54 protein-coding genes (1 of these 54 running past the window's edge) are annotated in these 57,671 nt (G+C 51.9%); 17 read left to right on the forward strand and 37 right to left on the reverse strand.

What is annotated here, in order from left to right; all coding sequences use genetic code 11:
• Positions 1-14 precede the first annotated feature (14 nt).
• Positions 15-107 carry an integrase core domain-containing protein gene (locus KDM89_RS18025; RefSeq protein WP_329604621.1) on the forward strand — a complete coding sequence of 31 codons (93 nt, stop codon included), beginning with the start codon at positions 15-17 and terminating at the stop codon, positions 105-107.
• Positions 108-371: 264 nt separating this feature from the next.
• Here KDM89_RS18025 and KDM89_RS18030 read toward each other — a convergent pair whose 3' ends face one another.
• The 10 genes from KDM89_RS18030 to smc form a co-directional block, all read right to left on the reverse strand.
• A complete protein-coding gene (locus KDM89_RS18030; protein ID WP_212689321.1) occupies positions 372-686 on the reverse strand; it encodes a hypothetical protein in 315 nt (104 codons plus the stop codon).
• Positions 683-1,120 (reverse strand): hypothetical protein, encoded by a 438-nt coding sequence (locus tag KDM89_RS18035; protein ID WP_212689322.1) that lies wholly within the window; start codon positions 1,118-1,120, stop codon positions 683-685. Before KDM89_RS18035 ends, KDM89_RS18030 begins: the two co-directional genes overlap by 4 nt.
• 311 nt (positions 1,121-1,431) lie before the next feature.
• Positions 1,432-2,055: a hypothetical protein gene (locus tag KDM89_RS18040; protein WP_212689323.1), complete on the reverse strand. Its 624-nt coding sequence runs from the start codon at positions 2,053-2,055 to the stop codon at positions 1,432-1,434.
• An 812-nt stretch (positions 2,056-2,867) separates the two neighbouring features.
• Positions 2,868-3,089: a hypothetical protein gene (locus tag KDM89_RS18045; protein ID WP_212689324.1), complete on the reverse strand. Its 222-nt coding sequence runs from the start codon at positions 3,087-3,089 to the stop codon at positions 2,868-2,870.
• Positions 3,090-3,390: 301 nt separating this feature from the next.
• Positions 3,391-3,888, reverse strand: coding sequence for a hypothetical protein (locus tag KDM89_RS18050; RefSeq protein WP_212689325.1), 498 nt, complete (start codon positions 3,886-3,888; stop codon positions 3,391-3,393).
• Between the two features lie 32 nt (positions 3,889-3,920).
• Entirely contained in the window at positions 3,921-4,211 is a 291-nt protein-coding gene (locus KDM89_RS18055) for a hypothetical protein (protein WP_212689326.1), read from the reverse strand.
• Between the two features lie 285 nt (positions 4,212-4,496).
• Entirely contained in the window at positions 4,497-5,375 is an 879-nt protein-coding gene (galU, locus tag KDM89_RS18060) for a UTP--glucose-1-phosphate uridylyltransferase GalU (RefSeq protein WP_212689327.1), read from the reverse strand.
• On the reverse strand, positions 5,362-7,428 hold the full coding sequence (gene ligA / locus KDM89_RS18065) for an NAD-dependent DNA ligase LigA (RefSeq protein WP_212689328.1): 2,067 nt from the start codon (positions 7,426-7,428) through the stop codon (positions 5,362-5,364). The genes galU and ligA overlap by 14 nt, the downstream gene beginning before the upstream one ends.
• Before the next feature lie 12 nt (positions 7,429-7,440).
• Entirely contained in the window at positions 7,441-8,586 is a 1,146-nt protein-coding gene (locus KDM89_RS18070) for a cell division protein ZipA C-terminal FtsZ-binding domain-containing protein (RefSeq protein WP_212689329.1), read from the reverse strand.
• Positions 8,583-12,107 carry a chromosome segregation protein SMC gene (gene smc / locus KDM89_RS18075; protein WP_212689330.1) on the reverse strand — a complete coding sequence of 1,175 codons (3,525 nt, stop codon included), beginning with the start codon at positions 12,105-12,107 and terminating at the stop codon, positions 8,583-8,585. The genes KDM89_RS18070 and smc overlap by 4 nt, the downstream gene beginning before the upstream one ends.
• A gap of 332 nt (positions 12,108-12,439) precedes the next feature.
• On the opposite strand from smc, the gene dapC reads away from it, so the two are divergent.
• The 7 genes from dapC (at position 12,440) to KDM89_RS18110 (ending at position 20,214) form a co-directional block, all read left to right on the forward strand.
• A complete protein-coding gene (dapC, locus tag KDM89_RS18080) occupies positions 12,440-13,660 on the forward strand; it encodes a succinyldiaminopimelate transaminase (RefSeq protein ID WP_212689331.1) in 1,221 nt (406 codons plus the stop codon).
• A 42-nt stretch (positions 13,661-13,702) separates the two neighbouring features.
• Positions 13,703-14,530, forward strand: a complete 828-nt coding sequence (gene dapD / locus KDM89_RS18085; RefSeq protein WP_212689332.1) for a 2,3,4,5-tetrahydropyridine-2,6-dicarboxylate N-succinyltransferase — start codon at positions 13,703-13,705, stop codon at positions 14,528-14,530.
• Between the two features lie 36 nt (positions 14,531-14,566).
• Entirely contained in the window at positions 14,567-15,712 is a 1,146-nt protein-coding gene (locus KDM89_RS18090) for a PilT/PilU family type 4a pilus ATPase (protein ID WP_230427961.1), read from the forward strand.
• Between the two features lie 10 nt (positions 15,713-15,722).
• Positions 15,723-16,100: an arsenate reductase gene (locus KDM89_RS18095; protein ID WP_212689333.1), complete on the forward strand. Its 378-nt coding sequence runs from the start codon at positions 15,723-15,725 to the stop codon at positions 16,098-16,100.
• Positions 16,097-17,224, forward strand: a complete 1,128-nt coding sequence (gene dapE, locus KDM89_RS18100; RefSeq protein WP_212689334.1) for a succinyl-diaminopimelate desuccinylase — start codon at positions 16,097-16,099, stop codon at positions 17,222-17,224. Before KDM89_RS18095 ends, dapE begins: the two co-directional genes overlap by 4 nt.
• Positions 17,225-17,244: 20 nt before the next feature.
• Positions 17,245-18,147, forward strand: a complete 903-nt coding sequence (prmB, locus tag KDM89_RS18105; protein ID WP_212689335.1) for a 50S ribosomal protein L3 N(5)-glutamine methyltransferase — start codon at positions 17,245-17,247, stop codon at positions 18,145-18,147.
• A gap of 114 nt (positions 18,148-18,261) precedes the next feature.
• Positions 18,262-20,214, forward strand: a complete 1,953-nt coding sequence (locus KDM89_RS18110; protein WP_212689336.1) for an ATP-binding cassette domain-containing protein — start codon at positions 18,262-18,264, stop codon at positions 20,212-20,214.
• Between the two features lie 399 nt (positions 20,215-20,613).
• Here the strand turns inward: KDM89_RS18110 and KDM89_RS18115 are convergent, their stop codons facing one another.
• Positions 20,614-21,060, reverse strand: a complete 447-nt coding sequence (locus KDM89_RS18115) for a PACE efflux transporter (protein ID WP_212689337.1) — start codon at positions 21,058-21,060, stop codon at positions 20,614-20,616.
• Here KDM89_RS18115 and KDM89_RS18120 point away from each other — a divergent pair.
• The gene (locus tag KDM89_RS18120; protein ID WP_212689338.1) at positions 21,041-21,295 is read left to right on the forward strand and encodes a hypothetical protein; all 255 of its coding nucleotides are present in this window, start codon (positions 21,041-21,043) and stop codon (positions 21,293-21,295) included. The genes KDM89_RS18115 and KDM89_RS18120 overlap by 20 nt on opposite strands.
• Before the next feature lie 97 nt (positions 21,296-21,392).
• On the forward strand, positions 21,393-22,436 hold the full coding sequence (locus KDM89_RS18125; RefSeq protein ID WP_212689339.1) for an OmpA family protein: 1,044 nt from the start codon (positions 21,393-21,395) through the stop codon (positions 22,434-22,436).
• A 235-nt stretch (positions 22,437-22,671) separates the two neighbouring features.
• Here the strand turns inward: KDM89_RS18125 and KDM89_RS18130 are convergent, their stop codons facing one another.
• Positions 22,672-22,881 (reverse strand): hypothetical protein, encoded by a 210-nt coding sequence (locus KDM89_RS18130; protein WP_212689340.1) that lies wholly within the window; start codon positions 22,879-22,881, stop codon positions 22,672-22,674.
• A gap of 170 nt (positions 22,882-23,051) precedes the next feature.
• Between KDM89_RS18130 and KDM89_RS18135 the strand changes: the two genes are divergently transcribed.
• Entirely contained in the window at positions 23,052-23,462 is a 411-nt protein-coding gene (locus tag KDM89_RS18135; protein WP_212689341.1) for a hypothetical protein, read from the forward strand.
• Positions 23,463-23,564: 102 nt separating this feature from the next.
• Here KDM89_RS18135 and KDM89_RS18140 read toward each other — a convergent pair whose 3' ends face one another.
• The 5 genes from KDM89_RS18140 to KDM89_RS18160 form a co-directional block, all read right to left on the reverse strand.
• A complete protein-coding gene (locus tag KDM89_RS18140; RefSeq protein ID WP_212689342.1) occupies positions 23,565-23,957 on the reverse strand; it encodes a VOC family protein in 393 nt (130 codons plus the stop codon).
• Positions 23,958-24,671: 714 nt separating this feature from the next.
• The gene (locus KDM89_RS18145) at positions 24,672-25,493 is read right to left on the reverse strand and encodes a M90 family metallopeptidase (RefSeq protein ID WP_212689343.1); all 822 of its coding nucleotides are present in this window, start codon (positions 25,491-25,493) and stop codon (positions 24,672-24,674) included.
• Between the two features lie 86 nt (positions 25,494-25,579).
• Positions 25,580-26,206: a hypothetical protein gene (locus KDM89_RS18150; RefSeq protein WP_212689344.1), complete on the reverse strand. Its 627-nt coding sequence runs from the start codon at positions 26,204-26,206 to the stop codon at positions 25,580-25,582.
• On the reverse strand, positions 26,203-28,278 hold the full coding sequence (locus KDM89_RS18155) for an ATP-dependent DNA helicase (protein WP_230427962.1): 2,076 nt from the start codon (positions 28,276-28,278) through the stop codon (positions 26,203-26,205). The genes KDM89_RS18150 and KDM89_RS18155 overlap by 4 nt, the downstream gene beginning before the upstream one ends.
• A 42-nt stretch (positions 28,279-28,320) precedes the next feature.
• Complete coding sequence (locus tag KDM89_RS18160; protein WP_212689380.1) at positions 28,321-28,521, reverse strand: YdcH family protein; 201 nt, start codon at positions 28,519-28,521, stop codon at positions 28,321-28,323.
• 82 nt (positions 28,522-28,603) lie between these two features.
• Here KDM89_RS18160 and KDM89_RS18165 point away from each other — a divergent pair, with 82 nt between their 5' ends.
• Positions 28,604-29,404, forward strand: a complete 801-nt coding sequence (locus KDM89_RS18165; RefSeq protein WP_212689345.1) for a PP2C family protein-serine/threonine phosphatase — start codon at positions 28,604-28,606, stop codon at positions 29,402-29,404.
• 127 nt (positions 29,405-29,531) lie between these two features.
• Here the strand turns inward: KDM89_RS18165 and KDM89_RS18170 are convergent, their stop codons facing one another.
• Together KDM89_RS18170 and KDM89_RS18175 are read right to left on the reverse strand one after the other, a co-directional pair.
• Positions 29,532-31,394, reverse strand: a complete 1,863-nt coding sequence (locus KDM89_RS18170; protein ID WP_212689346.1) for a type IV pilus assembly protein FimV — start codon at positions 31,392-31,394, stop codon at positions 29,532-29,534.
• Positions 31,395-31,621: 227 nt separating this feature from the next.
• Positions 31,622-32,386 carry an RNA methyltransferase gene (locus KDM89_RS18175; RefSeq protein WP_212689347.1) on the reverse strand — a complete coding sequence of 255 codons (765 nt, stop codon included), beginning with the start codon at positions 32,384-32,386 and terminating at the stop codon, positions 31,622-31,624.
• Between the two features lie 112 nt (positions 32,387-32,498).
• Between KDM89_RS18175 and KDM89_RS18180 the strand changes: the two genes are divergently transcribed.
• The gene (locus KDM89_RS18180) at positions 32,499-33,308 is read left to right on the forward strand and encodes an inositol monophosphatase family protein (RefSeq protein WP_438947529.1); all 810 of its coding nucleotides are present in this window, start codon (positions 32,499-32,501) and stop codon (positions 33,306-33,308) included.
• A gap of 120 nt (positions 33,309-33,428) precedes the next feature.
• Entirely contained in the window at positions 33,429-36,068 is a 2,640-nt protein-coding gene (gene mutS, locus KDM89_RS18185) for a DNA mismatch repair protein MutS (protein ID WP_230427963.1), read from the forward strand.
• A 531-nt stretch (positions 36,069-36,599) separates the two neighbouring features.
• Here the strand turns inward: mutS and KDM89_RS18190 are convergent.
• The 6 genes from KDM89_RS18190 to KDM89_RS18215 form a co-directional block, all read right to left on the reverse strand.
• On the reverse strand, positions 36,600-36,872 hold the full coding sequence (locus KDM89_RS18190; RefSeq protein ID WP_212689348.1) for a hypothetical protein: 273 nt from the start codon (positions 36,870-36,872) through the stop codon (positions 36,600-36,602).
• Positions 36,872-37,255, reverse strand: a complete 384-nt coding sequence (locus KDM89_RS18195; RefSeq protein ID WP_212689349.1) for a zincin-like metallopeptidase toxin domain-containing protein — start codon at positions 37,253-37,255, stop codon at positions 36,872-36,874. Before KDM89_RS18195 ends, KDM89_RS18190 begins: the two co-directional genes overlap by 1 nt.
• 620 nt (positions 37,256-37,875) lie before the next feature.
• Positions 37,876-38,097: a hypothetical protein gene (locus tag KDM89_RS18200; protein ID WP_230427964.1), complete on the reverse strand. Its 222-nt coding sequence runs from the start codon at positions 38,095-38,097 to the stop codon at positions 37,876-37,878.
• 99 nt (positions 38,098-38,196) lie between these two features.
• Positions 38,197-38,796: an SMI1/KNR4 family protein gene (locus KDM89_RS18205; RefSeq protein WP_212689351.1), complete on the reverse strand. Its 600-nt coding sequence runs from the start codon at positions 38,794-38,796 to the stop codon at positions 38,197-38,199.
• Positions 38,797-39,450: 654 nt separating this feature from the next.
• Entirely contained in the window at positions 39,451-41,646 is a 2,196-nt protein-coding gene (locus KDM89_RS18210; protein ID WP_212689352.1) for an OsmC domain/YcaO domain-containing protein, read from the reverse strand.
• 269 nt (positions 41,647-41,915) lie between these two features.
• Entirely contained in the window at positions 41,916-42,149 is a 234-nt protein-coding gene (locus tag KDM89_RS18215) for a hypothetical protein (protein ID WP_212689353.1), read from the reverse strand.
• Between the two features lie 201 nt (positions 42,150-42,350).
• Between KDM89_RS18215 and KDM89_RS18220 the strand changes: the two genes are divergently transcribed.
• A complete protein-coding gene (locus tag KDM89_RS18220; protein WP_212689354.1) occupies positions 42,351-42,665 on the forward strand; it encodes an H-NS histone family protein in 315 nt (104 codons plus the stop codon).
• A gap of 556 nt (positions 42,666-43,221) precedes the next feature.
• Here KDM89_RS18220 and KDM89_RS18225 read toward each other — a convergent pair.
• The gene (locus KDM89_RS18225; RefSeq protein ID WP_212689355.1) at positions 43,222-43,758 is read right to left on the reverse strand and encodes an FKBP-type peptidyl-prolyl cis-trans isomerase; all 537 of its coding nucleotides are present in this window, start codon (positions 43,756-43,758) and stop codon (positions 43,222-43,224) included.
• An 81-nt stretch (positions 43,759-43,839) separates the two neighbouring features.
• Here KDM89_RS18225 and KDM89_RS18230 point away from each other — a divergent pair, with 81 nt between their 5' ends.
• On the forward strand, positions 43,840-44,976 hold the full coding sequence (locus tag KDM89_RS18230) for a cupin domain-containing protein (protein ID WP_212689356.1): 1,137 nt from the start codon (positions 43,840-43,842) through the stop codon (positions 44,974-44,976).
• A gap of 278 nt (positions 44,977-45,254) precedes the next feature.
• Positions 45,255-45,485 (forward strand): hypothetical protein, encoded by a 231-nt coding sequence (locus KDM89_RS22575; RefSeq protein WP_229793019.1) that lies wholly within the window; start codon positions 45,255-45,257, stop codon positions 45,483-45,485.
• A 234-nt stretch (positions 45,486-45,719) separates the two neighbouring features.
• Here KDM89_RS22575 and bamC read toward each other — a convergent pair whose 3' ends face one another.
• From bamC to KDM89_RS18290, 11 genes are all read right to left on the reverse strand, one after another.
• Positions 45,720-46,880 carry an outer membrane protein assembly factor BamC gene (gene bamC / locus KDM89_RS18240; protein WP_212689358.1) on the reverse strand — a complete coding sequence of 387 codons (1,161 nt, stop codon included), beginning with the start codon at positions 46,878-46,880 and terminating at the stop codon, positions 45,720-45,722.
• 72 nt (positions 46,881-46,952) lie between these two features.
• Complete coding sequence (dapA, locus tag KDM89_RS18245) at positions 46,953-47,837, reverse strand: 4-hydroxy-tetrahydrodipicolinate synthase (protein ID WP_212689359.1); 885 nt, start codon at positions 47,835-47,837, stop codon at positions 46,953-46,955.
• 72 nt (positions 47,838-47,909) lie between these two features.
• A complete protein-coding gene (locus tag KDM89_RS18250; protein ID WP_212689360.1) occupies positions 47,910-48,482 on the reverse strand; it encodes a class I SAM-dependent methyltransferase in 573 nt (190 codons plus the stop codon).
• A 7-nt stretch (positions 48,483-48,489) separates the two neighbouring features.
• Positions 48,490-49,149 (reverse strand): site-2 protease family protein, encoded by a 660-nt coding sequence (locus tag KDM89_RS18255; RefSeq protein ID WP_212689361.1) that lies wholly within the window; start codon positions 49,147-49,149, stop codon positions 48,490-48,492.
• A gap of 67 nt (positions 49,150-49,216) precedes the next feature.
• A complete protein-coding gene (locus KDM89_RS18260; RefSeq protein WP_212689362.1) occupies positions 49,217-49,852 on the reverse strand; it encodes an L-threonylcarbamoyladenylate synthase in 636 nt (211 codons plus the stop codon).
• Positions 49,853-49,958: 106 nt separating this feature from the next.
• Positions 49,959-50,813, reverse strand: a complete 855-nt coding sequence (locus KDM89_RS18265; RefSeq protein ID WP_212689363.1) for a 3',5'-nucleoside bisphosphate phosphatase — start codon at positions 50,811-50,813, stop codon at positions 49,959-49,961.
• Positions 50,814-50,903: 90 nt separating this feature from the next.
• On the reverse strand, positions 50,904-53,204 hold the full coding sequence (locus KDM89_RS18270; RefSeq protein ID WP_230427965.1) for a TonB-dependent receptor plug domain-containing protein: 2,301 nt from the start codon (positions 53,202-53,204) through the stop codon (positions 50,904-50,906).
• Between the two features lie 472 nt (positions 53,205-53,676).
• A complete protein-coding gene (locus KDM89_RS18275; protein ID WP_212689364.1) occupies positions 53,677-54,168 on the reverse strand; it encodes a DUF7000 family protein in 492 nt (163 codons plus the stop codon).
• 518 nt (positions 54,169-54,686) lie between these two features.
• A complete protein-coding gene (gene purF, locus KDM89_RS18280) occupies positions 54,687-56,204 on the reverse strand; it encodes an amidophosphoribosyltransferase (protein ID WP_212689365.1) in 1,518 nt (505 codons plus the stop codon).
• Between the two features lie 25 nt (positions 56,205-56,229).
• On the reverse strand, positions 56,230-56,718 hold the full coding sequence (locus KDM89_RS18285) for a CvpA family protein (protein ID WP_212689366.1): 489 nt from the start codon (positions 56,716-56,718) through the stop codon (positions 56,230-56,232).
• Positions 56,719-56,731: 13 nt separating this feature from the next.
• A protein-coding gene (locus KDM89_RS18290) for an SPOR domain-containing protein (protein ID WP_212689367.1) crosses the window boundary here: on the reverse strand, positions 56,732-57,671 show its 3' portion. The gene runs 101 nt beyond the window's last position; 940 of the gene's 1,041 nt are visible here — the last part of the coding sequence; its start codon lies beyond the right edge, outside the window — the gene reads right to left on this strand; its stop codon occupies positions 56,732-56,734.

Here is a 57,671-nt window from a genome sequence, read left to right on the forward strand (position 1 = left end):
ACGCCAGCCGGGTCATCGCCGGCTGGATCGGGTTCTACAACAACCAGCGTCCACATCAGGCGCTGGGGATGAAAACACCCGCTGAGGCATTTGCTTTAGCAGCCTAAGTTGAGCAGGAATCGCTGGGGCATTACAATTCCTCAATAGCAGCAAGTGATGCTTCAACAGAACCGCTATCATTCGCAAGAATTTCCAATAAACTCATTTGAAAGAGCCCCGCACTTCCACGACATTTCGGCTCTGATTGCCTGGTGTGGGACGGAAGTGAGGGGCTGCAAAAAGAACTATACGCGATTCGGTTTGGACACGTCCCGATAGGCGATGAACTTATACACGGCTTTTGGTCAGTAGTGAATCACTGCAGTGGTCACCTAAACAATCTCTGCGCCATCTGACGTGATCCTTGCTTCAGCCACGATGGTGCTCCCTGCCGTAATCATCAAAATCTCCCCTGAAGGCGGAAGTCTTCCTTCCATTTCTTCGGCAAGTGCATATATCTTCGCTTTGTTCCATGCGCCCGAGCATCCAGCACTCCTAGAAAATTTCACATAGACGCTAAATAGGTCGTCGCGTCCGAGAGCCTGCCGAAACGCGGTAAGACCTGCGCTAGGTTGGTTCGTCGGATCGGAAATTAACCATTTCAAATCGGCTATTACAAAGCGGCGCGGCTTGGTCACAGGACTCATTTCAATACACTCCCATTCAAGGCATCAATGCGACCGCGACGGTTGATCTCATCAAGAAGTTTGGCATCCGCCGACCTAGCCGGGCCAATACCATCCAACCTAGGATCCCTCATCATTTTTGAAGTCAAGTCATTCGGGACTCTAACCCGAATGGTGAAGACCGCTTCCTTATCAAATCCAAAGAATTTCTTACCCCAAGCAGCCGCATCTGCCGCTGATTCGGCAAACCACTTGTTCCCCATAGAGCCACCACTTGGCGTGAACTTCCCGAGATTAGCTATGCTCTCCAGCTCTGCACGCGAAACTGCTCGGTATAAGGTGGTGTATTCCGACGCAGCACCTCCAAGCGGCAACGCCGACAACAAACCAGTCTTCGCAAGCTCTGGATAATAACTATTTCCTGCTTCCGCCACACCTTGCGCGGCACCTTGCATAAGGCCGTAAGGCGTATCCCGCACTGCGAAGGGCGCATTGCAATGCGCCAAACCTTATTATTTTACTATTTCAACATCAAAATGCGGTGTTCAGCATAGCGATCTGACGGTCGTCGGCAGAAAATCTGGGCTTGTGGAAAATTGAAATGACGATATTTGCACAGATGTCAGAACCAACCGCCGTTTTGCATTTTTAGTCGCAGCCCGGCATCATTCTCATTCGGCGCATTGCAATGCGCCCTACGAGGTAAGGGATACGCCTTACGACCCTACCTGGCTGATGGGTGACCCCGCGCTTTCTTCGCTCTTCGTTACGGCCTTAAAGCGCCCAAGAGTTTCGATGCATCTTGATAAGTAACGCTATCCGGATCCGACTTGCGCATGCATTCCTGTAATAGCTCTATTACATTCTTTTGATCCGAATCTTTCGCCGTTCCTGACCGAACCACTTCTCCATATTTCAAAGCCACCCGACATAATATCAAATCGTCATCTGCGCGCTTAACGTAAAAGGTTCTAACGAGTTCCAAATTTATGGGGCCGCAATACCCACCAAGATAAAAATACATGGCCTCAAGTGACATTGCTTGCGGGTCTTTAGCTACCACATCTGACAGAATTTTTTCAGCGGATCGAGGTGAAAATTGCTTCCCATCCCCGCATTCATCCAGTGCTCGTGACACCGCCCGTCTGTCGCCGCGCTCGGCTGCGGTGCGCAACCAATCATTGGACTTCACTGGATCACGGCCCTCAAAATATAGCGCCAGATTATAAGCAGAACCCGGATCGCCTTTTTCAGCATTTTGCTCATTGCACTTGACGCAATATGGGCTGTAATCATATGCCAGCTGGTCTTGACATCTTTCGAATCCGAAATAGTACCCAGCAAAAACAATCGCAATTAGCAGGGATAAGAAGATCGTTTTCTTTTGCATGATTATTTACCAGGCGGTGTAGGAGTTTGTGAAACCACAGAGCCATCTGACCCAAAGGTCCTCCATGGCATCTGGTTGAAAATATTGGGAATGGCTTGACCAAGTACGTTCTCATAAGATCCGGTGCCACTGGTTAAACCACCGAATAATCCAACAGTGTAATTCCAAATAAATGACGTAGGCGCGGTCAAATAAACACCAAGTCTCTATGCAATTTAACTGCCAATTCCATTCGAGTCTCGGCCAGCGTTACAGGCGTCAATGATAATGGGCATATACTTTTGCCATGCACCTGAATTGGACGCCAAATCTGCGACACCATTCGCATTCATTCCGATCGGAAAAGCCCCTCTCTTTTGCAAGGCTGTAAGGCTGCATAGGGCGCATTGCAATGCGCCAAACCTTATTATTTTACTTTTTCAACATCAAAATGCGGTGTTCAGCATAGCGATCTGACGGTCGTCGGCAGAAAGTCTCGGCTTGTAGAAAATTGATATGACGATATTTGCACATATTTCAGCACCAACCATTTTTTTGCATTTTTTAGTCGCGGCCCGGCATCATTCCCATTCGGCGCATTTCAATGCGCCTTACGAGGTAAGGGATACGCCTTACGGCCTTGGCGCAAGTAGATGAACACTGGCAGCGAACCACGGCTAGTTTTAGGCTGGAAGGCCGCCACGCAACCAAGTGCGACGCGTTTATTTGGCGTCGCACTGATTTGCTCATACTTGATTAGATTTGCTGGGTATCTCTTCGGCCGGAATGGTGAAATAGATGATGCCCATTACACCTTACCAATTCATTCCGCCTTACAGATTTAACTTCAAATCCACACTTTGTTGATTTTTTATAGCAATACCTATAGCGTCTTTCCAATCTTCCCAGATTGCTGGATCAACAGGTAAGCCATCATTCAACATACTCATGCTTGAGAGTAACTGACCAATATCTTCTGATTTAGTCAAATCAAAATATCGATCTAAAAACACAAACATTGCTCTATATGCCAAGACCTCATTGAATAATTCCATGATTCTTATCTTTTTCAAAAGAAATACACGTTACCAACGGCGAATTGATTTAAGGCCATAAGGCGTATCCTGCAATGCGCCAAATCTTATTATTTTACCTTTTTAACATCAAATTGCGGTGTTCAGCATAGCGATCTGACGGTCGTCGGCAGAAAGTCTGGGCTTGTGGAAAATTGAGATGACGATATTTGCACATATTTCAGAACCAACCGCCGTTTTGCATTTTTAGTCGCAGCCCGGCATCATTCTCATTCGGCGCATTGCAATGCGCCCTACGAGGTAAGGGATACGCCTTACGGCCTTAGAAAGCCTTGCGGAGATAGGCCGATAAGTCATTCTCCGGCGTAAAGGGTAGCGAGAGAAATGGCGCTTCTATTGCAAGCGTGTAGACATCGGCGCCGGGCACAATCGTGAGTTGATCCCCGCTGCCCGTGCGCATGGAAAAACCGCATTCCGCCTCATAATCATCTGAGGTGTAGACAAGCTTTTGTACTTCCCTCACATCTAACCAAGATGACGGCAAGCTAATCAATTCCGGCACACCCTCTGCGTTGGCCAATTCAAACGTGAGTGTGCCAATTTCCTCCCAGGCGCCGAGGTCATGCATATCTACACCAACTCTGAGTGTCCGGCCGTCACCCAATCGCAACCATAATGTCGCAGGCGACCCAACTCCAGGGACATTCACCGAGTAGGCAGTTAAGCCGCTGCTCAATCCGGCAGCCAATGAGGGTACGGAAGCCACGCCAAGACACAACACTGCTTTGCGACTGTTTTCATTCAGTAGTGTCAGTACCATTTTATGTTCCACTAAGAAGCATGATGGGCTGATTATGCTGTCAAGCCATCAAAAGGGAGAGCAAACTTTGCTGCCACGATCTGAATTACGTCTCCGGATTGCATTTCAATTTTCAGCTGCTTGAGCCCTGATGGAAGCTCTTCAATTTCGTGAACATCATTAACACTCACGCTTGACCCCCATGCATTATTCCGTGGGACAGATAACTCCGTCACTCCATCGGCTACCAATGTCCTTACAGCTGAAACCGAGTCATTTAATTCAAGTACGACCCGTGCCAATTCCCACTCAAAGTTGACGTTCTTAAGTGTCCAGTCATGCATTAGCAACCTCAATTCTATTTTTTGACGCCAATTGGAAGGTGTTTCGCTGGCGATTCGGCAGACACCCAATTCCCATCAATACCCAGTCGGTTCCCTGAAGAATAGATTACGTTGACATAGTAAATCGTGATGCCATCCGGGCGGGTCTGACAGAGACTGGTCAGCGAACCCTGCTCCACCACTTCGCGTGCATAAAAAATGCGCTGTTTTCGTATAAGGAAAACAGCGCATTTCAGAACCAGGTCAGCCCGGCGAATAACCAGGCTACATCAGGGGCAAGCCGGATTACAGCTTCACAGAGCGCAGATACTCGGCGAACTCTTCGCTGGTTTCTTTGTGTTTCAGACCCAGTGCCACACTGGCTTTCAGATAACCCAGCTTAGAGCCGCAATCGTAACGCGTTGCCGCTGCACGGTAGGCATAGACAGGGAAATCCTGCAGCATTGCGGCAATACCGTCAGTCAGCTGAATTTCGCCACCGGAACCTTTACCAAGATTTTCCAGATACGAGAAAATACGGCCTGACAGAATATAACGTCCAACGACCGCCAGTGTGGATGGAGCATCTTCCGGTTTCGGTTTCTCAATAATACCGCGTACTTTTTCAAGGCGATCCTGATATGGTGCGCCGCTGACAATACCGTACTGCTTGGTGAATTCGCGCGGCACATCCTGCACCGCCACGATACTGCCACCTTCGCGTTCATAGACATCCGCCATTTGCGCGATGACCGATTTATAGCCGGTATCTGCATCCATCAGATCATCTGCCAGCAACACGGCAAACGGATCATCACCGATAACAGGACGTGCGCACAGCACTGCATGTCCCAGACCCAGCGCAGCAGGCTGACGAATATAAATACAGTTAACATTTTTAGGAATCACGTTCCTGACCATGTTCAGCAATGCTTCTTTGCCTGCTGCTTCGAGTTCGCTTTCTAACTCGTAAGCTTTATCGAAATGATCTTCAATTGCCCGTTTGTTACGGCCGGTAATGAATACCATTTCCGTGATACCAGCTTCTACCGCTTCTTCAACGGCATACTGAATCAATGGCTTATCAACGATAGGCAGCATTTCCTTCGGTTGCGCTTTGGTCGCCGGCAAAAAGCGGCTGCCTAAGCCTGCTACAGGAAATACAGCTTTTTTAATTTTTCTCATCTGGGTTCCTCGAACATAACTGCACTAAACCTGCTTCGTCCAATACTGGCACGCCTAATTCATTTGCTTTAACGAGTTTACTACCTGCTTCCTCACCTGCGACAAGGTAATGCGTCTTCTTTGATACAGATCCTGATACTTTTCCACCCTTGGATTCAATCAGTTCCTTGGCCTGATCACGCCCCATGGTCGGCAGCGTTCCGGTCAGTACGAAAGTCAGCCCTGCCAGCGGCAAGTCTGCTGCAGACCGTTCCGCCTGCACAGGCCATTGAATACCAGCAGCGATTAACTGGCTGACCATTTCGCAATTGAGGGTATCAGCAAAATATTCGCGTACGGATTTTGCAACCACCGGGCCGACATCATTGACTTCCAGCAGAGCTTCTTCAGTCGCAGCCATCAGGGCATCGATATTGCCAAAAGACTGCGCGAGATCTTTCGCTGTTGACTCACCGACATGCCGGATACCCAGCGAATAAATGAAGCGGGCAAACGTCGTATGCTTCGATTGTTCCAGCGCGGTCAGAATATTGCCGGCAGATTTTTCTGCCATGCGATCTAAGGCAACCAGCGAACTCAGCCCCAGCTTATATAAATCAGCTGGCGTGGTAATGATTTGTTTTTCAACCAGTTGCTCAATCAGTTGTTCGCCCAGTCCCTCAACATTCATCGCTTTACGGGACACGAAATGGTTCAGCGCGCCTTTGCGCTGCGCCTTACATTTGATCGCGCCACCGGAACAACGGGCAACCGCTTCCCCTTCCGGTTTGGAAATCGGGGAACCACACACCGGGCAGGCTTGCGGCATCACAAATAATTGCGCGTCCGGCGGTCTGCGTTCTGCAACACTGCCTACGACTTCAGGAATCACATCACCGGCACGGCGTACGATGACGGTATCACCGATACGAACATCTTTGCGCTGAACTTCTTCTTCATTGTGCAGCGTTGCATTGGTCACGGTAACGCCACCGACAAACACGGGTTCCAGTCGGGCAACCGGCGTTATCGCTCCGGTGCGGCCAACCTGCACATCAATCGCAATGACTTTGGTTAATGCTTCCTGTGCCGGAAATTTATGCGCGATCGCGAAGCGCGGTGCTCGTGATACAAAGCCCAGCTGATCCTGAAACGCAAAACGATCGACCTTATAAACAATACCGTCGATCTCATAAGGTAAAGCATCGCGTTTCGCGGCAACCGCTTCGTAACGCGCCAGCAATCCTTCCGCACCGGACACCAGCGCCCCCTCATCACAGACCGGCAAACCGAGTGACTTAAACCAGGACATCAGTGCCTGATGCCCTTCAGGTTTGTCCGCGCCTTCCAGCACACCGATACCGTAAGCAAAGAAACGTAAATTTCGTTGCGCTGCAATTTTAGGATCAAGCTGGCGCAAACTACCGGCAGCGGCATTACGCGGATTAGCGAATTCTTTTGCACCCAGATCGCGCTGGCGCTGATTCAGTTTCTGAAAATCCGCTTTATACATCAGGACTTCGCCGCGCACATCCAGTACGGCAGGTGGTGTATCAGTGTGCAGTTTCAAAGGAATGCAACGGATGGTGCGGATATTTTCTGTCACGTCCTCGCCGGTATAACCGTCACCGCGCGTCGCAGCCTGCACCAGTATTCCGTCAACATAGCGAAGATTCATCGCCAGGCCATCGAACTTCAGGTCTACTGAATATTCGACGTTTTCATCGCGTTCCAGCCCTTCACGAATGCGCTGATCGAACGCCTGTACCTCTTCCGGTTCAAATGCGTTATTCAGCGACAACATCGGAATACCGTGCTGCACCTGAGAGAATTCCGGCAAAGGCGCACCGCCCACGCGGTGGGTCGGAGAGTCAGCGGTTTTCAGTTCAGGATGTTGCTGCTCTATGTCCTGCAACTCCCGAAAGAGCCGGTCATACTCACTGTCCGGTACCAGCGGCGCATCCAGTACGTAATACGCGTGCCCATAACGATGCAGTAAAGTATGCAGCTCTTCTGCTCTGATTTTCACAGCATCTTCCTGCGTGTTGGCTGCACTAAACAAATCTTCTTGCATACACAAACAGAATCAGCTGAACAAACGCAATGCGCGCGGAGAACCTGCAGGAATCTGCGCCTCTTCCATCGCTGCATAAAATTCCTGTACCTGCTGGGCAATTTCTTCCAGCGAACTGTCAGGAATACGGTGATGGCCATCGTCCACCACCACACCATTCAGACGCGCTGCCAGAGATTTTGCACAAGCCGTCATCGCGCCGAAAGCGTCACGAGCAGGAGCAACACATGGAACGTCCAACAACAGCGTCAGTTTGACTGTTTGTGTGTCACTGACTTCCGTATTCAGCGACAAGGTAAACAATGAGCCACCATCACCATCCGGCATCATCAGACGACCATCAGGACGCTGATCAAAGCCCATTTTTTCCAGCGCAGCCAGCAAAGTATGCAATGCCCACGGCGCGCCGGTCGTTACGACATTCACGCTCAGTTGCGCATCATGTTCCGCAACAAATTGCTGCAGCTCACGCGCGTTGTTGATGATGCGTGTCATGTCCGGCACATCAGGGTGCGCGCCAAGGTTGTCGGCAGCCGCGCGCAGCTTCATCACGAATTCAGAATATTCCAGTTCATTCAGCGGACCGCTGCGGCTGACAGTACGAATACCGGCAAGTACGGTGGTATATGCATGGGCAACAGAAATCAGATCTTTGTCCCCGTCAGCAGTAATACCGATGAAGTGCACCGGCTTTTTACCGACATAGCGCAATTCATGCAATTCCTGCAGAATTTTTTCACCTTTCACAGGATGATCAAATTCCAGCGGTACCACGCAATCGATTAATTCATCGACCGGTAAATCTTTCTTGCCGACTGGTTTTGCAACCGGAATTGCATCCGTTTCTTCAGAACTATCTTCACCTGTTTCAGTGCCGCGGACATCATCTGCAGTCACTGTATCCGCGTTATGCGAACTGACGTCAGCAGTCTGTTCAGACTTTTTCTGTCTGACCGGTTGCTGCTCCGCGGGCTCGTCCAGCGAAGGCTCCTGCCTTACTTCTGCCTGATCAGCTTTCAGTAAAACATCGTCATCGCCATCACCGAATGCGGTGTCCACGGTCTTTCTGGCTTTGTACTCCTGCCAGCGGTTATAGGCAAACAAACCCACGACCAGTGTGCCACCGATACCAAATAAACTTAACTGTAAGTCAGTCATGCTGCTTGAACCTCTGTCGCAAAATTCGCGGCGGCTTCCATGTCAACCGCCACAATACGGGAAACTCCCTGCTCTTGCATGGTCACGCCGATCAGCTGCTGCGCCATTTCCATTGCAATCTTATTATGGGAGATAAATAAAAACTGAGTATTCGACGACATACGCTGCACCATACGACAGAATCGTTCAGTGTTTGCATCGTCCAGCGGCGCGTCCACTTCGTCCAGCAAACAGAACGGTGCCGGATTCAGCTGGAACATCGCAAATACCAGTGCTGTTGCGGTCAGTGCTTTTTCACCACCCGACAACAAGTGAATCGTTGCATTTTTCTTACCCGGTGGCTGCGCCATCACCTGCACACCGGCATCGAGAATTTCATCGCCGGTCATAATCAGTTTTGCCTGACCACCGCCAAACAATGTCGGAAATAATTCACCGAATTGCTGATTAACCTTGTCAAAGGTTCCCTGCAGCAATTCGCGTGTTTCCATATCAATTTTTTGAATCGCATCCTGCAGCGTCGTAATCGCCGCCGTCAGATCCGCATGTTGCGCATCAAGGAAGGTTTTACGTTCCGTTGCCTGCGCAAGCTCGTCCAGTGCGGCAAGATTCACCGCACCTAAAGCCGCAATTGCATTCCCCAGACGCGTTACCTCGCCCTGCAGGTAAGAAGGTTTCAGATCCGCATGCAGTTTTTCTGCCAGCTGAGTTTCATCAACCTGGAAGTTACGCAATTGTTCTTCATATTGTTCCTGCGACAAGCGGGCAGCCTGCTCTTTGAGCTGCAGCTCCATAATCCGGTCGCGCTGGGGTTGCAAATTGCGTTCGATCTGATTTTTAGAATCTTCACACTGCCGTAATGCCAGCGAGATCTGATCGAGTTCGTGACGCGCGTTAGCAAGGGCCTTTTCCTGTTCGCTACGACGATCCAGCAAGTCCTGCAAGCCATCCTGCGCAGTTTCATCGGTCATCGTTTCGAGCTCAAGCTGGCCTTGTTCAACGCTGTGGAATAACTGTTCTGCCTGTTCTTCCGCGGTCTGAATATTGCGACGGATTTCTTCCATCCGCGCACGGTGGGATTTTTCTGCAAAAGCCGCTTCCTGCGCGGACAATTCCAGTTCACGAAATTGCTGCCTCGCCTGATTCAGGCGCGCCTCGCGCTCCAGATACGTGGTCTGCCCTGCTTCGTGCGCTTCCTGTAAACCGGCAAGTTCAATGTCCAGCATTTCAAAGCGTTGCTCAGATTCGGCCAGAGTTTGCTGCTGCTCTGCTTCCTGCGCTGCAATCTCGCTGAGATCTGTACCGATTTGCAAACTGCGCTGGTTATAGCGCTCCTGTACCTCTGCCAGCTTCATCGTTTCGATTTGCAACTGGTGGCATGCCTGCGTCAGAGTCGACGTTTTCTGGCGTAATTCATGTAACTGCTGGCTTAATTGCGTGCATGCAGCATCCAGACGCACGGAAGCTGCGCGGGTTTCTTCCGCCAGCACTTGCTTTGCACGTAATTGTTTACCGAGATTCTCGATCTCCTGCTGGCGCCCCAGCATACCTTCCTGCTCAGAATCCGCTGCGTAAAAACGCACGCCGGACCGCGTGATCATATGCCCCTGCCGGGTTAACAACACCCCGCCCTGCGGCAGCTTTGCGCGGTCAACAAAGGCTGTATGTAAGTCTTCTGCGATGAAGACATTGTGTAGCCAGTCCTGCAGCAAGCTGCGGACACCGGCTTCATTAATCTGAAGCAGAGAAATGAAAGGCTTGAAGCCTTCCGGCGCAGGCGTTTGTTCCGCATAAATCTGCGGACTGTAAATCGCTAACTTGGCAGGTGGCGCATCCTGAAAAAATGCCTTAGCCCAATCCAGATTGGACATTTCCAGCGCTGATGTACGCTCACGCAGCACGGATTCCAGCGCGGATTCCCAGCCGGATTCAATCTGAATTTTCTGCCATAGTTTCGGCAAACCGGATAATTCGTGTTTTGCCAGCCAGGGCTGCACTTTCCCCTGAGACGCAACTTTTTCCTGCAATTGTTTCAGCGTCTGCAGACGTGCTTCCAGTTGCGCGAGTTCTGCGGTGTCTTTGCTGACCTGCGCCTGCGCCTGACGACGCTGCATTTCCATTTCCGGTAATTTTGCAGCGGCGTCTTCAGACTGGAATTGCAATTCTTCGAGAATTTGCTTTTTCTCTTCCAGCTGGAAATTCAGGTTATCAAGATGAGCGGAATCAGGTTTACTTAGACCGTGTTTTTCCTGTTGCAAGCGTTCTTTACGCGCCGCAAGGCTGTTCAGTATCTGATTTGCGTTGCGCTGTTGCGCGGATTCCAGCTCAATTTGCTGTTGCAACTGCATGATGCGTGCGCGGGATTCTGTCGATTCCGACTGTGCATCACGCCAGGCTTTTTCCAGTTCAGGAATTTCATCCTGATGTTGCTGCGTCATTTCTGCGGCCTGCTCAGTCCGCATTGCCAGCTCTTCTACTTCCGTTTCTGCATCGCGTAAGGCATCCTGCAGATCACGTTGCTGACTCAGCCATTGTTCCCGCTGTCCTTTTAATGCCTGAATCTGATTCTGCAAACGGGTACGCGATTCGATCACAAAACGAATCTGCGCTTCCAGACTACCGATTTCGGCATTGGTCTGATACAAGTGACCTTGCGCCTGATGCATACGATCACCGACCGCATAATGGGTCTGGCGCATTTGTTCGAGCTCCAGCTCGATATGGCGGAGTTGCGCAGTCTGTGCTTCCAGCTCCAGCTGCGTTTTTTCGATTTCCGCGAAATGTTTCTTTTGCTCTGCTGCAGCTTCATTACGACGTAACAGCCACAACAGTTTTTGTTTTTCTTCCTGATCTGCCATCAGCTCGTGGTACTTGGTTGCGACCACAGCCTGCGCTTCCAGCTTTTCAAGATTGTTGTTCAGTTCACGCAGAATATCTTCGACACGCACCAGATTTTCTGTGGTGTCATGAATACGGTTTTCAGTTTCACGGCGGCGCTCTTTGTAACGCGACACGCCTGCGGCTTCTTCCAGAAAAATACGCAGCTCTTCCGGACGCGCTTCAATAATGCGCGAAATCATGCCCTGTCCGATAATCGCGTAGGCGCGCGGACCAAGACCGGTACCGAGGAAAATATCCTGAATATCGCGACGGCGTACTGCCTGACCATTAATAAAGTAACTGGATGTACCGTCGCGCGTCAGTGTGCGCTTGACGGCGATTTCAGCATACTGCCCCCACTGCCCCGCCGCTTTTCCCAGACTGTTGTCAAACACCAGTTCAACTGAAGCACGACCAGCAGGTTTGCGATGTGTGGAGCCGTTGAAAATAACGTCCTGCATCGATTCGCCGCGCAGCTCAGACGCTTTGGATTCACCCAGTACCCAGCGCACAGCATCTATGATGTTGGATTTGCCGCAGCCATTCGGCCCGACTACACCCACCAGCTGTCCGGGTACATGAAAATGTGTGGGATCGACAAACGATTTAAATCCCGACAATTTAATTGAGGTTAATCGCACTTGGCACTTTATTATCGTTAGAGGTTACATCCAGCGCTGATCGACGCCATTCCAGCCAGTGATAACGTGCATCACCGGTCAGGGTGGCATCATACCATTCAGAACGCAGCTTGTTGATCCGCAGCGCTTAGAATTTCACCAACACTCAGGATTTTTGCTGGTTTTTCGCGTATTTATTATCGGAATTACGCGACAACCCCAGTCTACGCAGAATGAGGCAAAGGATATAATATGTCTGCTCCTGAGTAAAACCTGTCATTCGGACAAAACGCTCCGACCGGCGGAATCTATACGGCTTCAATGTTACAGCGCCTTTGACGGCGCATGCCCATATGACTTTTCACCCATATCTGTCCAGATTACAGCCTTATCCGTTTGAAAAACTGAAACGCCTGTTCGCCGGTATCACGCCGAATCCTGCATATACGCCAATCAGCCTTGGCATCGGCGAACCGCGCCATCCGGCACCGCAACTGATTAAAGATGCCCTCTGCAACAGCTTACAGACATTATCGGCCTATCCGCTGACCGCCGGATCTGAAGCGCTGCGCAAAAGCATTGCGGGATGGATGGCAAATCGCTACGCCATTCCTGCACCGGATTTCGCCACTGAAATTCTGCCGGTAAATGGCTCGCGCGAAGCCCTGTTTTCGCTGGCGCAAACGATCATCAACCCATTGGTTGCAGAAAACGGACCACCGCTGGTGATGTGTCCGAACCCGTTTTATCAGATTTATGAAGGTGCGGCGTATTTGTCCGGCGCGGAACCTTATTTCGTGAATGCTGATCCGGCCCGCAATTATGCGCCGGACTACAGCACGGTTCCGGAATCCGTCTGGCAACGTGTTCAGTTATTGTTTGTCTGCTCTCCCGGCAACCCGACCGGTGCAGTACTGACACTGGAAGACTGGAAAGAGTTGTTTGAACTGTCTGATCGCTATGGCTTTGTGATCGCATCGGATGAATGCTATTCAGAAATTTACTTTACAGATGAGGCGCCGCTCGGTGGCTTGCAGGCAGCGCGTTTGCTGGGCCGCGACTACAGCCGCCTGATCATGCTGTCCAGCCTGTCCAAACGCTCCAATGTGCCCGGATTACGTTCGGGTTTTGTGGCCGGTGATGCAGAGATTATTCGCCAGTTCCTGTTGTATCGTACCTACCACGGCAGTGCAATGAATCCTATGGTGCAGGCCGCTTCGGTCGTTGCATGGCAGGATGAAGAGCACGTCAGAGAAAATCGTACTCAGTACCGTCAGAAATTTGAGAAAATCACGCCACTGCTGGCAGAAACGCTGGATGTGCAATTGCCGGACGCCGCCTTTTATCTTTGGGCAAAAGTCGATCATCTGGGCGGCATTTCTGACACTGAATTTGCGCGTGCACTGTATGAACGGTATCACGTCACTGTTTTGCCGGGCAGCTATCTTGCCCGCGATGCCCACGGCATTAATCCGGGCGCCAACCGGATCCGGATGGCGCTGGTGGCCGAAGTGGAAGAATGTCTCGAAGCTGCACAACGCATCGTCGCATTCTGTAAAGAACTGCAATCCTGAAGACAGGAATGCCTTTTTGTTAATTTGATTAAGTGAACAATCATGACTCAGCAACTGCAACAAATCATTGATCAGGCGTGGGAAAAACGTACCGAGTTTTCTCCGAAAGCAGCACCTGCAGAACTCCGCGATGCTGTCAGCCATGTGCTGGCAGAACTGGATGCAGGTACCCTGCGCGTTGCACAGAAAATCGATGGCAGCTGGCATGTTAACCAGTGGGTAAAGAAAGCCGTTTTGCTGTCTTTCCGTCTGGAAGACAACATCACCATGCCGTCCGGCGAGCACATGCAATTCTTTGACAAAGTGCCGACCAAATTCGCGAATTACACCGCTGAAGACTTCGCACGCGGTGGTTTCCGCGTTGTACCACCTGCTGTTGCACGTCGTGGCAGCTTCATTGGTAAAAATGTGGTGCTGATGCCTTCTTACGTGAATATCGGTGCTTATGTGGACGAAGGCGCTATGGTGGATACCTGGGCAACCGTTGGTTCCTGCGCGCAGATCGGTAAAAATGTTCACTTGTCCGGCGGCGTTGGTATCGGTGGTGTTCTGGAGCCTATGCAGGCAAATCCGACCATCATCGAAGATAACTGCTTCATCGGCGCACGTTCTGAAATCGTTGAAGGCGTGATCGTAGAAGAAAACTCCGTGATTTCCATGGGCGTGTACATCGGTCAGTCGACAAAAATCTATGACCGCGCCACCGGCGAAGTGACATACGGCCGTGTACCGGCAGGTTCCGTTGTTGTTTCCGGCAGCCTCCCGTCTGCTGATGGTTCCCACAGCCTGTACTGTGCTGTTATCGTGAAGCGTGTAGACGCGCAGACACGTTCTAAAACCAGTATTAACGAACTGCTGCGCGGCGCCTGAATCTGCGTATAACGATCGTTTTTAAAGGGAATCCATATGGGAGCAATGGAGCGGCTGTTTCAGCTCATGAAAGATAAACATGCGTCAGACATGTTCTTCGCAATTAACTCTCCGGTACATATCAAGATCAATGGCAATCTGATTCCTGTGAATCAGCAGCGCATGGACCATGCCAATATCATGGCGATGCTGGCAGAAGTCGTCGAGCAGGAAGATCTTGAGCGACTGGAACGCGAAAACGAACTGAACATTGGTATTGGCGTACCCGGGCTGGGCCGCTTCCGTTTATCCGCTTTCCGACAGCGCGGCACGATTTCTGCGGTTTTCCGTTACGTGCCGGGCGATATCCCGAAATTAAGCAGTCTGAATCTGCCGCCAGTGCTCAGCGAACTGATCATGGAAAAACGCGGTCTGATTCTGGTGGTGGGATCTACCGGTTCCGGTAAATCCACCACCATCGCTTCGATGCTGGATCACCGCAACGAAACCCGTACAGGCCATATTCTGACGCTGGAAGATCCGATCGAATTTCTGTTCCGCAGTAAGCGCTCCATTGTCAATCAGCGCGAAATCGGTACCGATTCTGAAAGTCTGAAAACAGCGCTGAAAAACTCGCTGCGTCAGGCACCTGACTGCATTCTGATCGGCGAGATCCGCGATCTGGAAACCATGATGGCAGCGATCGCTTATGCGCAATCCGGCCATCTGGTACTGGCAACGCTGCATGCAAACAACAGTTATCAGGCGCTGAACCGGATTATCAGCTTCTTCCCGATGGAAAACCGTACAGCATTGCTGCTGGATCTGGCTTCATCGATTCGTGCCGTCATTTCACAACGCCTGATCAAAGCCGTCAGCGGTGGACGCTGTCCGGCTGTGGAAGTCATGCTGAATACCCGTTACGTATCGGAACTGATTGAAAAAGGCGACATTTTTGCGATTCGCGAAGCGATCGAAAAATCGCTCTCGCCTGGTTCGCAAACCTTTGAAAAAGCGCTGTTCCATCTGATCAGCGAAGGCCTGATTTCAAAAGAAGAAGGTCTGGCCAATGCAGACTCGGCGAATAACCTGCTGTGGCTGCTGAACAATGAAGTCAGCCCGGCTTCCGCGCCTCCGCCGGAACCCGAACCTGAAGAAAAACGTGAAGAAGCTTCCTTCACAGAATTTACCCTGAATTTATAAGCAATACCTCATGACACACATTACTGTTTTTGGCATTCCTAACTGCGACACCGTCAAAAAAGCGCGTACCTGGCTGGCAGATCAGCAAATCAGCTTTGTTTTTCACGATTTCAAAAAACAAGGCCTGACAGCAGAACAAATTACGCTGTGGCTGGAACATACCGATCTGGCAACGCTGATCAACCGCAAAGGAACAACATGGCGCGCACTGAGCGATGACCAGAAACAGTCCGCTGACAATGTGTCGGAGGCGATTGCACTGATGGTGCAAAACCCGTCGCTGATTAAGCGTCCGGTTTTGCAAATTCAGAACAATGACCAGATCACCCGCCTGCAAACCGGTTTTCAGCCGGATCTGTACGCAGGCATTTTCTCCGACACACCATGAGTAAAACCCTTGCCCTGACCGAGCAGCTGATTGCGCTCGATTCCGTTACGCCTGAAGACAAAGGCTGCCAGCAAACCCTGATTTCCCTGCTGGAGCCACTGGGTTTCCGCTGCGAAAGCATGCCATCCGGCGATGTCACCAATTTGTGGGCACGTCGCGGTACTGAGCAGCCGCTGCTGGTATTTGCAGGACACACCGACGTGGTGCCAACCGGCCCGGTTGCTCAATGGCAGTCTGCGCCGTTTGCGCCAACCCACCGTGACGGCAAGCTGTATGGCCGTGGTGCGGCGGATATGAAAACTTCGATTGCCGCGTTTGTTGTTGCCACCGAAGAATTCGTCGCAGCCCACCCTGACCACAAAGGTTCAATCGGCTTTCTGATTACCAGTGATGAAGAAGGCCCTGCCACCGATGGTACTGTGATCGTTTGCAATCGCCTCAAAGAACGCGGCGAACAACTGGATTACTGCATTGTCGGCGAACCGACTTCCACCGCAAAACTCGGCGACACCATCAAAAACGGTCGTCGCGGCACGATGTCAGGCCGTCTGACCGTCAAAGGTATTCAGGGTCATATCGCCTATCCGCATCTGGCGCTGAATCCTGTGCATGTACTGGCACCGGCATTAAGCGAACTGACGCAGGAAGTCTGGGACGAAGGCAATGAATACTATCTGCCGACCTCCTGGCAGGTATCGAACATCCACGCTGGTACAGGTGCATCGAATGTGATTCCGGGTGAATGCGTAGTGGATTTCAATTTCCGATTCTCCACTGCCAGCACCGCCGAAGGTTTGCAACAGCGTGTACACGCGATTCTGGATAAACACGGCCTGAACTACGACCTGAAATGGACAGTCGGCGGTCATCCTTTCCTGACACCAAAAGGTACGCTCAGCGATGCCATGGCCAAAGCGATTCTGGATGAAACCGGTGTAACGACGGAATTATCGACTACCGGCGGCACTTCCGACGGCCGTTTTATTGCCAGAATCTGCCCGCAGGTGGTAGAGTTCGGCCCTCCGAACGCGAGCATCCATAAGATCGACGAGCATATTGCTCTGGATGACATCGAGCCTCTCAAAAACATCTATCGCCGCGCCCTGGAAAACCTTTTACTGTGATCCGGACGGCAACCAAGACCATGAGTACACCTGCAAGCACTTTTCAGACTTTCCGCGACCTGCTGCGTTATGCGGTTTCCCGCTTCCAGCGCGAGAAAGTTTTCTTCGGCCACGGCAGCGCCAATGCGCTGGATGAAGCCGCCTACCTGATTCTGCATACGCTGCATCTGCCGCTGGATAAAATCGATCCGTTTCTGGATGCACGTCTGCTACCGGAAGAAATCGAAGCCGTGCTGGCGATGATAGAACGCCGCGTGACAGACCGCGTACCGGCATCGTATCTGACCAATGAAGCATGGCTGGGCACTTACAATTTCTACGTGGATGAGCGCGTCATCGTCCCGCGCTCTTTCATCGCGGAACTGATTCCTGAGCGCTTCTCGCCGTGGGTTAGCGATGCGGATTCCGTCACCCGCATTCTGGAACTGTGTACCGGTTCCGGCTGCCTCGCCATCATGATGGCGGACGCATTTGACAATGCGCAGGTGGATGCGGTGGATATTTCTGCGGATGCACTGGCAGTGGCTGCGCGCAATGTGGCGACTTACGAATTGCAGGACCGCGTCAATCTGATTCAGTCGGATCTGTACCAGAACGTACCGGCTGGTCAGTATGATCTGATCATTACCAACCCGCCGTATGTGAACTCCGGTTCTATGGCAACTTTGCCAAAAGAATATCTGCACGAGCCGCAAATTGCGCTGGCTGGTGGTGATGACGGTATGGATCTGGTTCGCACTATCGTGCGCGAAGCGGCAGACCGCCTGACCGAAGACGGTATTCTGATGGTGGAAATCGGTAATGAACGCGCTTTTGCCGAAGCCGCATTTGAAGGCTTGCCGATGACCTGGGTATCGACCAGTGCCGGTGACGACATGGTCTTCCTGGTACAGGCGCAGGATCTGCGTGACTGGCTGAACTAAGCCGCGCGCCCTGCCAGCCCGTCAGCATATTGTCTGACGGGCTTTTTGTTTTTTCTGCGCCGCCCTGTTCAGGTCGCCGGCGCACAGTCTGAATTACTCTGATACGGAAGTTTTATGATTCGTTTGCAGCAAATTTCGCTGTTACGCGGCAACAAGAGCTTGTTTGAACAGGCGGATGTCACCTTAAATCCCGGTGAACGCATCGGTCTGATCGGCTCCAACGGTACCGGCAAATCGACCCTGTTTGCGATGCTGCGGCAAGAGCTGCATCCGGATCAGGGCAATATCGACATTCCGGCCAGCTGGCAAATGGCATCGGTCGCGCAGGAAACCCCGGCGCTGGACCGCCCTGCCATCGATTATGCGCTGGATGGTGACACCCGTCTGCGTGGTCTGGAAGCGCGTCTGGCGGAACTGGAAAGTCGTGAGCACGACGAGCAAACCGGTCTGGCGATGGCGGAAGTGCATGCTGCGCTGGCGGATGCCGATGCCTACACCGCCCGCTCCCGCGCCGAACAATTGCTGACCGGTCTGGGTTTCCGCCCTGAACAATTCATACTGCCGGTAGCCAGTTTTTCCGGTGGCTGGCGTATGCGTCTGAATCTGGCGCAGGCGCTGATGTGCCGCTCTGACCTGTTGCTGCTCGATGAACCGACCAACCATCTGGATCTGGACGCGATTATCTGGCTGGAAGACTGGCTGCGCCGCTACCCTGGCACGCTGATTATCATTTCGCATGACCGCGATTTTCTGGATGGCATCGTCAATGTGATCGTGCATATCGACGATAAAAAACTGCGCCGTTACAGCGGCAACTATTCCGGTTTTGAACGTCAGCGCGCCGCGCAAATCGTGCTGGCACAAGCTATGATCGAAAAGCAAACCCGCCAGCGCGCGCATTTGCAATCTTTCATTGACCGCTTTAAAGCCAAAGCCACCAAAGCCCGTCAGGCACAAAGCCGGATGAAAGCACTGGCGCGTATGGAAGAAATCGCGCCGCTGCGGGCTGCAGCCGAATTTACGTTTGAATTCCGCGAACCGGCCAGCGCACCGAATCCTATGCTGGTGCTGGACAGCGTGGACTGCGGCTATCCGGTGGAAGACGGCTTGCCGAAACGCATTGTCGGCGGCATCGATTTTTCGCTGCAGATCGGCCAGCGTATCGGCCTGCTCGGTGAAAACGGTGCGGGTAAATCGACGCTGATCAAAACCCTGGTTGGCGATCTGGCACCACTGAACGGCAAAATTCTCAGCGGCAAAGGCCTGAGTATCGGTTACTTCGCCCAGCATCAGATTGAAATGCTGCGCCACGAAGAATCACCGCTGTGGCATTTAAGCCGTATTGCACCGGATGTGCGCGAACAGGATTTGCGCAACTTCCTCGGCAGCTTCAACTTCCCCGGCACTATGGTCACATCGCCGGTCGGCCCGTTCTCCGGTGGTGAAAAAGCCCGCCTTGCGCTGGCGATGATCGTCTGGCAACGCCCTAACCTGCTGCTGCTCGATGAACCGACCAACCATCTGGATCTGGAAACCCGCGAAGCACTGACCGAAGCGCTGGCGCAGTTTGAAGGCACCTTGCTGGTGGTATCGCATGACCGCCATCTGCTGCGCGCCACCACCGACCAGTTCCTGATCGTCAGCCACGGCCAGTTGCGTCCGTTTGATGGCGATCTGGATGATTACAAACAATGGCTGCTGGAAACCAAAGCCGCTGCCGCCGCCCCTTCAGCGTCTGCTGCAGCAAAAGCGGACAATGGCGTCGCGTTTGTCTCTAAAGTCGATCAGAAAGAACAGCGCCGTAAAGATGCGGAAGAACGCCAGCGCCTGTCCGGCTTGCGCAAACCGATAGAAAACCGCATCCGCAAACTGGAAGACCAGATGGACAAAACCGGCAAACTGAAAGCCGACATCGACCGCCAGCTGGAAGACAGCGAGATTTACAGCGACGCCAACAAAGAAAAACTGAAAGCCCTGCTGCTGGATCAGGCCAAGCTAACCAAGGAGCTGGAACAACTGGAAGGCGATTGGCTGGAACAACAGGAAGCGCTGGAAGCAATCGTCTGAGCGACACTGCCAGACCTCGTCACCGGATCAAACGGCCTGCACTGCGGGCCGTTTGCTTTTTGCGGATGCTGTGGCGGCCGCAAAACAGTCCTCTCACCATGCCAGACACGGCAATACAGCGACGCAGTTCATCACACGGGCAAACAACGAAAGGTCTGAAAGCCATCCCTGACTGCCGGCCCCCCCCAAAAAAACCGCCCGAAAACACTCCAAATGCGGACTACTGCACAGCGATCCGGCGGTCGTCGGCAGAAAGTCCGGCTCTCCGGAAATCACAAATGACGATAATTGCACAATGCCGCGCAAATCCACCTGAGATTGACTGTACCAATCGAACCCGTCGATCAGACTGCAGCGAAACGCCCGATGCGCGCAGTCCACACCAAATGCCTCAATGTTTCAGGACTGCGCCGTGATCGGAAACCACTTGTCGTAAGCGATATTGAAGAAGAATGCGTACACCGTGTACGCCACCGCCAGCCCGATATCCGCAATCAGCACTTCCCACCAGCCCATGCCAGTCCACGCCGCGATTATCGGCAGGCTGACCAGCAACAAACCGGTTTCAAAGCCGGTGGCGTGCAGAATCCGTAACTTCAACGGCCGCTGATCTGCCGCCCGCCCTGTCAGTCTGTGCTCCAGCCAGTCAAATCCGGTGTTGTACGCCGCATTCCAGACTGCCGCGATCAGCGCCACCATCGCCAGCAACAAAAACGAATCCACCACCGCCACCCCGCTGAGCCAGATAAACGGCGGTGTAATCAGCAATAAGCCGCCAGTTTCAAACATGGCGACCTGACGAATCCGGTCAGGTACGGAACGGAGTTTGGAAGAAGATGAAGACATAAAAAAGCAGGCCGCGACCGCAGAGCGCTGCGGTTCAGGCGGGAAATTCAGGAAAGGCGCTATTGTAGGTGAGGCGGCCAACTTCTGCTCCCGCGCACCTCTTCCCGCCAAACCGGCATACGGTCAGAGAACACAAGCCACCCCGCCTCGGAATCTGGCAAAAGCACCCTTCCACCACCCCTTTATTGCTTTTTGCATAATCTCTGTTTATGCTGCGCAGGTTCGTTTTCAGTAATCTGCCCATTCGCCACGGCATGACGGTGAAAGGCGGGATTCTGGAAGCGTCCGGATTACCTCACCCCAACTCTGCCAACTCACTCCACGCATTTCCCATGAAAAAACTCAGCCTCGTTTTATGCCTGATGGCAGCGCTCACCGCTTGCCAGAAGAAAACTGATACCGCGAAAACGCCGGATGCTGCGAGCAGTGCTTCCGCTGCAGCTTCTGCATCAGCCCAAAACGCAAGCGCCGCCGCGCCTGCAGCAGAAAGCAAGCCAGCGCCGTTTGATTTGCAATCGGTACCGGTTTCCACTGTCAATTTGCCGGCCTTTCCGTATCTCGACTATTCGGAAAAACTGGAAAGCGGTTACCGCAGCGATAAAAAACCGCAGTTTGATGAGGTGTATCTGATTGCAGGCAAAGAATTGCGGCGCGTTGAAGGTCAGGTGCTGGTGCGTCATTTTCCGCATACATCGCTGAACATGTCGGCGCTGGAATCGCAGCGCAATTATGAAAATCTGATCAAATCTCTGGGTGGCGTGAAAGTCAGCCAGCTGATGCCAGCGGATGCCGAGTTCAAACGCCTGTATCCGGAAAATGAAAGTGTGCTGGAAAAGAAATTGCGCGTTCTCGGCATCAATAACGGCGGCAAAAATTATCAGGTGTATTTGCTGCGCACACCGCAAAAAAATATCTGGTTCGGCCTGAGTATTTACGACGATGACAGCGGCACCTGGCTGATGACAGTGGAAGAAAAAGCCTTTGAACAAACGGTATCGCTGACCAAAGCGGAAGCGATGGCCGATGATCTGAAAAAATCCGGCGAAGTGACTTTGTATCTGGCTTTCGATACCGACAGCGCGTCAATCAAAGAGGAAAGCAAACCGGTACTGGCGGAAATCGCGAAGTTACTCAAAAACGATCAAAGCCTGCAATTGAAAGTGGAAGGTCATACCGATAATCAGGGCACCGCCGCGCATAACAAAAAACTGTCAGAATCCCGCGCCCAGTCGGTGGTACAAGCGGTAACGGCGCTGGGTATTGATGCGAAGCGTTTGCAGGCCGCAGGTTATGGTCAGGATAAACCGGTTGCCGACAATGGCACCGAAGCCGGCCGCGCTAAGAACCGCCGTGTCATGCTGGTCAAGGCAAATTAAGCCATCGCTTTTTGAATCATCGATTCACCGGGTTTTGCGGACTTTGCTGGCTAGTCCGCAAAACAGCCCGGCAAACGTCAAAACACCCCTCAATATGCCCTGAATGCGGACTCTGGCACAGCGATATGGCTATCGTCGGCAGAAAGTCAGGCTCTCCTGAAATCACAAATGACGATATTTGCACAGCGCCGCGCAAATCCGCCTGATATTGCCTGATGCAGGCAAAACCCGCAGATCAAAAAGCAGCGAAGTGCCGGATGAGCGCCAGCGACACCGAATGCCTCAGCGCTTCAAGAACGCGCCTTAATCGGAAACCACTTGTCATAGCCACCCCGCTGAGCCAGATGAGCTGCGGTGTAATCAGCAATAAACCACCGGGTTCAAACATGGTGCCCCGACGAATCAGGTAAGGCATGGAATGGAGTTTGAAAGAAGACGAAGACATAAGAAAACAAGCTGCAACCGCAGAGATCTGCGATTCAGGCAGGAAATTCAGGAAAGGCGCTATTGGCAAAGATGAGTTGAATAAGCTCAGGATATCGTCATGCTATGCTTTACTAAATGCTATGTAGCGAGAAACATTCCTTAAAAAAGAAGGCAAATTTACGATTCGATATGATTGACCCACTCAAAATAATTCAGGCAAGAAAATATGGTGAAGTCCGATATGCGGTGATTTCTGATACCAGCGGAAAATTGAATCAGGTTTTAAAAAAATTCGGACTGGAGCCAGATGCGGACTCCCTGATTGAACATGACCGCGACTCGGCCAGTCTGATTTTACGTGCCCTGCTCTGGAAAGACATGGCATATGATGACGAATGCATGCCAGTTACCCAAGCAGAATACTTTGCGGAACAGGTACTTTTACAGTTCTCTGAACCAGCAAGCCGATACTTTTCCAACGGCAACTGGGCAAACAAGGAAAGTTGGAATCCATTGACGGAATCCACGTTTGACGGTGGCATCATCATTAGTAACCCGACAGGGCAATACTTCTGTATCTGGTTTCAGGACGAGGATTAGTCCTGAAACCAGATACAGAAGTATTTAACACGCTTACATCCATCGTCTTAGATAAGCGCCAATTATTAGCATTCCACCGACTAACTTAACAAATGGAAGTCTTCAACTTCCCATCGGCGTACACAATTCCACCAGCGTGCCATCCGGGCAGCGGACGTAAGACACGGTCTGGCCCCAGGGTTTGGCGGCGGGGGCGCTGAGGGATGTTGCACCGGTGGCGACGGCTTTGGCGTGGGCGGCTTCGACTTCCGGTGTGACCAGTGCGATTTCCATGCCCAGCGGGCGCGGGCTGTCGGCGGCGGCCAGTACGCCATCGGCAAAGTGCATTTTGCCCAGATTCAGCGAGGCAAACGCCAGCGTGGTTGCGCCGGTTTCCAGTTCGCCGTATTCACCGGATTCATGCAGAAAGCGGCGTTGCAGGCCGAATGCGGTTTCAAAGAATGTCAGTGATGCGGCAACGTTTGCGACGTAAATGATGGTGTAGCCGAATTTCATATTTTTCCTGTCCCAGTGTTCGAGCGTTAGTCAGCGTCTGCGCTGATACCTTGATTGCCGGATGCGTGGCCGGTGATGATGGCGACAAAATGTCTGTCATTGCTGGTTAGCAAGCTCAACGTCCCCAAATTGCCATTAAAACACCAAAATGCGGAATTCGGCACAGATTTTTGAGCGATTTTGGCGGTTGTCGGCAGAAACACTGGGCGAGCGGGCAGCCTGTTTTTTGTCTGAATGCGGATTTCTGCACAAAAGGCGGATGTTTAACTTACAACGCCCTGCTCTCCGCCTGCCAGTACCCGCGTGATGGATACGTGCAAATGTGGCTGCCGTAGAGGTAGCAAATACCTTCCCCTCCTCCTTGTTGCAGACGATGTCTGAATTTCGGATAGCGTTGCTTAGTACCGTGATCATTTTTTCGGTTTTGCAATCAAAAATCATCCGTTAGTTAAATATTTGAAATTCAGGCTGAGCCGGACTGAAAGAGATCGTTCCTTGCGGGTGATAGGTGTTTGTTCGGAACGGCGCTCTTACCGGTTTCCGTTGAAGGGTTTCCTTTTAAGGCTTTCCGTTTCAGCTTTTGTGCTTCAGGATTTGCGTTTGGCGAATGCAGGATGTGTTTGCTGCGATTGCCGTTCTGAAAACCGAATGAAGGCGAACAAGCCCCAACGCTATTGGGTTCATCACCCGCCCTGCAAACCCGATAACGGCAGCTTAAAACCCCGCCCATTCGCGGGGGTCTACATGGTAAAACTGACGCAGCAAGCGGAACAGATCGGGAAACTCTGCGCTCAGGCCGTGCGGATTGGTGAAGAAGGTTTCGGTGCTGACGGCAAAAAATTCGGCCGGATTGGTTTGTCCGTATTCATCAATGGTGCTGTGTTCTCCGTGCGCCAGCATCTGCGCGTGGCGACGGTAGCAAGCGCGCATGACGCGCGACCAGACCTGATAGCGTTGCTGCGAGCCGAGATCCGGCGCGCCATCCACTACACCGTCTTCGCCATCTAACTGGTGCGCAAATTCGTGCATCACCACATCATGTCCGGGCATCTGCCCTTCCGGTGGCAACACCTGATCCCACGCCAGCAACACCCTGCCGTCACTCCAGGATTCACCGCTGAGCACTTGCCGCGATTCCACGGTCAGGCCGTCTTCGGTACGGAATTCCCGCGGCACGACGAAAACACTGGGATAAATCAGGATGTGACTGAGGCCGGGATAAACTTCGGTTTCGCGGTTCAGCAACAGCATGCAGGCGCGCGCGGCGATCAGCACCCGCATCTGGTCGGTGACTTCCAGCCCTGCGCAGCCAACGAAGGTTTTTTCAAACAGAAATTGTTGTATGCGTTTTTTGAGCTGCCATTGCAGATCCGGCGCTAAGTGGCGGTATTGCGGCAGATCACGCCGCAAAATGGCGGAATACGCGAGCGGAAAGGCTTTGTGCACCGCACGCCGCACCCGCCAGCGCGGCACGACCAGCATACCAACGATCAGTAATCCTGCGATTCCCAGTAACACTGCAAACTGCGCCAGCATGGCATCTCCTGTTCAGATCACCGCATCATGCGGTGCGACTGGCTGAACGTGGGGCTGAAACAGGCTAACTCAAGTGTAAGGGTGCGTCAGCGCACGGCTTGCCAGATCAGGCTGCAGCCGGGCAACCAGCGTTCTTCGTCGGCGCTGCAAAACTGGCGTGTCGTGGCTGGAAAATAGCTGACAACATCAACTTCAGGCAACTGGCACAGTTCTGCATGCAATTGCAGGCATTGATCGTCACTTAGTGAAGAATCATTCTCTTTGCGACGACTGAACCACGGGATGATCAGTAAACCGGCGGGTTGCCACAATGGTGGCAACTGCAGCTGTTGTAATGTCTGCCGCAGCTGCTGTAATTCGTTGCGGATCATCTGTTGTTTATCCTGTCGCCGCCAGTCCAGCCATTGCTGACTGGCCTGGATTGCGTGGATCTGTCCATGAAATTGTAACCAAACGTCAAGCCTGCCCTGCCAGCTATCTGCCGTTTTACCGCGCACTGCGGTGTTCAGCGTCTGAAAATCCTGCACGGCACAGCCACCGGCACGCGCCACTGCCTGCGCCAGCAAGCTCAGATTGCCGGTTTTCGCTTGCCAGAATGCAGGTTCATGATGCACTTGCAGAAATGTTTGCTGCAGACTTTCCCAAGCTTGCCAGCAAGGCTGCCAGACGACGCGCTGTGCGTCGTCACTGAAATGACACTGCAAATCCGTCATTCTTCGGCAGCATCAGGGGTATCAGAAGCAGCGGCAACCGGACTCTTTGCCTGCGCAGATGCGGGCGCAGCGGCGCTTGCCGCTTTTCTGTCGGCGGCCAGTTGCTGAAAGAAGCGCAATACATCCGGCTCCAGACGGGTACGTGCAAAACCGGGCAGGCTTTGCCAGATACGGCGACCATAAGGTTTATCGATCAGACGCGGGTCACAAATCATCAGCACGCCGCGATCGTTTTCATCGCGAATCAGACGTCCAGCCCCCTGCTTCAGGTTAATGATGGCGGATGGCAGCTGATGATGAACAAAGCCATTCATACCCTTCTTTTCCATCGCCGCGATACGTGCCGCGAGCACAGGATCATCCGGCGGCGAAAATGGCAGTTTGTCGATAATCACGAGCGATAAAGCATCGCCGCGCACGTCCACGCCTTCCCAGAAACTCTGGCTGCCGATCAGCACGCCATTACCGGCGGCACGGAATCGATCCAGTAATTCGGTACGTCCGGCTTCGCCCTGCACAAACAAAGGAAACGGCCAGCCACGGTCTTCAAATTCGGTACGCAGCCGTTCTGCGACGTGCTTTACCGCACGCAAAGTCGTACAAAGGAAGAAGGTCTTGCCACCCGCAGCGCCAATCACCGGCAAGGCTTTTTCAAGCACTGCATCGGTGTAATCGCGGGAATTCGGGTCTGGCATACCGGAAGGTACGTACAGATAGCCTTGTTCCTGATAATTGAACGGACTTGGCCAGGTGTGCGCTGGTTCATTCCACAAGCCCATTTGCGCTACGTAGTGGGTGAAATCATTTTTCACCGCCATCGTGGCGGAAGTGAAAATCCACGCACGCGGCGTCCCTTCGCGCTGCTTATTGAAAATCGGTGCAATTGATAAAGGCGTGCGGTGCAATTGCAGGGAAACTGAGAAAGCTTCTACCCACAACACGTAATCGCCCTCTTTTTCATCTTTCGGCGGTTCCAGCCAGTTTTCATACTGCTCTTGCAGCAAAATGGCGCGGGCACGGCATTGCTCCAGCGTTTCGGCGCGTACCGCCTGCTTTTCCAGTACTGCGATCATGTCGTTGAAAGCCGCAATCAGCGCATCCAGCGCTTCAAAGAAAGGACCGTCGGCATCAATTTGTTCAACGCCCAGACGCACCATATCCTGCGGGAACGCCAGCCGCATATCACGTGCGGCACGTTCCACCGGAGCTACCAGCTTGGCCCAGTCAGCGCCGTCACGCGCAAATGACAAGCCTTCGGCCAGCACATCGCGGCACAGTTCCAGCACCTGCGAAGTGGAAACCGTATCGCCGAAGAACAAACTGGCGGTTTCCGGCAACTGATGGGCTTCGTCAAAGATCACAGTGTTGGCTGAAGGCAACAATTCAGCAATGCCGGTATCTTTCAGTGCGACGTCAGCAAAAAATAAATGATGGTTGACCACTACCACGTCAGCCTGCTGCGCTTCCTTACGCGCTTTCATCACAAAGCAATCCTGATGGTACTGACAATCCGAACCCAGACAGTTGTCTTTGGTCGACGTCACCAGACTCCAGATACCGGCGGTTTCCGGCACACGGGCCAGCTCGGCCTTATCGCCGCTATTGGTAGTTTTGATGAAGCGGGAAATATCGCGCAGATAGACGACATCATCACGGCTGGTTAAACGTCCGTTTTGCAGTGTACGTTCCAGATGATAATGACAGACGTAATTGGCGCGCCCCTTCAGCAGCGCAACGGATACCGGCGCTCTGAGCGTACGTTTAATCGTCGGAATATCGCGCAGAAACAGCTGATCCTGTAAGTTCTTCGTTCCGGTAGAAACGATAACTTTGCCGCCCCACAGCAGAGCCGGAATCAGATATGCATAGGTTTTACCGGTGCCGGTACCGGCTTCCGCCAGCAGTGTCGTTTGTCCGGCAATGGCATCCGCGACAGCTTTCGCCATTTCGATTTGTGCGCGGCGCGGCTTATAACCGCCCAAAGCCTGCGCCAGCGGACCTTCCATGCCGAACAGATGTTCTACTTCACCGGCATAGCGGTCTTTGATAAATACTGAGTCCTGATCACTCAAAATGTTACAACCTTCCCGGTACGTTTCGTGGTACAACAGCCATCAAGCCGGAACGTCCGGAGTGAGTTGCATTTTTAACAGAGTTATGTGATCTTTCAGCTGCAATTTGCGCTTTTTTAAACGCCTGAGCTGTAATTCGTCGTAGCCAGATTCCTGAATCAGGGTCGCAATCACCTGATCCAGGTCCCGGTGCTCCACTTCCAGCTCAATGATGCGCTGTCGTACTTGTTCAGGGTGGCTCATAGCCTTCAGCTTAAAGTAAAATAATGTAAATTCTGGGAAAGCCACAATTCAGACTTTCCGATAGTTTAATCTACCAAGACGTATGAGCCAATATAAGATCGAAGCAGGCACCGGGCAACACATCGGTGACCGCCAAGAGCAGCAAGACAGAGTCGCGCTGTTCGCGGCTCCGCACGCGCCCGGATACATGATGGCTGTTGTGGCCGACGGGATGGGTGGTAAAAGCGGTGGTGCTCTCGCCGCCGAACAGGTAATCCGTACCGCAAAACATTTGTTTGATGATTTTTATCCGGGTGGCGATGTCCGCCAGTTACTGGAAAACATCGTTCAGGAAGCTCACACCGTGATCCAGCTGACTGCTGTATCATCCGAAAAAGAACCACACAGCACCTTTGTCGCACTGGTTATCACGCCACAGAAAGAAGCCATCTGGGCACATGCCGGTGATTCCCGTCTGTACCGTTTCAGTGGCCCGAATTTCGCAGAAAAAACCCGTGACCACTCTTACGTGGAAAGACTGGTCGACGAAGGCAAAATCCGCCCGGAAGAAGCCAAGCATCACCGTCTGTCAAACATCCTGACCAACGTCCTTGGTTCGCACACGACACCGCCCTTCATTACGATTGGCGAACACCGCAATCTGGAAGCCGGTGATTATTTCCTGCTGTGCTCCGATGGTTTGTGGCATTACTTTGAAGATGCGGAATTATCAGCAGCCGTTGCGGCAAACACACCGCGTCAGGCTGCTGAACTGCTGATTCGTAAAGCACGTGATCGCGGCGCACCACGCGGCGATAACTGTACATTCGCCATTGTGAAACTGATTGAACCACCGCCGGAAGTCAAAAACTATAAAGTCGAAAAAATCCGCCGCGCTGTATGAGGCCTGCTACTTAGCACCAAAAGCCCGCAACGAAAAAAGGAAGCGAAAGCTTCCTTTTTTATTGCTGACTAACCAAAACAACTGCGCCTCAATAAAAGCGCTGCCGGGATGATTGTTAAGTTATGGATTATTTCGGTTCATCAGACTTGCGGAAATCATAGACCTCAAAATCAATCAAATTGCCATTATCAGGCTCCGGCTCAGACTGAGGCATTACCTGCGCCATCGGGTCTTTCGGTAACTGACGTGGCGGCAACGTAGATGCATGTAAAGGTGGCAATCCGCCATGCGCACGGGATTTTTCCAGCTCATGCGCAATCGAAATCAGCAACAGAATATCGCGGTACACCGGCAATTCAAAACCCATACGCTTGCCGTCACGATCATCAATCAGAAGACTTTCGAGGAACGGGATCGCTTCATTGGTATCCCAGATCGAGCAGATACGCTTCACCAAATGCTCAAAATCATCCAGATGACGTGCGCTCAGCGTTGAGGGATCGGTTTCAAACTCTGGAATATTCGCATTGAAAAAGACGACGAAACGATCGCGTAACTCATCGTATTCTTCTTTCTTATTCACCATGCGATACAGATCCAGCAGATACAGCCACGGAACCGGTGAATCCGGGTGATCCACATCGAGTTGCGGTTCAAGAATTTCAATTGCACGTTCCGGATCATTTACCGACATCCAGAATTCAGCTTCCTGTGTCACATCGGAAATTTCTTCAACCTTCAGCGTGTTTCCTTTTGGCGTCGCAAAGAAATTGAAGGTGCTGCTGTTGGTATCTTCGAGACTAGGAGAATAAGTCCGCCCGAACACAGAATGCGTTTCCAGATTTCCCAGATCCTGCTCTTTTGGCTGAGATAAGGTTCGCAAACGGGAATCCGTCTTTGGCGTACTGACCTGAGACTGCATTTCCGGCAAGGCCGCAACATCGGTTAAATGCGGCTCGGTTGCATAAGCAGCCTGAACACTGTTCACCAGTTCTTCTATGTTCTTACGCGATTCCGGCTCAGTTTTTGCCGGTGTTTGTTCCCACCAGCTAGCCGAATGCGTGCGGTGCAAACGACGCACATAGGCATACAACAGACCGGAAGATGCCAGTGCAGCCGCCAGTAACCCGCCCAGCGCCCACATCCAGCTTTCAGACACAGAATTTTCACGCAACTCTTCCAACTGCGCTTTTTCCAGCTGCAATTGCTTTTTCAGTTGTCCCGCCTCTTTTTGCAGGGTTTCTGCGCGGCTCTGGTCTGCCTTGGAGGCAGTTTGCACCTCAGCAGGCGCTACTGCTTCTCCGCGCAGCATCGCTGCAAAATGTGCCTGCGCCTGACGTAACTCTTCAACATCTTGCGCACCGGACTTATTATTTGCAGCGCCCAGTGACAAAGACTGCGACATCTTCATGCCTTGTGCAATCATCTCAACCTGATCAGACAACTTCAGCGCATCCTGTACCGGTGCAGGTTTTGGCGTCCGCTCGGTTTTAGCTTTTTTGGATTCTGATGCTTTCGGCTGATTCCGCTGACTGACGATTTCTGACTTTGCACCGTTACCCTCTGCTGCAGCGCCTGCTTTCATCTTTGCAGAAGGACGTTCCGCTGCAACCTGCTGACGCACAGTTTGCCCGCCAGCGACTACTGCAGACGATTCAGCAGCATTACCACCCGGATCCAGCAGCAGCAAATACTCGCGGCTGAGCTGAACCTCACATGCGACTTTAATCACCAGCTTGATTGCCGGTTCGTGTATCAGTTTGCGACTTTGGAAAGAAACACTGACAGCATTGCTACGCTGCGTTAAGGAAATACTGACCGGGGAGATAAAAATGCCATCCGGTGTCTCAACCTGCGCCTGCAGACAAGAGCTGTCCAGCATCAGCGCATCCGGCCCGGTCATTTCAAGCTGGCCTTTAAACGGCTGACCAAGATAAGACTGCGTCCGCAAGCCACTGAGCGCAACGGCTCCGGCCTCTTCAGCTGCCATCAGTCCGATCAATCCGGACAACAGCAAGGTCAGCGTTGATTTGCGAAACGGAATAATGATGAGGTCCTTTACTTGAAAACATCCGGCGGACAGAAACCCACCGCTACAAAACTCCGTATTTATATCAAAGTTGCAATGACCATGAAAATGGCAGATGAGCAATGTTTTCCATTATTGCAACATTATTTATCATTTGTTTGCAACTTATGCAGTAAACTTAAGAATACCTAATTCCGATTGAAATGATCGAGTATTTTTTTTGATATTCCTCGAACAATATTAACTTCTTCAGTCTCCAAACCGCTGCGTGCAAACATGCGTTTAATTCTCGGCATCAGTTTTTTCGGGTTATCCGGATCCAGAAAGCCGATTGCCACCAGCGCCTGCTGTAAATGTGCATACATGCCATCGATTTGCTCCGCCGTGGCCGGCAAATTCAAAATTTCAGCAGCAGGTTTTGTTTTTGTTTCAGAAACGTCGGTAATCGCCTGACGTAACTCGTACGCAACAACCTGAATTGCCTGCGCCAGATTCAGTGACGAATATTCGGGATTTGCCGGGATATTAATGAGCTGCTGACTATTGATCACAATCTCATTCGGTAAGCCATAACGCTCATTGCCGAAAATCACAGCGACATCTCCACTCAGTGCAGCAGCATGGCTGGCAAAAGCGCGCGGCGTTACCACCGGCGGCGAGTATTCGCGCAAGCGCGCACTGACGGATGCCATATGCACCACGCCTTCCAGCGCTTCGGCAATATCACTCACAATTGTTGCGGACGCGAGAATATCGGTTGCGCCGCTGGCAAACGCAACTGCTTCCGGGTGGGTCAGCACGTCAGCAAACCGGGGATTGACAATATACAGTTGATGAAAACCCATGGTTTTCATGGCACGTGCGGCGGCCCCGACATTGCCGGGCTGACTGGTTTCGACCAGAATAAATCGGACTTTTGCGTACGGGCTGGTATCAGTTTGTTCGGACTTCATTTAAAATACGTGGTTATCGCGCTTTGCGCCTGTTCTTTTTCACTCTATATCATGACATGTTGCACGGTTTTCAGACCGGCGCAATGTGTTTCGTCATTTTATCGGAATATCTATGCACCCAATGCTCAACACAGCCATTAAGGCTGCTCGCCGTGGCGCCGCGGTTATCAACCGCGCTACTTTCGACCTGGATCGTGTCGGCGTAACTGAAAAATACTTCAACGACTTCGTCACCGACGTCGACAAATCTGCTGAAGCAGCGATTATCGAAGTTCTCAAAACCGCTTACCCTGACCACGCGATTCTGGCTGAAGAGTCCGGTGCATCCGCTAATCTGCATGATGAAAATGAGTACGTCTGGATCATCGATCCGCTGGACGGCACTACCAACTTTATCCACGGCTACCCGCAATACTGCGTATCCATCGCCCTGCAACACAAAGGCATCATCACTCAGGCCGTGGTGTACGACCCAACCCGCAATGAAATGTTCACCGCCAGCAAAGGCGCAGGCGCGTTCCTGAACGAAAAACGTGTTCGCGTGACCCGTTGCGACAAAATCTCTGCTGCGCTGATCGGCACCGGCTTCCCATCCCGTGATCTGTCCGGTCTGGATCAGTACATGGAAATGTTCAAAGTCATGACACCGAAATGCCAGGGTCTGCGTCGCGCAGGTTCTGCTGCACTGGATCTGGCGTACGTGGCTGTTGGCCGTTTCGATGGCTTCTTTGAAAAAGGTCTGGCACCGTGGGATATCGCTGCAGGCTCCCTGCTGGTAACAGAAGCCGGTGGTATCGTCGGTAACTTCTCCGGCGAAGCCGACTACCTGCACAAAGGTGACGTACTGGCTGGCACACCAAAAGTATTCGGCCAGATGGTTCACTTGCTGAGCCCGTTTGCCGCCAGCGCCAAATCTGCCTGATTCCCTACCGGTTTTCAGCGCATCACAACGCCGGATTAGCCTCGCTGATCCGGCGTTTTAGTTCCGGCAAGCCAATGTGCCCTGCCACCGTAGTCCGCAATCCAATTTTCGCTGCAGAAGATGACAAAAGACACCAGCAAACACACGCCAATGATGCAGCAGTATCTCCGCATCAAGGACGACCATCCGCATACCCTCGTGTTTTACCGTATGGGAGATTTTTACGAACTGTTTTTTGAAGACGCAGAAAAAGTCTCGCGTCTGCTCGGTATTACCCTGACACAGCGCGGCAGCTCCGGTGGTGAACCGATCAAAATGGCAGGTGTGCCGTTTCATTCGCTGGATGGCTATCTGGCGAAACTGGTCAAGATGGGCGAATCCGCCGCAATTTGTGAGCAGATTGGTGATCCCGCCACCTCCAAAGGCCCGGTTGAACGCAAAGTGATGCGTATCGTAACACCCGGCACGCTGACGGACTCTGATCTGTTACCGGAAAAATCCGAACGCCCGCTGCTGGCAGTCTGCCTGCAGCAAACCCGCAAAACGGTGCAAGCCGGTCTGGCATGGTTATCGCTGGCCAGCGGAAATTTGCGCCTGATGGAAATTTCTTCTGATGAAAAAAATATTCAGAAGCTGTTGCTGCAGGAATTAGAACGCATTTCTCCGGCGGAAATTCTGGTTTCCGCAGGGACGCTGTTCACCGAAGAATTCACCACCCAGGTCAGCGGTAAACTGACGGATGTACCGGACTGGCATTTCGATATCAAGCAAGGCGAAGCTGCCTTAAAAACCCAGCTCTGCACCACCAGCCTGACCGGCTTCGGTATTGAAAACCTGCAGGCAGCGCTTGGTGCCAGCGGTGCGATTCTGCGCTACGCGGAAAACACGCAAGGCAAGGGCTTGCGCCATGTGAATCAGGTGCATGTGGAAACCGAAGATGCCTACATCGGCATCGACAGCGCCACCCGCCGCAATCTGGAAATCACCGAAACCCTGCGCGGTCAGGAATCGCCAACGCTGTTTTCGCTGCTCGATCATTGCAAAACAGCGATGGGTTCGCGCCTGCTGCGCCACTGGCTGCATCATCCTTTACGCAATCAGGCGACGGCGACTGAACGTCAGCAAGCCATTTCTTCGCTGATGCAGTCCGATCAGGCAGATGCTATCCGCAATGCCCTGAACATGATTCCGGACGTCGAACGCATCACCACCCGCATCGCCCTGCAATCTGCCCGTCCGCGTGATTTGTCAGCACTGCGCGATGGTCTGCGCCATTTGCCTGCACTGAAAGAAACCCTGCAAATCAGCAGCTCAGTCGCACCGGCCACGATGCTCGATACCCTGAGCGAAGGATTGTCCTCGCCGGAAGCCTGCGAAAGCCTGCTGCAGCGTGCATTGCTGGAAACACCGGCAACGCTGGTGCGCGACGGCGGCGTGATTGCAAATGGTTACGACAGCGAACTGGACGAATTACGCGCCCTGTCTGAAAACGCCGGTCAGTTCCTGACCGAACTGGAAGCCAGCGAACGCGAGCGCACCGGCATCGCCAATCTGCGGGTGGAATACAACCGCGTGCATGGCTTCTATATTGAAGTTACCAATGGTCAGGCCGATAAAGTCCCGGAAAACTACCGCCGCCGTCAGACCCTGAAAAACGCCGAACGCTATATCACGCCGGAACTGAAAGCCTTTGAAGACAAAGCACTGTCAGCACAAGAACGCGCCCTGTCCCGCGAAAAATTCCTGTACGAACAATTACTGCAGGAACTGATCCCGCATATCCGTCAGTTACAGGAAATCGCCCGTGCCATCGCCAGCACCGACGTACTGGTCGCACTGGCCAGCCATGCGGCACGCCATCAGTGGTGTCGTCCGCAACTGGTGGCGCAGCCTTCGCTGCAAATTCATCAGGGCCGTCATCCCGTGGTCGAACAGCAGATCGAACGCTTCATCGCCAACGATTGCTTACTCAGCCCGGAAAAACGTTTCCTGCTGATTACCGGCCCGAACATGGGCGGTAAATCCACCTTTATGCGTCAGGTTGCGCTGATCACCCTGCTCGCCTACATCGGCAGTTATGTGCCAGCCGACAGCGCCACCATTGGACCGATCGACCGCATCTACACCCGTATCGGTGCAGCCGACGATCTGGCAGGCGGCCGCTCTACCTTCATGGTGGAAATGACCGAATCCGCCGCGATTCTGAACGGCGCGACCGAACACTCGCTGGTGCTGATGGATGAAGTCGGCCGTGGCACATCCACGTTCGATGGTCTGGCACTGGCATGGGCAATCAGCCGCCACCTGATCCAGCACACCCGCAGCTTCACTCTGTTTGCGACGCATTATTTTGAACTGACGCAATTGCCGGACACCCACAGCAGCGCCAGCAATGTGCATCTGGCTGCGGTGGAACACAAAGAAAGCATCGTGTTCCTGCACGCGGTACAACCCGGCCCCGCATCGCAAAGCTACGGCTTGCAAGTCGCCCAGCTTGCCGGCATTCCGCAAAGCGTGATCAAAAACGCCCGCAAACATCTGGCCGAACTGGAGGCACACGCCGTCCACAGCAACAACCAGTTCGACCTGTTCGCCGCTGCCGCCGTGGCCGATGCTGACGAACCGGACGAGCAATCCAGCGCACCACAACTCAGCGACGAAGAATTACAGGCACTGGACTTACTGAAAAACAGCGACCCCGACAGCCTCACCCCGCGACAGGCACTGGACTTGCTGTATCAGCTGAAAAAAGACCTGTAAAACGTCTTTCGCAACGCTTAGCTGCCCGCTGGTCAGTCAGCACAGCTTTGCTGTGATCGCTGACCGCGAAGAAAAAAGCCCCGCTTCTCTCACAGAAAAGCGGGGCTTTTTGTTATCAGTACCGACAGATAATCTTATATCCTGCGAGGTGCTCTCATGACGCTTAAAATGCATCAAATGCGGTGTTCAGCACAGCAATCTGGCTGTCGTCGGCAGAAAATCTGGACTTGCGGGGAATTGAAATGACGATATTTGCATATATATCAGAACCAACCGCCGTTTTACGTTTTTTAGCCGCAACCCGGTATCGCTCCCAAATCGGCGCATTGCAAGGCGCCCTACTGCCTTAAATGGTACACCTTACGGCCCTGCGCACAGCCTTCACGGTAGGCATACAAAAAACCATTTTGTACGCACATCTGGCATCCTGTCCGGGAGTTTTACCGTTTTTGAGTTGATGGTTTGGTTGATACTTTGGTGGTTGGATTGGTTGCCCGTTTTACGGGTGGTCGAAGTAATGCATCGGCGCAGCTACACGCTCCTGAGTGGGCTATTTTTGTGAAACCAAACCATCATTTCCTGCACTAATGTCACGACTTGTCCTGAATTTTTCTCAACCACAAAAATTACAGGACCATCCATGAGGTTTCCACTCGGTGTGTATACATCAAATACGGCCCCCCATTCGTTAGGCCACTTTTCGTCAATGCTAATCCCTACGAACTCATATTGATACCCACGAAGATCAAGGCTGGCGACGTAAGCCATTGCAAGCTCTTTCGCCTGCTCTCTAGAAATAGCCATTACCATAACCCCCCAACTTTATCGATATACCAACGAGCATGGCCAATCTGTTCTGGCGTAAGACTTTCCCATCGCTTAGGCATCGACTCAAGCTTGTCAAACACGTGCTGTTCTTTCAATAATCGTGTTTGAGCAGTGTAAGCCTCTTCTCCAAGAGACCGATATTGCTGGTAATAAGTTAATTCGTGCCACACTTCGTAATTGGTCGGTTCGCTACGTAATACCAGTGATTTCTCGCCTGCACTGAAACCGCCGGCATAGCCAGGAGGCAGATACTCATCCCCGACCTTCAACGAAATACCGCATTTTTCAAGATAGGAACCAAGGCTTGTGAGTTTCTCAGTGCCATAGAGCTTCCCACCAAGCCGACCTGTTTCCTCCATCGCATCGACTGTACTGTTTGCGACAGAAGTTCAACCACCCGTCATAAGCAAAGAACACATTGCAAGCAACAGAGCGCTCCGACACCAACAATACATAGACTCGTATTATTTTACCGTTTTAACATCAAAATGCGGTGTTCAGCATACCAACTCCGCTGTCGTCGGCAGAAAGTCCGGGCTTGCGGAAAATTGAAATGACGATATTTGCATAAATGTCAGAGCTGGCTCCGTTTTGCTTTTTTTAGCCGTAACCCGGTATCGCGCCAAATCGGCGCATTGCAATGCGCCCTACTGCCTTAAAGGGTACGCCTTACGGCCTTGCGCACAGCCTTCACGGTGGGCATACAAAAAACCATTTTGTACGCACATCTGGCATCCTGTCCGGGTGTTTTACTGTTTTTGAGTTAATGGTTTGGTTGATACTTTGGTGGGTGGATTGATTGCCCGTTTTACGGGTGGCCGAGGTGATGCAACGGCGCAGCTACTCGCTCCTGAGCTGGCTATTTTTTGTAAAAACCAAACCATCATTTCCTGCTCTAAGAGCCGGAAACCCGACCGAGACCGAACCGCAGATCTAAAAAAGCCCGCCAGATCGGCGGGCAGATTTTGGTTCGTATGTTCTACAGTCCAGGAAAGTTTTCATCAACAAATTGTGCTACGAATTGGTTCGGATCAGACTTGAGTCCTTGCCGTGTTACATATTCAGAATAGCCCTTCCAGATATCTTGTAATTGTTCATTCAACTCGAGAGGAAAATCCATCTGCTCCGCAACAATATCAACCCAAGAGCCATCCGTTTTGTAAACTTCTCTCAACTTTGGCTCCATTCGTTGCAATGCCAAGCGTTGGCCCTCATCAAGCTGTCCAATCGCGTTTAGTAGATAACATTCCAAGAGTCTAAGGAATGGCTTCCCTGCGTATCTATCCACTATTCCCCCGCATTAAATGAAGTCAGGATTCGCTCTCAAGCTATTGATGAAACTTTCAAAGCTCTCTGCAATTTTAATTTTTTTCATACCTTGATCATGCAAAGCAATCCACACCGTTTCCGAACCAGAACTCATATCTAAAAAAATCTGGTTTCCTCCACCATCCCTACCGATTGGCAGGGTACGTTCGCCAAGGAAAGGTGTCCACTTCTCAATTACGTCCTGAATGCGCTCAACAGCCAAATTATCGAACGCATAGAAGTAGTCAATTTCAAACATATTTTCATCATCAGCCCCGATTGGAGAGAAACACCCAATCTCTGGATGCCCCCCATCTGCGGTGTGTATCAATTCGAGGTAAGAAGGTGGCAATGGAACGCCCACCAACAAGGCAACTTGGTCAAACACACTCACATCCCCTTGATACCCACAGGATGGTAGTCCACCAATGTTAATGTTCAAACGCGCCAAGTCCATCGAATATCCTTTAGTTTTTAGGTGCGCCGCAGGAATCGCCCACTCAGAATACCCACCTGCCGCTCCAGCATTCGGGTGTAGCACACGGCAGAAAGAAGAACCCGGAGTGTGCTGTGCAGTCGGTACTAATCTCATAACCCCAAACTGTCCATTGGCAGTTGAAGAAGATGCGTGTTCCCACGTCCAGTTCAAAGGGTTGCACGTCCACCGACTGATGACACCGAAGATTGAACCCCTGGGATCAAGTCATCCATCATGGTCGCAAACTGTGCGTCACTCTTTAACGCTGTGTCCAGCACGGCATTGGCTCGATTGAAGTGAACTGATCTACTCTTTCCGAAATCGGCAGGATTTAGCTTCATTTCAAAAGCAACGCTATATGCCGTTGGATTTTCAGGAACGACAGCACCTCCCCTGTTTGCGACAGAAGTTCAACCACGCGTCATAAGCAAAGAACGCATTGCAAGCAACAGAGCGCTCCGACACAAACAATACTCCAACTCCTGTTATTTTACCGTTTTAACATCAAAATGCGGTGTTCGGCATACCAACTCCGCTGTCGTCGGCAGAAAGTCCGGGCTTGCGGGAATGCCAGATGACGATGCCTGCACAGCGCGGATGCAGGAAACGGGTCGGCTTGTGTTGTGGTTGCGGAGGACAAATGCCGGCTTTGTCGGCGAAACGGGGAATGAAGCGGGTGAAAAAAGCAGGCGCTTCGGGAAGGTATGAAGACGGGAAGACATCAGGCAGACCGTGTTTGCTGGTCTGCCTGATGTGTGGATTGCCGGATTACTGCGCGGCTTTGACGCGGGCGGCGTGGAGTTTTTTGTAGCTGTCGAGCAGGCGCTGGTGGCGGTCCAGGCCTTCGAGCTGCATGCTGGTTGGCGTCAGGCAGTAGAAACGCACGCTGCCATCGACGGAGCCGAGAACGGCATCCATGCGGGCATCACCGAACATGCGACGGAAGTTGGCGACGTAATCGTCCAGTTCCATATCGTCGCTGAGGATGATTTCCAGCACGGCGCTCATGGCCTGATAGAACAGACCGCGGTCAACGGTGTTGTCGTTGTATTGCAGGAAGGCGCCGACCAGTTCCTGCGCTTCTTCAAAGTCTTGCAGGGCAAGATTGATCAGCAGACGCAGTTCCAGCACGGTCAGCTGGCCCCAGACGGTGTTTTCATCGAATTCGATGCCAATCAGGGATGCAACATCGCCGTAATCATCGAGTTCATTGTTTTCCAGACGTTCCAGCAGTGCTTCCAGCTGTTCGTCGTCAAGGCGATGGATATTCAGCACATCTTCGCGGAACAGCAGGGATTTGTTGGTGTTATCCCAGATCAGATCTTCCACCGGATAGACTTCGGAATAACCCGGCACCAGAATACGGCAGGCTGTTGCGCCGAGCTGGTCGTAGACGGCGGTATACACTTCCTTGCCCATATCTTTGAGGATGCCGAGCAGCGTTGCGGCTTCGTCGGTATTCGAGTTTTCACCATGGCCGGAGAAATCCCACTCCACGAATTCATAATCGGCTTTGGCACTGAAGAAGCGCCATGACACGACGCCGCTGGAATCGATGAAGTGTTCAACGAAGTTATATGGCTCGGTCACGGCTTCGCTGGCGAAGGTCGGGCGCGGCAAATCGTTCAGGCCTTCAAAGCTGCGGCCCTGCATCAGTTCGGTCAGGCTGCGTTCCAGCGCGACTTCCAGACTAGGATGCGCACCGAACGAGGCAAACACGCCGCCGGTACGCGGGTTCATCAGCGTCACGCACATGACCGGATACTGACCGCCGAGCGACGCATCTTTAACCAGCACCGGAAAGCCCTGCTCTTCCAGCCCTTTGATGCCTTCCACGATGCCCGGATATTTCGCCAGCACGTCCTGCGGCACATCCGGCAAGGCGATTTCGCCTTCCAGAATTTCACGTTTGACGGCGCGTTCAAAAATTTCAGACAAGCATTGCACCTGCGCTTCCGCCAGCGTGTTACCGGCGCTCATACCGTTACTGGCGTACAGGTTTTCAATCAGGTTAGACGGGAAATAGACAGTCTTGCCGTCCGATTCACGCACAAACGGCAGCGAGCAAATGCCGCGCGCGGTGTTGCCGGAATTGGTATCAATCAGATGCGTGCCGCGCAGTTCGCCATCCGGATCATAAATGCCGCGTGTGTAGTCATCGAGAATTTCTTTCGGCAGCGCATCTTTGCGGCCGGGTTTGAACCATTGCTCATTCGGATAATGCACAAACGGCGCATTCGCGATTTCTTCGCCCCAGTATGCACCGGCGTAGAAATGGTTGTTGCTGATCCGCTCGATGTATTCACCCAGCGCTGACGCCAGCGCGCTTTCCTTAGTCGCGCCTTTGCCGTTGGTAAAGCACATCGGCGAATGCGCATCACGAATATGCAAAGACCAGACATTCGGCACGATATTGCGCCATGAAGCGATTTCAATTTTGATACCCAGATTCGCGAGCACGGAAGACATATTCGCGATGGTTTGCTCCAGTGGCAAATCTTTACCCGGAATATAGGTAGTGGCGCCGGCTTCCGGATTCAGGGTCAGCAAAGCTTGTGCGTCAGCGTCCAGACTGGCGACTTCTTCAATCACAAATTCCGGCCCGGTTTGCACTACTTTTTTTACCGTACAGCGGTCAATCGACCGCAAAATACCTTCGCGGTCTTTTTCTGAAATATCCGGTGGTAATTCGACCTGAATTTTAAATATTTGCTGATAACGGTTTTCCGGATCAACGATATTATTTTGCGATAAACGGATATTTTCTGTTGGAATATTGCGCGTATTGCAATACAGCTTCACAAAATAAGCCGCGCATAAAGCAGAGGAAGCCAGAAAATAGTCAAACGGCCCCGGCGCAGAACCATCGCCTTTATAACGGATAGGTTGATCTGCGATTACCGTGAAATCATCGAACTTGGCTTCGAGGCGAAGCTTATCGAGAAAGTTGACTTTAATTTCCATAAAAATAATTCCAAAAACTGTGTATTAAAAGAAGCGCTTAAGATTTGCCAGACTGGCCGACAGAAAATTATGCTTTTTTGAATTACAAAAAGATAATTTATTAAATCCGGCAAACGTTCTTTAAGGACAAAATAAACGGTGTTTGTTCCGCTCAACATCGCTCGATATGATCTTTTATCAACAGCAATGCGCACGAAAAACGGTGATCGGGTTTGGCATACAGCATAGCAGGTCAAATGCGCCAGTCAGATCGCAGACCCGGCAAAAAATCAGATTGCAGCGTCAACAGAATGAATTTCGATACCCGGACAACAAGAACTGAAGGGAAATCCGTCGATTTCCACGGCTGAAGAAAAATTCCGAGTGCGGATTATCCCATCATTGGCACCTGCCGTAAGAAAAAACCGTGAAAAATGAAGGTTTTTCACCAGAATCCCGAGAGATAACTGAACTTGCAGACGATGCCAGCGATTATCCTCGCCTGAAACATTCAGCTGCATCATTCTGCTGATTCATTCAAATGAATAAATGCAGAAATTGATGATGTCATTTAAACGACTGAAAATGTGATTCAGTCCGCATAATGACTATATTTTGTGCAATTCACATACTTTCAACAATATTTTTCAAATAAAGGGATAGCGATTTAAATTCTTTTTGTGTAACAATAGCACCTTCAGATTTATTTTTTACGAAAGAAAACCATGTCTACACTTGCTGATATTCAAGCACAAATCGCAGCACTGCAAATTCAGGCTGAAGAAATCAGAAAAGCAGAATTTGATTCTGTCGTTGCCGACATCAAACTGAAAATTTCGTCGTATGGTATTACTGCGAAAGATCTGGGTCTGGATGTTACTGCACCAGCAGGTAAAAAACGTGGCAGCGTAAAAGGTGAAGTCGCGGCTAAATATCAAAAAGGCGATGACACATGGTCTGGCCGTGGCAGAACACCACGTTTCATTCAGGACCATATCGCATCCGGTGGAACACTGGAAGATTTGCTGATCCAAAAATAATAATATTATTATTTAAATAAATACGCTTATTTCCCGGAATAAGCGCAGAAGCAGGTGAATTTCATTCTTTGAAATTCACCTGCTTTTTTATTCAGTAGCGCATATTTTCGATCTGATCAACCGCTGCTTATGCCGGAAATCGTCCAGATCTGGTTCAGCATCATTTCGCTGTGAGCCTGCGACAGTTGGTTGGCACCCGCTTGATAGCAGAGGTACAACTCCCCCAACCCAATGGATACGACAGCAATCGTTTGATCCGCTGATTGCCTGAAACGAGAAATTCACACCAAATTCCGCTTAAATGCGGAGTTTCGCACAGCACCCTGGCGCTCGTCGGCAGAAAGTCCCGACTTCTTCAAATGGCTGATGACGATCTCTGCATAGACAAAGCATTGTTAGCAATGAAAAGTAAGCGGAAATGGAAAAGAAAAAGCACCGCGCTAGCCGGGCGGTGCTTTTTGATGTCTGATCAGCGATAGCTACAAGAGCCAGGGCGACATCCCTGCTACGTCAGCAAGCAAATGCCCGCCGACAAGCCAGAGGTGTCCAGATCAGATCAGTGCAGATGCACTGTACGGTACTGGTCGTCCTCATCCGGGCCTTCGTCGCCATGATCATGACCATGCTCACCATGCACGTGGCCGTGTGCGATTTCTTCATCAGACGCTGCACGCACCGCTTCCACTTTCAGCGCGAAGCGTAGTGCCATACCAGCCAGCGGATGATTGCCGTCCAGCACCACTTTGCCTTCCTCGATATCTGTCACGGTAAAAATATGGGCTTCGCCTTCTGCCTCGTCTTCCGGCGTGCCTTCAAACTGCATACCAACTTCCAGACCTTCCGGGAAACGGTCACGCGCTTCGATTTTCAGCAGTTGCGCATCGTAGTCACCAAACGCATCTTCCGGTTCCAGCTGCACGCGGGTTTCAAAGCCGGCTTCTTTACCATCCAGGGCTTCTTCAATTTTAGGGAAAATGTTATCGTATCCCCCGTGAAGATAAACCATAGGCTCTTGACCTTCCTCAATCAGATTGTCTTCTGCGTCCGTTAATGTGTAGCGGACTGTAACAACCGAGTTTTTGACAATCTTCATAGCGTTTCCTTTAAATGAATTTGCGGACAGGCCGGATTATAACCTTCCGCCCTGTCTGCCGACTTTTCCTGATCAGAAGTTATGAAAAAAAAATCCCTGCCACTTACCCTCCTCGGCGGCCTGACCGTCGAACAATTTTTCAGCGAGTACTGGCACAAAAAACCTTTACTGATCCGGCAGGCAATTCCGGGCTTTAAGCCACTGTTAAGCAAAAAAGACCTGTTTACGCTAGCGGGTCGCGACGATGTGGAATCGCGCCTGATTTCTTCTTTTGGTAATCACTGGGAATTATCCAAAGGCCCGTTCGACCGCTTACCGGTAGAAGAGCCGAAAGAATGGACCGTACTGATTCAGGGCGTGAATCTGCACAATGAAAAAGCCGATGCACTGCTGCGCCAGTTTAATTTCGTGCCGTCCGCACGTCTGGATGATCTGATGATCAGCTATGCAGCCGATGGCGGCGGCGTTGGTCCGCATTTCGATTCATATGATGTCTTCCTGCTGCAAGCCCACGGTCAGCGCCGCTGGCGCATCGGCGCACAGAAAGATCTGAGCCTGATCGACGGTATGCCACTGAAAATTCTGCGTAACTTCAAACCGGAAGAAGAATACGTACTGGAACCTGGCGATATGCTGTACCTGCCACCGCACTATGCGCACGATGGTATCGCGGAAGGCGAATGCATGACCTATTCGATCGGTTTCCGTACACCGCATTATCAGGAACTGGCGGAAAGTTTCCTGAATTTCAAATCAGAAACGGTGGAACTGCCGGGGCGCTATGCTGACCCTGAACTCGAACCAGTCACGCGTCCGGCTGAATTGCAGGATGCGATGATTGATAAAGTGCTGGCAGAAATCGAGAAAATCCGTTTCTCACGCGAAGATATGACGCTGTTCCTGGGTGAGTACCTGACCGAACCAAAGCCTAGTGTCTTTTTTGATCCGCCACGCCGTCCGCACAGCCAGAAGAAATTTGCAGAACTGGCACGCGCCAATGGTGTCAAGCTGGCCCTGAAATCCATCATGCTATATCAGGGTAAGCATGTGTTTATCAACGGCGAAGCATTCAATGTCACAGCAAAAGATAAAACTTTACTGGCAAAATTAGCCGATCAGCGTGGACTGTCGGGCGAGGAAGTCTGTAAAGCGACGCCGGATGTACTGGATGCACTGTGTATCTGGTACGAGGATGGCTGGCTGGTGCTGAATAAATAAGTAGCGTTTTGACATGCCGAAAGCTGCATATTTTTGTGCAAAGCACCATTAGATGCTTTTCTCGGTGTAAATATTTCTCTTTTTGACCTTAATTTGCGGTGAATACCTATTCCATTGCCGGAAAAATCATTATAATCGTGGGCTAGGAAACTTTTTCTGTTGCTGAGCAGTCTACTGCACACTGACAGAACAGTCAGCCTACAGAGCGATAATTACCGGTAATTATTCATCGCATAATTTTGATCTGTTTTTTTGATATATTTTCAGAAAGTACAAACATGAAAAAATCTCTCTTGCTCGTTTCTATGTTGGCAATCGCTTTGGCTGCTTGCGGCAAAAAAGAAGAAGCAGCATCTGCTCCAGCAGCTTCCGCAGTAGCTCCAGCTCCAGCATCTGCACCAGCAGAAGCTCCAGCAGCAGCTCCAGCACCAGCAGCAGCATCTGACGCAGCAGCAGCTTCCGGCGCAGCTCCAGCAGCTTCCGCAACTGCAACTCCAGCATCTAAATAATCCCTGATTATTTGATTTGCTAAAAAGCCGGCGCAAGCCGGCTTTTTTATTGCCTGTTTTTGGCGATGCAGCAAAGCGGGGATTTCTGTCGCACAAGCAGTATGCGGAGCAACAGGTGTAAATCTGTTTTCTCTCAGTAAAGCCTTTCGGTATATGCGCCAATCAGCAATTTGCTGGCAAGCATAAAAAAACGCAGCTGATCAGCTGCGTTTTTTATCAGACAGAGCACTGCAATTACTTCAGTTGCTCATTCAACAAGGTCAGGATCTTCGCTGCGACCGGAGATGTTTCAACCTTGCCGTCGTCATTATGAACAGAAACGTGGCTGACTTCACCATTATCGCCGGCATTTTTCACAAGGATACGGAAGCGCGGCGTTTTGGAATCATCTTTGGAACCAAACGAGAACAGTCTGGAGAAGAAGCCTTCAGATGCACCTTTGGTTTTTGCATCCACATCCTGATCTACGTAGCGTACAAAATACACGCCTTGCGAACGGTCACGGTCTTCCACGGTGAAACCACCTCGGTCCAGTGCCAGACCAACACGACGCCATGAGCGGTCAAAAGCTTCATCGACTTCAACGTAAGTCATGTCGCCTTTTTTCAGCACTTTCGAACGGGCTTTCACTTCTGCTGCTGCGGTCACAGAGGATTTCGCAGTTTCAGGGTCAGCGCCCAGACGCGCCATCAGGCGAGACAGGAATTCTGCTTCCAGACCTGCATCCGAAGCACGCGCCTGCCAGACAGTACCGTCACGATTTGCACCGGTTACAACTTCTTGCGCACCACGATGGCTGATGAAAATTTCCACCTCGCCGTTTTGTCCGCGTTCGATACGGGTACGGAACTTGTCGCGCTCACCGGTCGAATACAAGGAGTCAATCACTTTACCCAGTGTGTTACGGATGATGTCTTGCGGGATTTTGGCGCGGTTTTCAGCCCAGTCTGTTTCCATCACACCGGCTTCAGGATTTTCTACATTGACCAGAAAACCCAGTTCCTGCCAGAAATCTTTCAGCTGCGGCCACAATGCTTCAGGGCTTTGCTTCACCACCAGCCAGCGCTGTGTACCATCTTTCATGATACGCATATCTTTCAGCTGCAAAGGTGCAACGGCAACGTTGCCGGACGCAGCTTTCTGGCCGGATTTTTCCAGATTGTAACCCGATGCAGTTGCCGTACTCTTGTTCGCATCCGGTACCGCAAAGCGACTGTCGCGGCGAATCTGGGTCAGATCAGGAGGAACTTCCAGGGATACTGTTGTTGCCTTACTGGCGCTTTTGTAATCAATTTTATTTGGTTCAACCAGGTTACTAATCGAACTGCATCCGGTCAGACCAATCAACGCTGCCGCGCCAATCACACTGTGTTTCGCAACAATGCTTTTTGCCATGAGAAAGTCCCTACGATGATGATGAATCAGATTTTTTCAGTCAGGGTCAGTAAAGACCCTGAAAAATGGTCGTTATTGTAATACACCTGCTTCACGCAATGCAGATTTCACCACATCGTGATATTGCGCAGACAGATTGACCAGTGGCAGGCGCAGACCGTGGGAGATCATTCCCATTTCTGCCAGCGCCCATTTCACAGGAACCGGATTAGGTTCAATGAACAGATTGGTGTGCAAACCAAATACTTTGTCGTTGATCGCACGTGCAGTCGCGATGTCACCTTTCATCGATGCAACGCATAATTCGTGCATTTCTTTTGGCGCAACGTTGGCTGTAACGGAAATATTGCCTTTACCGCCCACCAGCATCAGCGCCATGGCTGTTGCATCATCACCGGAGTAAACCGCAAAACTTTCCGGTACGCGACGAATCAGGTCGATACCGCGTGCGATATTGCCGGTTGCATCTTTCACACCGACGATACCCGGGACTTGTGCCAGACGCACAATCGTATCGTTGGACATATCCGCAACAGTACGGCCAGGCACGTTATACAGAATGACAGGAATATCCACTGCTTCAGCGATGGCTTTGAAATGCTGATACATGCCTTCCTGAGTCGGACGGTTGTAATAAGGCACGACTTGCAGGGAAGCATCTGCACCGGCTTCACGTGCAAAACGGGTCAGCGCGATTGCTTCAGCAGTAGAGTTACCACCGGAACCGGCGATGACCGGGATACGTTTATTGACGTGCTCAACCGCCACGCGGATCAGTTCGCAATGTTCTTCAACGGAAACCGTCGGAGATTCACCGGTAGTACCGACGATCACGATACCGTCTGTACCTTGCTCAATATGCCAGTCGATCAGCTTGCGCAATCCAGGCAGATCCAGACTGCCATCTGCGTGCATCGGGGTCACAATTGCAACCAGGCTACCCTGAATATTTGTCATGTTCGTGCAATAAGAAAATAAAACACTGATTGTAACGGAAGCGCCTGTGCTCTGGTAACACTTCCCTCGAATTTAGTCTCCAGACAGCAAGACTTTCTGATTCTGCGCATTCTGTGATAAACCGCTGACGCGGCGCGCCACAATGCGCTGAATCAGGGCGGGTGCGGGCGTTTTCACTTCACCGCACTCATACGCCACAATTTCCATTCCGTTTCCGGCCGCGCAAACTGACAGCAATTCACCATCATTCAGCAAAAACCGCGGACTGGAAGGACGTCCGAAGCGGGCATTGCCCGCCGCAAACGTTTCGTAAATCAATAAACCACCCGGCACCAGCGAACTCAGCAGGTAAGGAAACAATGGCCGGTGCAGATAGTTACAAACCACAATACCGGCAAATTCTGCTTCCTGAAAACACCATGCAGCCTGCTCTTCGGACGGTTCCAGATCAAACTGAACGACCTGAATCTGTTCACCACCGATTGCCTGCACTGCGCTGATATCTTTATCCAGTGCAACCACCTGCCTGCCGGAAGCTGCCAGAAAACGGGTATGCCGCCCCTGCCCGCACGCCAGATCCAGCACCTTACCATGCGGAATCTGACTGGCAAATCTTTCAACCCAGGTACTGATTTGCGCTACCACAGGAGGCTTAACCTAAAATCGCACGCAAAGGCGACAACAACAGATTCAACACTTCAATTTGTATGCGCATCAGTGGCTGCATCCAATACTGCAACAAATGCAAAATCGCCAAGCCCAATACGATAAGAAAGCCATACGGTTCAACTTTAGCGAACTGATAAGCCTGCCTGGAGGGCAGCAGGCTGAAAATGACCTGACCACCTGCCATTGGCAGAATCGGGATCAAATGAAATGCGAATAATGCAATGTTAACTTTCACGCCAGCTGAGGCCATTTCCACAAAAAAGCTTTCATTGACACGCATTACAATCAGAATAATGCTAAAAATTGCCCACAATACCGCCATCGAAAAGTTCGCTGCCGGCCCCGACAAAGCCAGCCATTTCAGATTTTTTTTCGGGTCACGCATTTGTCCCGGATTCAGAGGCAAGCGCTTCGCGTAGCCAAACAAAAAAGCACCGCCGGTTGCCAGATACAACACCGCCGGAAAAATAATTGTGCCGAGCGGATCGATATGGTTGATCGGGTTCAGCGTCAAGCGCCCTGCTGCTTCCGGCGTGGTATCACCGAAATAACGTGCAACATAAGCACGCGCACCTTCATGCACGGTAATCGCAAAAATAACAGGCAGTGCGTAGACCAGTACGGTCTGAAAAAGCTCATTCATAGATGCTTTCTGAAATCAGGGTAAATACAGAGAACGGTAAAACGATACAGGAGTTTTGCGGCACGGATCAGTCCTGATCATCCAGACCAAACACGCGCGGATCACCACGCCCCCGGCGTACCAGCACAGGATCGTCAGATGTCATATCGATGACCGTGGTCGGCGTCATGGTGCAGGCCTCACCGTCGATGACCAGTTCAATTTGCTTTTCGAGGGCGTCGCGGATGGTTTCAGCATCATTCAGCGGCTCATCGTGATCCGGCAAAATCAGTGTTGTACCAAGCAAAGCCTGCCCCAGCTCTTCCAGTAAGGCATTCGCAATTTTGTGTTCCGGCACACGCAAACCGATGGTTTTACGGGAAGGATGGCTAAGGCGACGCGGCACTTCTTTGGTTGCTTCCAGAATCACAGTAAATGGCCCCGGCGTCGCTGCCTTCAGTACACGGTACTGACGGTTATCGACTTTGGCGTAATTGGCGATTTCCGATAAGTCGCGGCACAGCAAGGTCAGATGGTGTTTTTCATCGACGCCACGGATACGGCGCAGACGTGTGACCGCATCCTTATCATCCAGATGACAAACCAGCGCGTAGCAAGAGTCTGTTGGCAAAGCGACGATGCCGCCCTGATGAATAATCTGGGCAGCCTGTTTAATCAGTCTGGGTTGCGGGTTTTCCGGATGAATTTGAAAAAACTGGCTCATACGCTAATTGGCGAATTCAAGGCACCTTATAAAGGCGCCATTATTTCAGATATCGGTACGTAAAGGGAAAAAGCAAGCGGTCTGCGCCACAAATCTGTGCAGCCGCTTACAGCAATTGCTGCCAGCGATGCCAGACCGGCGTCGCAGAAGGCTTGAGTGCAGGCAAAAAGCCGATGTCGACTTCGCAATCATCGGGCGAATGAAAATCGGAACCGCGCGAACTGTCGAACTGCATGCGGCGCGCAATATTATGAAACTCCGCATACTGATCCGGCGTATGGCTGCCGGTAACGGTTTCAATTGCCACGCCGCCGAGCTGTTTGAATTCATCCATCAGCGAAGTCAGCGCGAGTTCTGTCAGATCGTAACGTCCCGGATGCGCAATTACGGCAACGCCGCCCGCCTGCTGAATCCAGCCCAGCGCATCACTGAGCTTCGCCCAGCGGTGTGGCACAAAGCCTGGTTTTCCATCTGCCAGATAATGCTGAAACACCTCCGAAACCGACTTGCACACCCCTTTTTCAACCAGAAAGCGAGCGAAATGCGAGCGGGAAATCAGATCAGGATTGCCGACATATTGCATCGCGCCCTGATAAGCACCACGAATGCCTGCCGCTTTTTCGAGTTCCGCAGCAATATCCTGCGCGCGGCGCTCACGACCTGAGCGAGTCTGGCGCAGCCCCTCTTTTAACTCGCTATTGTTTTCATCAATACCAAGCCCGACGATATGCACGGTTTTACCGGCCCATGTGACCGACACTTCGACACCGGCGATAAACGGCATCCGTAAATCCGCCGCAGCTGCGCGCGCTTCGGCAATGCCGCTGACTTCATCATGATCCGTCAGCGCCCATAATTCGACACCGTTACGTTTGGCGCGTTCTGCCAGCGCGGAGGGAGTTAAAACACCATCCGAGCGGGTCGAATGGCTGTGCAAATCAGCGTTCAGGGAAGACAACATGATGCCAGTCAGAAAAAGAAACAACAGCGGCTATTGTACTCCTGCACGGATACTTGCGCCGCTGCTGCTCTGCTGCACTTAGATCTTCATTTAAATCTTCATTTCAAAGCGCAGGCTAAAGGTGGTGTAAGTTCGCGCTACGGTGTCGTCTTCGCGGTAAATACCACCAGTCGTCACCGTATTGCTGCTGATCGCATCACGCGGGCTCAGGTTATTCGCGGACAAACGTAGCTGCATAGTTGGCGAGAATTTCCATAACGCAAATACATCCATCTGACGTTTCACACCTGAGTACAAAAGCTGTGTATTGCTGCTCTGGGTGTAATACGCCGGTGTCCAGTTGATATTGCCGCCCAGCGTCAATGGAATGCCACTGACGCGGTAGTCCAGCCCGAAGTTCGCCGTTTGTGCTGGCTGAGAATCCAGACGATTGTTTGGCCCCTGAATATCATCCACCGAAGACCAGTAACGGCTGTAATTGGCGCGCACATCAATCGCCGGCCCGTCCGGAAAATATTCCTGCAAAGGGAATTTTGCATCCGCTTCAATACCCTTGGTGACCGCATGACCGATATTCACCGGCGACGATACCCAGCGCGGGCCAGTGGCTGTATCCGTCAGCACGGTACGGCGGCGTATCAGATCATCAATGCTGCGGATGAACACATTCACACTCATCACACCCGCACGGCTCAGATAATGCTCATACGCCAGATCCACACCACGTGACAATTCCGGTTTCAGCGCCGGATTTCCGGTACGGTCCGGGCGGGTTGCGCTGTTCTGATTTGAAATGCTTGGAATCGCGATCAGATCATTCAGCGCAGGAGCACGGTAAGTTGATGCGAAACTCAGACGTACCTGATCTTTGGTCTCAGGAATGCGCCAGACGCCGTGCAGCACCGGACTCCAGACCTTGCTGGTGTTATCCACCACGCGGCCGCTGCTGGTACTGTGGGTTTTGATGCCCTCCCAGCGCAAACCGGCGTAAGCGCCAAGCTGCGGCGTGATATCGAATTCATCCTGTACATACAAGGCCAGACGGCGCGTGCCTGCATCCAGATTGTCACCGGAATCCGCGTATTGCGGCTTGCCGTTATCCAGCGACGTTCTGACCTGAGAACGCTGACTGCCTTCCAGTTCCCAGCCAGCGGCGATGGTGTGCGACTCACCGAAAGGCTGCAGCCATTTACCGCTGTTGTTGAGGCTTTTGTCATGAGTGTTGTTAACATCCGTGATCAGATCCAGCAAATTGCCAGCGCGGTCAAACTGAAAACGCTGACTATTGCTATCCATACGCGCCAGACCGCCGCCGAAGCGCACTGTCAGCTTCGCGCCATCCGCAAAACGGTGCTGCCAGTTACCAAAACCGCGAATGAACCGGTTCTCAGCGCTGACGCTGGACGTGGCAGTCGCAAATCCGGCCGGGCCGAAATAATCCGGCGCACGGTAAATCTGGTCCACCACAGAATCCACGCCGGATTCACTGCGGCTCATCATCAGAAACGGTTGAAACATCAGCGTATCGCCATTATCAAAACGATAGTTGAAACGCGGACTCATATTGATGCTTTTCGTTTCACGGTGCGTCACATCGCGCTGACGCTGCACCAGCGTATCGACACCGGCTGTATTTTTTTCGTCCGAATCGGTCTGCACTTCATCATGCTGTTTATTACGCGATACCGTGATATTCAGCGCGTAGCTGAGATTCCCGATTTCACCCGGCACACTGACCGACACATTCGGTGCCAGCCTGCCCTGCTCGCTGGCCAGCGCCGCTTTGATTTCGGTATTTTTCTGTTTGTATTCTTCACGCAAAACGATATTGATCGTTCCGGCAATTGCCTGCGTACTGAACTCCGCCACTGCGCCACGTACGATTTCGATGCGCTCAACCTGATCCGGCGACAGCGAATCCATTGAAAATCCACGCGGTGCGCGTTCGCCGTTGATCAGAATCTGGGTATAACCATTGCCCATGCCACGCATCCGGATATCCCCGCCCCGCCCTGCGCGGCCACCGGTGGTCACACCCGGCAAGCGTTTCAGCACTTCGCCAATCGTGCTGTCGCCGTTACGATCCAGCTCTTCACGCCCGAAAATCATTTTGGCAGCTGTCGACTGACGGCGCTCTTCGACATCAGTACGACCACCGGAAATCGTCACTTTCTGCACACCGTCAGCAGGCTGGCCATCTTTTTTCAGCGCACGGGCTTTATCCGGCGTACGCGCTGCCGGTTTTTCAGCAGTTTTTTCCTGTGCTTTCTCAGACGTTTTTTCAGTCTGCTGCACTTCCTGCGCCAGCACCGTGGCCGGAAATGCGCCATAGGCAGTGGAAATTGCAATCATCAGCGGCAACATGCGCTGGTTTAATGGTGGATTCAACATGGGATAGGCTCAAAAATAAACAGTAGCTACACGATGGTGTAGCAGACAGAGCAAGACTGGCGACGCGTCAACGATGCTGGCTGCCCGTATTGTAGGGAATCTGACCGCCGCATCCGCCTTTTGTGCCCCGGAGTTTTGTATAGAAATGAAACAAAAACCTGCTCCGCAGCTACTTACCTGCCGCTTTTGAGCCGCCTGCGAGTCATTACACTGTGCAAAGTTCGTCATCCCGCATATACGGAGAACCAGACTTTCTGCCGACGACCGCCAGATCGCTGTGCCGGAATCCGCATTTGGGGTGTTTTTGGAGGAATTGGGGCAATTTTTGCTAATTCGGGGTCTTCCGATAACGGATATACCTCTTCCTTTGCCGCATTTTCTCAAGTTAAAGCATTTGCTGACAACCTTGGAAGCAATCCGGCGCATTCGGCTACTGCCCCCCCTGCTGATACCAGTGTCTGAAAAGATGGCATTACTCACACAATGCCAGCACTTCTGAAATTTCCCGCCACAGTGTCTGAAACTGAAGATGTACCGATGCCGACAACTTCGCCGCATCATCAAAGTCCGGCGCAGAAAGCAATGCAACCTCAAAAACCGAATATTCCGGCATCACTTCGGTATTCACCCACTTCGTTCCGCTGAGTTTTTTCCAGTAATGGCTTTGAATATCCCTCGTCTGCCCGAGTAGCCACAACTCAAAATTCGCGTTTTTGTGATTCAGCACCAGTGCCAGCTTGAGTTTTTTAGTTTTCAGAAAATCGTTCTGCAGATAGAAATACGTGAAATCGATGTAGCCATGCAGAACGTTTGCAACTGCAAATTCACCTTCGTACTTTTTTGAAAATTCCGTTCTGAGGTTCTGCACAATGCCAACCAGCGCCTGATAAGTTTGCTGGAGTTCACCGCTGGCAAAAGCATTTTTGTACGCTGGTATGCGTGCGTTCAGGCTTTGGTTTGGCATTCTGTATCCCTTCACGGAGTAACTTCAGCAGTAAAACGATGCCGGATTTTTTCATACGGCGACGACGAATTAAAACTCAGGGCAGCTAAGCAAACAATTCATTTAGCACTTTTTATTTACAAAAGAGACATAATAATTCGCGGTTTCATTCGATTCAGCGGCTTCGGTATGTCTTGCCGCTAGCCATCCCGACCTCCCCCGACTCGCGCTGTTCTGACTGCAAAAAAAGCGCAGACTATGCCAAAGTCCGCACTAAGCATTTTTGGACACCCGCAGTTTCCGCCGACGACAGCCGGATTGGTATGCCGGAATCCGCATTTGGGGTGTTTTTGAGGGTTTTACAGGCGTTGCGGGCAATGCATTCAGGTGTCCGGCGTGCAAATCCACCAACAGGCGATGCAAGGCCAGTGCTCCGCAGCGATCGCAGTTGGCAAGCGCAACAAAAGAAAATGCCGCTCAGTGTTCAGGCTGAGCGGCATTTGTTTATGCTGATTGCCGGAAGATGCCGGCGTTCAGGTTCAGTCCAGATTCGCGCGGTTCAGGTTCAGTGGCGAACGGATGGTGTCTTCTGTGTCGGCGCGCGGTGCTTTGCGGGAGGCTTCCAGTTTGTCCAGATAAGCTTCAGTGACGTCGCCGGTCACGTAGTAACCGTCGAAGCAGGAAGCTTCCACGCCTTTCAGGGACGGGTTCAGATCGAAAATCGATTTGCGCATCGCATCGACGTCCTGATACACCAGCGCATCGGCGGTAATTTCACGACAGACTTCTTCTTCGGTACGGCCATAAGCGATCAGTTCGCCACGGGTTGGCATGTCGATACCGTAGACGTTAGGGAATTTGACCGGTGGCGCTGCGGACGCGAAAATCACACGCTTCGCGCCGGATTCACGTGCCATCTGTACGATTTCACGGCTGGTGGTACCGCGCACGATGGAATCATCGACCAGCAAGACGCTTTTGCCTTTGAACTCAGAGCCGATCGCATTCAGTTTCTGGCGCACCGATTTTTTACGGGAAGCCTGACCAGGCATGATGAAGGTACGGCCGATGTAACGGTTTTTGATGAAGCCTTCGCGGTAATCCAGATTCAGATTCATCGCCAGTTCCATCGCGGCAGGACGGGAAGAATCCGGAATCGGCATGACGACGTCGATGTCGCCTGCGCCGAATTGCGATTTCATTTTTTCTGCCAGATATTCGCCCATTTTCAGACGGGACAGATACACGGATACGCCGTCGATCACGGAATCCGGACGCGCCAGATACACGTATTCAAACGCGCAAGGATTCAGTACCGGATTCACTGCGCATTGTTTAGCTGTCAGATTGCCGTCGATATCAATGAAAATCGCTTCGCCCGGCTGAACGTCGCGCATGAAGCGGAAGCCCAGGCCTTCGAGTGCAACGGATTCACTGGCCAGAATATATTCGCGGCCTTTTTCATTGTCGTTGTAGCCGATACACAGCGGACGGATACCGAACGGATCACGGAAGGCGAGCAAACCGTAACCGGCGATCTGCGCTACCACCGCGTAGGAACCACGTACACGCTGATGCACGACGGCTACTGCACGGAACAGTGCTTCCGGGTCCAGCGAGTAGCCGGAGGTTTCCTGCTGGATCTGGTGCGCCAGTACGTTCAGCAGCACTTCAGAATCAGAGTCGGTGTTCAGGTGGCGACGGTCGCGTTTGAACAATTCGGATTTCAGTTCCGGTGCATTGGTCAGATTACCGTTATGCGCCAGCACGATACCGAATGGTGCATTCACATAGAAAGGCTGCGCTTCTTCTTCACTGAAGCTGCCAGCGGTCGGATAACGTACCTGACCGATACCCATATTGCCCGGCAGCGAGCGCATGTTGCGGGTACGGAATACGTCTTTGACCAGACCGTTTGCTTTGTACATAGCAAACTTGTTGCCATAGCTGGTAGCGATACCAGCGGCATCCTGACCGCGGTGCTGCAGCAACAGCAGCGCGTCATAGATCAATTGATTAACCGGATTATTGGAAACTACACCTACGATGCCACACATGGTGGACTCCTAAAAAAGAAACAAATCAAAACTGTACATGGCTGGAAATCGACGGCGGCAGCCACGGCATCACCGTCTGCGCTGCGGTTTCAGCTAAAGGACTGAACATCGCGTTTTTCCAGAACGCTTGCTGCGGAAGCGAAGTCATGCCGCACACCATGACGGCGGCAATCACAAATAAACAACCACGGGCAAATCCGAATAAGCCGCCCAGACCGCGATCTGCCAGTGATAAACCACTGGCCTTGATGACCGCATCGACGGCAAGAGACACCAGCGCCATTAACAAGCGCACGGCAATGAATAAGGCGACAAAGGCAACAATGAGGCGGACGATTTGTCCGGGAACGACCGAAGGGAGCAGCTGGGCCAGCGCATCGCTGTAGGCATTCGCGACGACGAAGGCGATTACCCAGCTGGTAAGCGAAAGGATTTCTTTGACCAGTCCGCGCATCAGGCTGATGATAACGGAACACACCATAATCAGAATCACGATGTAATCAAAGAGCGTCACAGCAATCCCCGCGTCAGTTAGGTATCACAGTGGCATTCAGACCGAGGCCGGACAATTTTGCCTTCACCCTGTCTGCTTCTTCCTGCGAGGAAAACGGTCCTACCCTCACACGGATTTTGTCGCCCTGACTGGTCGACACTTTCTGCGTATACGATGAAACACCGGCGCTGCGCAGTTTTGCCTGCAATTCGTCTACTTTTTCCTGACTGGCAAGTGCTGCAACCTGCATCGTTACTTTACTGGCTGCCGGTTTGGCTGGCGCAGATTTTCCTTCCAGAATTGCCATTGCGCGTGCTGTTTCATCATCACTGGCACGCTTTTGCGCAGATTTTGATTCATCCTTTTTTTCAGGATGATCCGGCTTACGTTCGGCTTTAGCCGGTTCAGCTTTGGCGGTTTTGACTTCCTGCTTTACTTCCGGCTTGGGTTCCGGTTTTACTTCGGGCTTACGTTCCGGCTTGGGTTCTGTGCGGGTTTCCTGCTTAGGCTCTGGCTTACGCTCAGGTTTTGGCTCAGCCTTCGCCACCGGCTCCGGTGTTCTGGGTTTATCAATCACAACAGGTTTTACATCGTTCTGCGCGACCAGCGTACTGGTTGCAGGTTTGTTGTCAGCTGGTGTTGCGGCTTTTTTTTCTGCTGATCTGACAGGTGGCGCCGGTTCGATAATTTCTTCCGGCTCGTCAGTTTCCGGCAAAGGACGCGATTTTGATGGTGCTACCGGCTCTGCGACCAGTTCCGGTGCCTTGTCTTTGGATGGAATGCGGATTTGCACATCATCCGCAACCGGCTTCGGTTCGGTATCCAGCACCATGGGCAACACAACGGCTGCTGCGAGCGCCAGTGCTGCCGCACCGATCAGCCGCCGGCGCGCCCGTTTTTTTTCGGGTAGCAGCGGATCATCTGTGTTTCTGCTGCGACGTGCGGGCTGTTCCCGGTCTTTTTTCCCGCGCTGC

The sequence above is a fragment of the Cognatundibacterium luofuense genome, from assembly GCF_018139685.1.
Taxonomy (GTDB): Bacteria; Pseudomonadota; Gammaproteobacteria; order Burkholderiales; family Burkholderiaceae_D; genus Undibacterium; species Undibacterium luofuense.

Bases quoted from the DNA above. Each gene is read 5' to 3' on its own strand.
- KDM89_RS18215 (WP_212689353.1), bottom strand. From the start codon at position 42,149: ATGATGCAGCTGAATGTTTCAGGCGAGGATAATCGCTGGCATCGTCTG.
- KDM89_RS18035 (WP_212689322.1), bottom strand. From the start codon at position 1,120: ATGCAAGGTGCCGCGCAAGGTGTGGCGGAAGCAGGAAATAGTTATTAT.
- KDM89_RS18045 (WP_212689324.1), bottom strand. From the start codon at position 3,089: ATGGAATTATTCAATGAGGTCTTGGCATATAGAGCAATGTTTGTGTTT.
- KDM89_RS18145 (WP_212689343.1), bottom strand. From the start codon at position 25,493: ATGCTGGCGCAGTTTGCAGTGTTACTGGGAATCGCAGGATTACTGATC.
- KDM89_RS18130 (WP_212689340.1), bottom strand. From the start codon at position 22,881: ATGTCTTCGTCTTCTTTCAAACTCCATTCCATGCCTTACCTGATTCGT.
- KDM89_RS18270 (WP_230427965.1), bottom strand. From the start codon at position 53,204: ATGTTGAATCCACCATTAAACCAGCGCATGTTGCCGCTGATGATTGCA.
- KDM89_RS18140 (WP_212689342.1), bottom strand. From the start codon at position 23,957: ATGAAATTCGGCTACACCATCATTTACGTCGCAAACGTTGCCGCATCA.
- KDM89_RS18170 (WP_212689346.1), bottom strand. From the start codon at position 31,394: ATGGCAGCTGAAGAGGCCGGAGCCGTTGCGCTCAGTGGCTTGCGGACG.
- dapC (WP_212689331.1), top strand. From the start codon at position 12,440: ATGACTTTTCACCCATATCTGTCCAGATTACAGCCTTATCCGTTTGAA.
- purF (WP_212689365.1), bottom strand. From the start codon at position 56,204: ATGTGTGGCATCGTAGGTGTAGTTTCCAATAATCCGGTTAATCAATTG.
- KDM89_RS18050 (WP_212689325.1), bottom strand. From the start codon at position 3,888: ATGGTACTGACACTACTGAATGAAAACAGTCGCAAAGCAGTGTTGTGT.
- KDM89_RS18135 (WP_212689341.1), top strand. From the start codon at position 23,052: ATGATTGACCCACTCAAAATAATTCAGGCAAGAAAATATGGTGAAGTC.
- prmB (WP_212689335.1), top strand. From the start codon at position 17,245: ATGAGTACACCTGCAAGCACTTTTCAGACTTTCCGCGACCTGCTGCGT.
- KDM89_RS18225 (WP_212689355.1), bottom strand. From the start codon at position 43,758: ATGAAGATTGTCAAAAACTCGGTTGTTACAGTCCGCTACACATTAACG.
- KDM89_RS18220 (WP_212689354.1), top strand. From the start codon at position 42,351: ATGTCTACACTTGCTGATATTCAAGCACAAATCGCAGCACTGCAAATT.
- KDM89_RS18160 (WP_212689380.1), bottom strand. From the start codon at position 28,521: ATGAGCCACCCTGAACAAGTACGACAGCGCATCATTGAGCTGGAAGTG.
- KDM89_RS18070 (WP_212689329.1), bottom strand. From the start codon at position 8,586: ATGACTGACTTACAGTTAAGTTTATTTGGTATCGGTGGCACACTGGTC.
- dapA (WP_212689359.1), bottom strand. From the start codon at position 47,837: ATGACAAATATTCAGGGTAGCCTGGTTGCAATTGTGACCCCGATGCAC.
- galU (WP_212689327.1), bottom strand. From the start codon at position 5,375: ATGAGAAAAATTAAAAAAGCTGTATTTCCTGTAGCAGGCTTAGGCAGC.
- KDM89_RS18190 (WP_212689348.1), bottom strand. From the start codon at position 36,872: ATGGCTATTTCTAGAGAGCAGGCGAAAGAGCTTGCAATGGCTTACGTC.
- ligA (WP_212689328.1), bottom strand. From the start codon at position 7,428: ATGCAAGAAGATTTGTTTAGTGCAGCCAACACGCAGGAAGATGCTGTG.
- KDM89_RS18110 (WP_212689336.1), top strand. From the start codon at position 18,262: ATGATTCGTTTGCAGCAAATTTCGCTGTTACGCGGCAACAAGAGCTTG.
- KDM89_RS22575 (WP_229793019.1), top strand. From the start codon at position 45,255: ATGAAAAAATCTCTCTTGCTCGTTTCTATGTTGGCAATCGCTTTGGCT.
- mutS (WP_230427963.1), top strand. From the start codon at position 33,429: ATGACAAAAGACACCAGCAAACACACGCCAATGATGCAGCAGTATCTC.
- KDM89_RS18125 (WP_212689339.1), top strand. From the start codon at position 21,393: ATGAAAAAACTCAGCCTCGTTTTATGCCTGATGGCAGCGCTCACCGCT.
- dapE (WP_212689334.1), top strand. From the start codon at position 16,097: ATGAGTAAAACCCTTGCCCTGACCGAGCAGCTGATTGCGCTCGATTCC.
- KDM89_RS18255 (WP_212689361.1), bottom strand. From the start codon at position 49,149: ATGAATGAGCTTTTTCAGACCGTACTGGTCTACGCACTGCCTGTTATT.
- dapD (WP_212689332.1), top strand. From the start codon at position 13,703: ATGACTCAGCAACTGCAACAAATCATTGATCAGGCGTGGGAAAAACGT.
- KDM89_RS18180 (WP_438947529.1), top strand. From the start codon at position 32,499: ATGCACCCAATGCTCAACACAGCCATTAAGGCTGCTCGCCGTGGCGCC.
- KDM89_RS18095 (WP_212689333.1), top strand. From the start codon at position 15,723: ATGACACACATTACTGTTTTTGGCATTCCTAACTGCGACACCGTCAAA.
- KDM89_RS18265 (WP_212689363.1), bottom strand. From the start codon at position 50,813: ATGTTGTCTTCCCTGAACGCTGATTTGCACAGCCATTCGACCCGCTCG.
- bamC (WP_212689358.1), bottom strand. From the start codon at position 46,880: ATGGCAAAAAGCATTGTTGCGAAACACAGTGTGATTGGCGCGGCAGCG.
- KDM89_RS18260 (WP_212689362.1), bottom strand. From the start codon at position 49,852: ATGAGCCAGTTTTTTCAAATTCATCCGGAAAACCCGCAACCCAGACTG.
- KDM89_RS18165 (WP_212689345.1), top strand. From the start codon at position 28,604: ATGAGCCAATATAAGATCGAAGCAGGCACCGGGCAACACATCGGTGAC.
- KDM89_RS18030 (WP_212689321.1), bottom strand. From the start codon at position 686: ATGAGTCCTGTGACCAAGCCGCGCCGCTTTGTAATAGCCGATTTGAAA.
- KDM89_RS18150 (WP_212689344.1), bottom strand. From the start codon at position 26,206: ATGACGGATTTGCAGTGTCATTTCAGTGACGACGCACAGCGCGTCGTC.
- KDM89_RS18175 (WP_212689347.1), bottom strand. From the start codon at position 32,386: ATGAAGTCCGAACAAACTGATACCAGCCCGTACGCAAAAGTCCGATTT.
- KDM89_RS18210 (WP_212689352.1), bottom strand. From the start codon at position 41,646: ATGGAAATTAAAGTCAACTTTCTCGATAAGCTTCGCCTCGAAGCCAAG.
- KDM89_RS18040 (WP_212689323.1), bottom strand. From the start codon at position 2,055: ATGCAAAAGAAAACGATCTTCTTATCCCTGCTAATTGCGATTGTTTTT.
- KDM89_RS18195 (WP_212689349.1), bottom strand. From the start codon at position 37,255: ATGGAGGAAACAGGTCGGCTTGGTGGGAAGCTCTATGGCACTGAGAAA.
- KDM89_RS18055 (WP_212689326.1), bottom strand. From the start codon at position 4,211: ATGCATGACTGGACACTTAAGAACGTCAACTTTGAGTGGGAATTGGCA.
- KDM89_RS18090 (WP_230427961.1), top strand. From the start codon at position 14,567: ATGGGAGCAATGGAGCGGCTGTTTCAGCTCATGAAAGATAAACATGCG.
- KDM89_RS18205 (WP_212689351.1), bottom strand. From the start codon at position 38,796: ATGAGATTAGTACCGACTGCACAGCACACTCCGGGTTCTTCTTTCTGC.
- KDM89_RS18115 (WP_212689337.1), bottom strand. From the start codon at position 21,060: ATGTCTTCATCTTCTTCCAAACTCCGTTCCGTACCTGACCGGATTCGT.
- KDM89_RS18230 (WP_212689356.1), top strand. From the start codon at position 43,840: ATGAAAAAAAAATCCCTGCCACTTACCCTCCTCGGCGGCCTGACCGTC.
- KDM89_RS18275 (WP_212689364.1), bottom strand. From the start codon at position 54,168: ATGCCAAACCAAAGCCTGAACGCACGCATACCAGCGTACAAAAATGCT.